Consider the following 57,671-nt stretch of genomic DNA (forward strand, 5'->3'; position numbering starts at 1 on the left):
CAGCTCGACGTACCGTTCGGGACACTAATAGCCCCGGTCAACGAAGCACTGGGCGATGGCGGCGTCGAGGTACAGCTTATCGAGCAAAGCAGTGGCCCGCCCCCAACCGATGCCTACTGGATGCGCTGCGCCCCCTTTACCGAGCGCCGCGCCGATGCTCATACGCCAGGCGCCCGGGAGACGCTGATGCTGATTAGCGGCCAGCTCGAAGCCGGTGAAGACGGCGCGCTGACTCGGCTATTACCCGGCGACACCCTGAGCATCGACGCCGGCCGGGCGCACCTCTACCGCACCCAGCGCGATAGTGCTTCGATGTTCATTACCATTACGTATCACTAAAGGCCTTGCTTTATGCGTCAGTCAACCGATCACCCCGCGCGCCCCCACTCTTTGTGGCGCGCCGCAAGGCAAGGGGTACTCGACGGCCTGCCCTTGCTGGGCGGCTACGTGCCGGTGTCGCTATCCTTCGGCCTGGTGGCTTCTCAGGCCGGATTCACGACCTGGGAGGCCGCGGCGATTTCGGTGCTGATCTACGCCGGCGCGTCCCAGTTTCTGTTCGTGGGCATGGTCGCGGCCGGGGCGCCGCTGTGGCTGGTCGTGCTACTGACACTTTTGATCAACGTGCGCCACGTAGTGTACGGCCCCAACCTGGCGGCGCTTTTACCGCGCAGCCGCCACTGGCCCTGGCTAATGCACGGGCTGACCGATCAGGTCTTCGGGCTGGCGCTGACAAAGCTGCCCGGGGTCGCAAAGCCCGACCGCTTTGGCTGGTTTTTAGGGGCTGCGCTGATGGCCTGGGCGATTTGGGTGCTGGGCACGGTGGTGGGCGCGGTAGGCGGTGAAGCGGTGACCGGCTACTGGCCGCTACTCGGCGACATCATGCCCTTCGCGCTGCCCGCCTTGTTCTTGACCATGACCGCGCCGCGCTTTATCGATCTACGCTGGTCGCTGGCGCTTGGCACTACCATCACGGCGGCCATGGTCCTCGCTTTAACCGGCGCGAGCAACGTGGCCATTCCGCTTGCGGCGGCCTGCGGGGCACTTTGCTATTACGCGGTGCGCTTTTCTCATAGGGGGCGCCCATGAGCGTGGAACTGTGGGTCGCCGTTGTGCTTTCGGCACTGGGGACGCTTTTGATTCGCGTGATACCGTTTCTATGGATGCAGCGCCGCCTGGATCAAAGCGAAGGGCCCGCGGCGATGCCGGAGTGGCTGGCCATTCTGGGTCCGCTGATGATCGCCGCGGTCCTTGGGGTGTCGATCATACCGGTCAACCCCAACGCCGCTTCCTGGCTGGGCACCGCCCTTGGGCTGCTCACGACCCTGCTGGTGTGGCGGCGGCTACGCTCGCTAGGCTGGCCGGTGGCGGCAGGCGTGGCGGTATTCGGCGCGGTGGTGGTGGCGTTCAGCGCATTTTGAATCGCCTGGCAGAGCTCACGAGCGCCTTTTCACGCCTTCGACCTCTTGAAGAAAGTTGCCCGCCGCTTGCTGCATGTCGGCGTGATAAAGCAGGCACTGGTGGCGTCCGCTTTGCTTGACGGCATACATCGCCATATCGGCAAGATGGAGAAGCTCGCTTTCGCTCTGCGCATGGTCCGGGTAAAGACTCACCCCGATGCTGACGCTGATAGCGTGCTCGTGACCTTCGAGCTGGCAGGGGTTGGCGAGCGCTGCCAGGATCTTATCGGCCACGCCCAGCGCACTGGAGGCGTCGATGATTTCGGTCAACAGCACGACGAATTCATCGCCGCCCTGACGGCAGATGGTATCCGTGGTGCGTAAGCAGGCTTTGAGCCGCTCGGCCACGACCTGCAAATAGCGGTCTCCCAGCGCGTGACCAAAGGTGTCGTTGATCGCTTTGAAGTGATCGATATCCAGATACAAAAGCGCCAATGGCTGCTGACGGCGCCGGGCCTGGCTCATGGCACACGACAGGCGCTCGGCAAACAGAAAGCGGTTGGGCAGTCCGGTGAGCGGGTCGTGCTGCGCCTGGTAGGCAAATCGGGCAGAACGCGTGAGCGATTGGCAGGCATCGTGAAAAATCACCACCGCGCCGACGACCTCGCCATGACGATTATGAACCGGCGCGGCGGAATCCTCTATTTCCAGCTGGCTGCCATCACGACGCGTCAAAACGGCGTCAAGGGAGAGTTCTATTGGCCGGTTTTCGGCCATGGCGCGCCCTGCAGGGTTGAGCGCGCTGGCGTGGGTCTGGTTATCGACCAGGGGAAGCACCCGTTCGAGCGGATTGCCAAACGCCTCCGCTCGTGTCCACCCGGTGAGCTCTTCGGCCATTTTATTGAGGTAGGTCACACGGCTCTGAGTATCCGTGGTCAACACCGCATCGCAAATCGAATTGAGCGTAATGTAGGCCCACTCTTTCTCGGCGTGTAGCGCGGTATCTGCCTCCCCCCGCTGCTCGCTCACGGCTATTTTGCTTTTGACCGTGTCAACTTTATCGTCATTGCACTCACCGTCCAGCATGACCCCTTTCTCCATGAGTAAGATTGTCCGGCTGCATCTTCTTGACCACCGCTGTACGCCCGCCAGGCGTTGCTTTTACTGCCCTCGGCTTTTTCGAAACGTCATGCCTTTAGCGCCGTTCGAAACACCCGATGCGCGAGTAGGACGTCATCCCTATAGTGTTTAATCTGCCGGTCAACTCGAAAACATGCCGATTGCTTGAATAAGCCTTTTATACTTCTACGTGCCTCGTTGCCCAGTGTATACAAATTATAAAAAAATGACACAAACTGTAAACAAACGCTTATAAGCACCTTTTGCTGCCTTGGGTGGCGGTGCAGGCCCAGAAGGGGGCTGAGGCATTCCCTCGGCGGCCAGGCATAAAAAACCCCGCTCCGTGGAGCGGGGTTGCTGGTTCAGGCTTTTAAAAGGGCCCGGTGGCTCAATGGCGGCGCCGGCGCCAGAGCCAAAAGCCCAGCAGCGCGATGATCGCAACGCCCGCCGCTACCATGCCCACACGGGCCAGCAGGAGCAGGTCCGAGCCCGCCCCGCCGGCGCGCAGCTCGGACACCCGCGCCGTTTCCATGGTGACGTCGCTTTCGCCGAACTCACTCATCAGGTAGTTGGTGACCTCGGCCACCTGCCCATCGTCGAGCTCGTCGGCGAAACCGAGCATGCCCTGGCGGTGCTCGGGCCAGACACCCTCGAGAATCACCATGGCGACGTTATCCGCGTTGGGTTTGTCGAGCACCGGATGACCGGCCAGTGGAGGCAAACCGTTCAAGCCGCTGCCATTGGGGGCGTGGCAGGCCGCGCACTGGTCACGGTAGATGCGCTCGCCGGGGCCGATATCCGCAAGCGCGGCCGGGGTATCGTCATCCATGAGCTGGCCGATGTTAGAAAAGTCGGCGTTGTCGCTGCCCTCTTCATCCTCTACCCCAGCCTGCGTACTGGCTTCTTCGCTCTCGCCTTCCGGCAGCAGGTAGACCGCGATCGCGTCGATGTCTTCCTCCGGCATGCGCGAGAAGCTCAGATCGATCGCTTCGAGCATCGGGCCCGCGGCAGTGGCGCCGTTATCGGCGTGCCCCGTGCGCAGGTAGTCGACCAGCTGGCTGCGACTCCAACCGCCAATGCCGCTTTCCGGGTCATCGGTGATATCCGGCGCGTACCAGGTACCCAACGAGCCGCCGCTGAGCGCCTGGCCGGACTTCTCGGCCATCAGCAAATTACGCGGCGTATGGCAGGTGCCGCAGTGAGTGGCGCCTTCAACGAGATAGGCGCCGCGGTTCCACTGCTCGGAGCGCTCCGGGTCCGGTTCGAAGGGGCCGCTGTCCAGAAACAGCACGTTCCAGGCCGCCATGGAGAAGCGCAGGTTGAATGGGAACGGCAGTTCGGTTTCCGGCGCAACTTCATCGGAGGGCGCTACGTCATGCATGAAGTAGGCGTAGAGCGCCTCGATGTCGTCATCGGTGAGCTTGGCGTAGGCGGTGTAGGGCATCGCCGGGTAGAGATGCCCGCCATCGGCGCGCACGCCTTCACGCATCGCACGGGAAAACTCGTCGAGGGAATAGCCACCGATGCCCGCATCCGACGGCGTGATATTGGTGGTGAAGATAGTACCCAGCGGGCTCTCGATGGGGTGGCCGCCGCTAAACGCCGGCCGGCCCGGCTCCGAGTGGCAAGCGGCGCAGTCACCGGCGATGGCCACCGCTTCGCCGCGCTGGATCAGCTCGCGGCTCGGCTCATCCGTCTGGGCCATGGCGACACTCGCAAAGCCGCTTGCGGCCAACAAAAGCCCTGCCTTGAGGCGATTATCCATGCTGGGTCTCCTCCAGAATGCGGTCCGCCGTGCGTAGCGCCAGCGCCGCCGCGGTCAAGGTGACGTTGCAGGTACCCACGGTGGGCATCACGCCGGTGCCGACCATGAAGAGGTTTTCATGATCGTGAGCGCGGCCCCACTGGTCGGTTACGCTGGTGGCCGGGTCATTGCCCATGGAGAGCGTGCCGGTGATGTGCTGGCGGTTGGAGAACGCGCCGCTGCGGCTGTGCTTGATGTTGGTGCCCCCCAGCATTTCGGCGATGCGGTCGTAGTGCTCGCGGGTCACTTCGGTGCCGCGCTGCTCGTACTCGCCGATGCTCCAGTGCATGCGCGGCGTGGGCAGGCCCAGGGCGTCGCGCTTGTCACTCAGGGTGACGCGGTTGTTCGGGTCCGGCAGCTGTTCCATGGCGTTTTTGATCCCCAACCGGCGGGCGGCGCGGTAGCGCACCTGCTCCTGCAGCTCACGGCCGTGGTAGCCCTCGGCAAGCAGCTCCTTGGTGACCGTATCGACCTTGGAGCCGTTGGAGATATCGATCCGGAACGGCGCGTATTCAGTACGGAAATCGCCGTCGCGGAAGTCACCGATAGAGCACGGGCTGACCGGGCCGCGGCCGGGCCAGATCGGCTCGTCGACATCGAAGTTGATACCAATCGCCGGGTGATCGCAAAGGTTACGCCCGACGTTGTCACGCACGTTGGCGATGCCGTGCTCAAAGGTGTCGCTGGTCGACATCAACAGCAGCTTGGGCGTCTCGATGGCGTTGGCGGCCAGCACTACGGTCTGGGCGGTGACCTTGTGGCTCACCTTTTCCCAATCGTAATAGTGCACCGCGCTGATCCGGCCTTCGCTGTCGTGCTCGAGGTTGTAGACCACCGCCTCGGTAATGATCTCGACCCCTTCCCGCTCGGCTTCCTGGGCGGCGATGCCGCCGTGATACTGGGCGTCGATCGGGCAGATCGGCATGCAGTTGTTGTTGCCGCAGCATGCCGGGCGGCCGTCGAAGTTGCGGCTGTTGCGCGCGGTGGAGTCGTCGATGACGCGATAATCCGGCGCCAGCCGCTCGGTGACCCGCTGCTGCAAGTAAGAGGCCGGCACGCGCTCCATGGGGTAGGGCTTGGCCCGCGGCGAGCCGTTATCCGGCTCACCGCCGGTGCCGGTGATCACTTCCACCTGATAGTAGTAGTCCTCGAGATCGTCGTAGCTGATCGGCCAATCCACGCCGACCCCGTAAAGGCTTTGGGTACGAAAATCGTTGGGCACGAAGCGCCACATCTGCGCCGCCCAGTGCCAGGAGGTACCGCCCAGCATGCGAATGTACTGGGCGTTGTAGGGGTGCGGCCCGGCCTGGTCCAGGTATTCGTTGGCCGTGGGCGAAAAGCGCGGGTGCGGGGCCATCTCCGAATAGGGGTACGGCGCCATGTAATCGGACTTGAAGGCGGACTCGCGGTAGTTCTGCACCAGCTCGCCGCGGCCCTTGCGGGGGCCGGATTCCAGCAGCAGCACGGAGCGCCCGGCCCGGGCCAGGCGCGTGGCGAGCAAGGAACCACAAATGCCCGCACCGACCACGACGACGTCGGCAACTTTATCGTTACTCATGGGGATCACTTATTCTCTTCAAAAAGCTACGGTCTTTGGAAAGCTTTGGTTTTTAGAAAGCCCTGGTTTTTGGCAAGCGTTCTCTTTGGAAAGCTCTGCCTTTGAAAAAACCTTCTTTAAGGGGCTCGATGCCAGCTGCCGCAGGGGCCGTAGGAGAAACTCGAAGGCACCAGTTTGTCGGCGACAATCTGGTTGGAGAGCGAGTTGAGGTAGGTGACGTAGACCGTCTGCTCGCCGGTACCGACCACGCCGGTGTACCAGCCGCTGAGCATGTAACGGGCCGTGGCCTCTTCCACCGCGTACTCTTCGCCAAAATCGAGGCGCGAGGCCTGGAGCAGCGCCGGCTGCTCATCGAGCAGGGTTTTTAGGCGCGTCAGGTGCTCGGTAAAATCCTCCAGGGCGAGTTTGGAGGCATGCACCAAGGCGCTTGCGAGGTTTTCGTCGAGCTCGTCGCGCGCAATCAGCCGGCGCGAGACGTCGAGAAACTCGCTCACTTCATTGGCGGAGGCGTCTTGGGGCCCGGCCAGGGCTTCGGGCACTGCTAGCCAGCGCCCGGCCACGCCCGTAAGCGCAAAGCCGCCGGCCATCTGGATGACGCGGCGGCGAGTAATAGTTGCCATGTTCGTTCGTTCCCTTGCGTACCCGCCGCCGATCAGCATCGGCGGCAGTGGACCGCTTTGCGGCTAAATCAGCGTGCCGATTACGTCTTAACACGCTATTAATCGGCGCATATTATACCTTAGTCGCGCCACACCGACACTATTAGTTATAAGCGGAATTGACCCCATCAATGGCCCTATAACGAGGTCTAGCATCCGTTTTAGGGCTCGATACGAAGTGATCCCAGGCCCTCGAGCAGTGAGGACGCCCAACACTTTGAAAAGCGGCTTAATGTCTGACGTATTTGCCTATACAATTAGCCCGCAAACGACCTCCCCATGAAAGCTTTTAGGCCGCGTTGCCTTTGTTTCAAATACGGTTGTCCGACCTCGCATCATCAAGGGAATACGCGTGCAAAAACGTCACTCTTCATCCGGTGTTTCTCGCCGCCAACTGCTGATCGGCGGCGCCAGCCTGCTGGGCTATTTCACCTTCACGGGCCCCACCAGGGCCTGGGCGCAGGCCTTCGAAGGCACGCCCCTTCACCAGCGTTTCATGCAGCTTTCAAGGCTTTTGATCAATCATGAGCTCCACGAAGGCACCGGGCTTCGCATCGCCGCCTTCGCCGCCCAGAAGTACGCCCGCCTGGACGAGCGTATCGACCAGATCGTCGCCATTGCCGAGCAACACGATGCCGTCGAGGTCGAGCAGTTTTTCGAAGCGATTCCCGAAGGCGAGCCCCGCGACTTCGCCTACTGGGTGATTGCCGCCTGGTACAGCGGCGCCTCGAGCAGCGCCGCCGATGCCGAACAGTTCACCTTCGAGCACGCGCTGACGTATCAGACCACAATCGACATCGTGCCGATTCCCACCTACGCCTACTCGGCGCCGAATGCCTGGAGCCGCCCACCGGCCCCGCTCTTGCCCGTTCCGAGTTTCTAAGCCAACGCCTTTACTAAAAAAGACCCCAGACTCGCCATGACTCAAACAGCTTCCGCCGACGTGGTCATCGTCGGTACCGGTGTCGTCGGCGTCGTCGTCGCCGAACAGCTCCTCGACGCCGGCCACTCCGTGCTAATGCTCGACGCCGGCCCGCGGGTGACCCGCGCCGAAATCGTCGAGAACTACCGTAATCTGCCGCTGGGTATCAAGGGCAGCGCCTCGTCGAGCTACCCGCCCAAGCCCTGGGCGCCGCACCCGATGCCGAACGACGACTACCTGCAGCTCGACGGCCCGGATTCCTACGCCCAGACCTATATCCGCTACGCCGGCGGCTCGACCTGGCACTGGGCCGGCACCTGCTGGCGGCTGACCCCGGACGACATGCGCCTGAACTCGCTTTACGGCGTCGGCCGGGACTGGCCGTTCGATTACGCCACCCTCGACCCTTACTACAACATGGCCGAGCAGAAGCTGGGCATCTGTGGGCCTTCTGATCCGGCGCTGCAGTGGCCGCCCCAGCCGCGCTCGGCACCTTATCCGATGCCCCATCTGCCCTTCTCCCCGGGCGAGGAGAAATTCAGCCAGGTGGTGAAGGATGCCCTGGGCTACACCAACCTGCCGGTGGCTCAGGCGCGCAACAGCGGCTCGCCCTATGACGATCGCCCGGCGTGCTGCGGCAACAACAACTGCGTGCCGGTGTGCCCGATTGGCGCCAAGTACGACGCCGCCACCGCGCTGGGTCGGTTGGAAGCGAAAGGTGCGGTAATCCTTTCCAACGCCGTGGCCAACCACATCGAAACCGGCGAAGGCAATCGCATCGAGGCGGTGCACTACCTGGACCCGGAGCGCCAGAGCCACCGGGTGACCGGCAACCACTTCGTGATCGCCTGCAACGCCATCGAAACACCCAAGCTCTTGCTGATGTCCGCGGATTCGCGCAACCCAAGCGGCATCGCCAACAGCTCCGACCAGGTGGGGCGCAACATGATGGACCACCCGCAGATGGGCCTGACGCTGACCCTGGACGAACCTTACTGGCTGGGCCAGGGGCCGGTGGTCAACAGCGGCATCATGGAGACCTCCCAGGGCGATTTCCGCGCCGAACACGCCGGTGCCTACTTTCGGATGAACAACTTCGCGCGCAACCGCTACGAGACCTTCAACGCGCTGAAAACCGGCAAGGTCGGCCGGGCGCTGGACGAAGAGATCCGTCGTCGCGCGGCGTGCACGGTCAACGTCGTGGCCGCCCACGAGATCCTGCCGGACCCCAATAACCGGCTGACGCTCTCCGCTAAAAAGGATTGGCTTGGCCTGCCCAAGCCCCACGTCTACTACGACGTGGGCGACTACACGCGGCGCTCCGCCGAGGTCTACTCGATGCCGATCGCCCGGCGCATCGCCGAGGCCATGGGCGCGGTCGACGTCCAGGAACCCACCACCTTCGCCCAGAGCAAACACCTGATGGGCAGCACCATCATGGGCACCGACCCGGCGGACTCGGTGGTGGATACGGACTGCCGCTCCTTCGATCACGCCAACCTCTTTCTGCCCGGCGGCGGCGCGATGCCGAGCACCGCCACCGGCAACAGCACGATCACCATGGTCGCGCTGGCCTTCAAGGCCGCCGAGGCGCTGATCGGCCAGGCGAGGGGTGCATGATGTCCAAACGTTTGTTCGCCCGCACGCTGACCGCGGCTTGCCTCATTGCCCCGCTGCCGCTACTGGCCGATGCGCCTGGCGCAGACCTCGAAGACGAGACCCTGGCCCGGGGCGCCTACCTGGCCACCGCCGCAGACTGTACCGCCTGCCACACCGCCCCCGGCGGCGAGCCGATGGCGGGTGGGCTGGAGATCACTTCGCCCATTGGCGCCATCGTCTCCACCAACATCACGCCTGCGCCAAACCACGGCATTGGCGGTTATAGTGAAGCGCAGTTTGCCCGGGCACTGCGCCAGGGCATTCGCGCCGATGGCGCCAACCTCTACCCGGCGATGCCCTACACCGCCTACGCGCACATGAGCGATGAGGACATTCACGCGCTCTACGTCTACTTCATGGAGGGCGTCGAGCCGGTGGACGCGCCCACGGCGCCGACCAAGCTGCCGTTCCCCATGAACCTGCGCGTCGCGATGAAAGGCTGGAATCTGCTGTTTCACGACGCCGAGCCGCTCGCCGACGACCCGGAGCACTCCGACGAGTGGAACCGTGGGCGCTACCTGGTCGAAGGGCCGGCGCACTGCGGCAGCTGCCATACGCCGCGCGGCTTTCTGATGCAGGAACAGCGCGACCAAGCCATGGCCGGCGCCCAGGTCGGGCCCTGGTACGCGCCCAACATCACCCCGGACGAGGAGAGCGGCATCGGTAGTTGGCGCCACGACGAGCTGGTCACCTACCTGCGCACCGGCAAACTCGCCCAGGCCCAGGCCGCCGGCAACATGGCGGAAGCCGTCTCCCACAGCTTCCAGCATTTGCGCGACGACGACCTGAACGCCATGGCCACCTATATCGAATCGCTTCCCGCCACCGCCTCGACCGGCGACGACGGCGGCAACCACTTTAGCCACGGCGAGGCGTCCGACGACTTGGCAAGCTTTCGCGGCGATGGCTATGCCGAAGGGCTCGAAGGCGACAGCCGCGGCGCCCAGCTCTATTCGGCCAACTGCGCCTCCTGTCACCAATTGGATGGCCGCGGCACCGAAGACGGCTACTACCCGCGACTTTATCGAAACGGCGCGCTGGGGGACGACAACGCCAGTAACCTGATCGCCACGATTCTCTACGGCGTCGACCGCGAAGTAGGCGATGAGCACGTGTTCATGCCGCCCTTCGGCGAGCAGCCCAACGCGTTCAACTCCCTGGACAACGACGAGATCGCCGCGCTTTCCAACTACCTGCTGCGCCACTTCGGCAAAACCGATGCCCAGGGCCGCCCCGCCCTCGAGGTTTCCGCCGACGACGTTCAAGTGATCCGCGAAGGCGGACCGCGCTCGCCGCTGGTGCTGCTGGCAAGGATCGGTTTGGGGCTGGGGGTGCTGGCCGTCGTGCTACTCGCCTACTGGCTCATTCGCCGCCGGCGCAGCCGACACGCCCGCTAGAACGCGCTTAACCAAACGACAGCGCCTCCCCAAACGACTCGGCCCGGCAAACATGCCGGGCCGAGTCGTTTCAAAGCGCTTCACAAACCGTACGGGGCTGCATCGTTACCAGCGGTAGCTGACGCTTCCGATCACGCTGCGCGAGTCGCCGTAGTAGCAGTAGAAATCGCAGCCGCTGACGTACTCTTTATCGGTGAGGTTTTTGACGTTCACCTGGGCGGACCAGTTCTCGTCGATCTCATAACGGGCCATGGCGTCATAAAGCGTGGTCGAGGAGACATTGCCTTCGACGCTGCTGCCGGGGCTGGCTTCGCTTTCGCCCAGATAGCGCACGCCAGCGCCAACCGACAGGCCCGGCAGCGCCCGGCTCATGTCATAACCCAGCCACGCGGAAGCCGAGTGGCGCGGAATCAGCGGCACGCGCTCGTCCTGCTGGTCGTCGCTTTCGTCATAGCGTGCGTCGGTGTAGGTGTAGGCGGCGGTCAGCTGCAGTTCATCGGTCAGGTAGCCCACGCCCTCTACTTCAAAACCGTTGGAGCGGCGCTCGCCCGCTTGTTCCTGCACCGGGGCATCGGTGGAAATCAGCGTATTGCTTTCCTTGATATCGAAGGCGGCAATGGTGACGTAGCCGTCGACATCGAAGGGCGCGATTTTAACCCCCGCCTCTAGCTGGCGGCCTTCCAGCGGCTCGTAGCTTGAGCCGCTCGGGCCGATGCCCGCCACCGGCGTAAAGGATTCGCTGTAGCTTACGTAGGGCGAAACGCCGTTATCGCCCAGGTACATGGCGCCGGCGGTCAGCGAGAGCTGCTCGTCGTCATAGCCTTCGCTGGAACGGCCGGTGGCATCCGAGAAATCGTCGCTGCTATCGACATTGTCGTAACGGGCTCCGGCCAAAAATACCCAGCTGTCCGCCACGCGCAGCTGGTCCTGCACGTAAAAGCCGAGCTGGCGGCGGTCGACATCGTGCTCGGTGGGGTCGCCGGTATCCGGCGCGCTAAACGAGGCGTAGTCCGGGTTGTAGAGATCCACGGTGTCGATATTGGAGAACAGCGACGAGCCGTCCCCGGCGGTGCGGAAGCTGTCGCGGTTGGTGTAGTTCAAATCTAGCTTTTGATAGTCCGCGCCGAACAGCAGCGTGTTTTCGGTGTTTTCGGTATAGGTGCGCGCGATCAGGCGGTTGTCGATCGTGAAGCCGTCGTACTCGCCGTCGCGGTCGATCACGCCCCGCGAGATACCCCGCGGCGGCGTCACGTAGGAGTTGGGGTAGACGTTTCTAAGCTCGAGATCGAGATTGGTGTAGCGCGCGTTTTGCTGAAACTCCCAGGTATCGTTGATCTGGTGTTCAAGCTCGTAACCCAGCGCTACCTGGCGCTGATCCAGGTGGTCGTAATCGGGCTGGCCGTAGTTGGTATGGCGGTCGATCTTGCCAAAGGGCGAGTCGTTCACCGTGCCAAAAGCGGGGAAAAAGCCCGAGGTGGGGGTGCCTTCATCTTTCTGGACGCTTGCCAAAAACGTGACCGTGGTGTCGTCGCTGAAATCCACGGCCAGGCTCGGCGCGAAGTAGTAGCGCTCTTTCTCGCTGCCGTTGAGCTCGCCGTCCTGGTCACGATAAAGCGCCACGGTGCGATAACGCATATCGTCACGCTCGCCCACCGGGCCGGACACGTCGATGCCCACCTGGCGGTGACCGTCGTTGCCCGCCTCTACGGTGATGTTGCCTTGGGGCTCATCCGTCGGGCGCTTGCTGATCGCGTTGATCACACCGCCGGGAGGCGCCTCGCCGTAAAGAATCGACGCCGGGCCCTTCAAGAGATCGACCCGCTCCAGGCCAAAGGTTTCGTTCATCCACCAGAAGTAGCCGCCGGTACGAAACAGGCGCAGGCCGTCCTGGTAAGTGGCGTTTTCCGCACTAAAGCCGCGCAGGAAGAACCAGTCCGCGTTGTTGTCGTTGCCGTAGGGCTGCGAGGTGACACCAGAGCGGTATTGGAAGGTTTCGTCGTACTTGTTGACGCCACGATCTTCGAGCTCCTGCTCACTGACCGTGGAGATCGCCCGCGGGGTTTCGATATCCGGCGTTGCGACCTTGAGCGCGGTGGCGGTGACCACCGTCGTGCCCATATCCACCGTTTCCTCTTGGGCCAGTGCGGCCAGGGGCGCCATGCTCAGCGCACTTCCCAACGAGATGAGCATTGAACGGCGAACGGCAAACGATAACGGTGCGGCTGCAAACGGAGGTCGAAGCATGAGGGCAGTCTCATTAAAGAGCAAAATGGGCGGTCAGAAAAGCTGAATGATACGGATTATTATTCACAATCACAATATCGAGGCCGACTCAAGCCGCTTTGCCGGAACAAGGCGTTGCACGATCAAACGCCCGCCAGTCCCGGCTTTATCGAGAGCACCAACGGGCCTACTACCCTGCCCTCACCTTCGGCTACCGGCATGAAAGATATCCGCCAGCCGCCGGCGCTCGTGCTCCTCATAAAAGCTCGGGTCATCGAAGAGATCCGGCTGCACGGCGTCGAACATCATGCCCAGCACCTCGGCACTGCTCTGCACCATCGGCTCGAAGTGGGCGGTGTGAGTTTTCAATGCCCGCACCCGGCGCCGACGATAGATTGCATACACGCCCAGCAACGTGAAGACGCAGGCAATATAGAGCGGCAAGCCGTGATCGCCCACCGCGTGCATCAGCGAGCCCGCCGCCAAGGGGGCTACCGCGCAGCCGGCGCCGTGCATCACCAGCATATCCGCCGAGCCCGCGACGATCTCATCCGGGTGGAGCTGGTCGATCAACTGCGCCACCGCCAGCGGGTAGAGCGAAAACGCCAGCCCGCCCCACAAGAAGTAGAGCACCAGGAGCACGTTATGGCTAGGTGCAAAGGGTATGGCCGCCGCCACCAGCGCCGCGCTCAGTACCACCCAAATCAGCACCACGGGCCGGTCGTGCTGATCGGAAAAACGCCCGATGGGAATCTGCAAGAGCGCCCCACCGATAATGGCCGTACTCATCACCAGCCCCACCCCGGCGATATCGAACCCCAAGTGGGTGGCGTAGATCGGCGTCATCGACCAAAACGCCCCCATGGCAAGCCCGGAGAGCGCCGCGGACGCCACCGCCAGCGGCGCAAACCCCAAAAGCGCCCGCAGGCTGCTTTTCGGCCGCTCGGAGATCTTCGGCTGCACGCGCCGCGTCAGCGTAATGGGCAGCACCGCCCAACTGATCAAAATCGCGATCATCACGAACAGCAGAAAGCCCTCCGGCGATGACAGCCGCAAAAACTGCTGCGCCGTCGCCAGCGCCCCCAGGTTGACCACCATATAAACGGCAAAGATACGCCCCCGCTCGTGGCTCGCCGCTTGGCTGTTGAGCCAGCTTTCGATCACCGTAATCAGGGTAATGAACGAAAGCCCATAAATAATACGCAGCGGTAGCCACACCCAAGGGTTGATGAAGACGAGGTGCAAAAGCGCCATGGTGGCGCATATTGAGGCGCAAAAACCAAAGGTGCGGATATGGCCCATCCGCTTGATCAACCGCCGGCTCATCCAGGTCCCGCAAATAAAGCCCACGAAATACCCGGACATCACCATGCCCAATAGCGTGGTCGAAAACCCCTCGCTTGTGCCGCGGAGTGTAAGCAGCGTGTTGAGTAGGCCGTTGCCCAGCAGCAGAAGCGCCACGCTTTGGAGGATCGACTTGACCGGTCTGAGCATTGTCAACGCACGCATGAGGCACCCCTCGCCAGGTGGGTCGCCCAGCAGTGATCACGAAAAGAAGTGAAACCATGGTGAATTGTTATGCATAAAGGGGGCCATGGGGAGGCGGAAGCTGATGGAACGGCGATCAAGCTGGGCTGACAGCTCTATTGCGCTGACGTTGCTCAGCCGCCTCCCGCTTGGCAGACGTGCCGAGCGCCTGTTTCCAACAGACAGCGTTTTAAATAGATCCCGTTCAGATTCGAGCAGGCTCGCAAGCGCCTAGCAATAGACGCCACGTGACGTTGGGGGGCAAGATGGCAAGTGAATCGCCCAGGTTTCGTAGACACCTCCAGCCCTTCTCACCTGCAAAGTCGATAGTTTACTCCCCTGGTTGCACATTACATGCGCCCCTTCCTACCAGTAGTTTCAGGATCAATTGCGCAAATTGCCGTCCCATCTCCTCATTTTCCAACACCGGCATACTCAGCGTCTCCTGATCGCCAAGCGCATCGATTACAGCGTCGGTCACCTTCTTGGGAAACAGGCCGTGCATCACCTGGTCTTCACTGTGGTTTTTTACTTGGTTCATCACCGCCTCATCACGCTCGATACGATCAGCAATACCATTCGCGAAGTGCAGCTTATCGTCATCACTCACCTCCGAACCGTAAAGGTCGTTGAGCCGGTCGATGATCTCGGCCAGGCGCTGCTTTTCGGGGTCATGGGGTTTACCGGAGCCCACTTCGCTGACCGGCGTCAGGCCGTAGTCGCCCTTGGCTTCATCGATGCGCAGGCGCTTCTCTTCGTGCTTGGTTTGGCGGTAGTGGGTGAGCTCCAGCTCGCTGACGTCGATCCCTTCCTCTTCCCATAGCCGGTCGATGCGTAGCAGCGGGTGCAGGTGACGAGCAAACACGCAGAGCTGCTCGAGCTCGGTATCGTCGAACTGAATGATCTGGCTGAGAAATTCGTAGGTGCGTACGAAACTGGCGAGATTTTTACGGAACAAGTCGAGCTCGTCGCGAGTCGTGCCCGCGTCTTTCAGCTCCTGCTCGGCGCGTTTCAGGCCTTTATCATCGCCGTTGGCTTCGGCTACCTGGCGGGCGTGCTGCCAGGTTTGGAGCTGATCGAGTATGGCTTTATAGCGCTGGCTAAAGCGCTGCTGGGCCGGATGGCAGTGATAGCTCAAGCTCGCGGCTGAAGCTTTTGGATCGAAAAATGCGCTGGCAAAAGCGGTGACCTCCGGCCAGTGATAAATGCCGCTGGCATCCAGACTACCTTGCAGGTCGTAGACCACCTGCGGGTCGGAGACGCCCGCGAGTTCCGCCTTGCGGTAATAGGTGGCGAAGGCGTCGAGAATCACCTGCTCCTCGTTATAGAAATCCAGAATGTACGTCTGCTTACCGGGAAACAGCCGGTTGAGGCGGGAGAGGGTCTGCACGCACTCGACCCCCTTCAGCTTTTTATCCACGTACATGGCGCAAAGCTTGGGTTGATCGAAGCCCGTCTGGAACTTGTTGGCGGCGATCATTACGTTGTACTCCTCGGTATCAAACGCCTTTTCCAGTTTGCGCCCTTTCAGCTCAGGGTTGAGCAGCAGACTTGTCTCGCTGACCTCTTCCGGAATGTAAGCATCGGCCGGTACGCTGCCGGAGAACGCCACCATGGGGTGAACGCTTTGATAGTTATGGCGCTGAATGTACTCGCGCATCGCGAGCTGATAGCGCACGGCCTCCTCGCGGCTGGCCGTGACGACCATCGCCTTGGCTTGGCCATCCAGCAGGTGCTGAACATTTTGACGATAATGCTCGACGATCACTTCGACCCGCTGAGCGATATTGTACGGGTGCAGACGTACCCACCTGGCAATGGTGCGCGAGGCCTTCTTGGAATCCACTTCCTGCTCTTCGCCATCCGGGTGGGCGAGCTTCCAGGCGGTGCTGTAGGTCACATAGTTGGTGAGCACATCGAGAATAAAGCCCTCTTCGATGGCCTGGCGCATGGAGTAGAGGTGAAACGGCTCGGGCTTGTTGTCGTCGCTGGCGGGCAGGCTCGGTTCCGGCGGGCGCCCGAACAGCTCGAGCGTTTTGGCCTTGGGCGTTGCCGTAAAGGCGTAGTAGCTGATTAGATCGCTGGGGCCCCTGGCAGCCACCGCCGCCCCCAGCATCGCCTCGGCGCTGACTTCCGCCCCGTCACCTTCACCTTCTTCATCTGCTACGCCCAGCAGCGCCTTGAGCTTGGTAGCAGAGCGGCCGGTTTGTGATGAGTGGGCCTCATCGGCAATCACTGCATAGCGTCCCTTGGCCAGCGTCGGGCGTTTTTCGAGGGCATCAAAAAGCGCCGGGAAGGTCTGGATGGTGACGATAATGATGCGGGTATTACTTTCCAGCGCCTCGGCCAGCTGCTCGGACTTGCTCTGGCTGCCGCCTTCGCGCGTGATAGGGCATACCACCCCGTGGGCGTGCTCGAATTGATAGATGGTGTCTTGAAGCTGGCTGTCGAGCACCGTGCGGTCGGTGACCACAATGACCGAGTTAAAAAGCTTGCCGCCATCGCTGCCGTAGAGATTGGCCAGCTGGTGCGCCACCCAGGCAATGGAGTTCGATTTACCGGACCCGGCGCTGTGTTGCACCAAGTAGCGATTACCCGGGCCCTCGGCGAGCGTCGCATCGACGAGCCGGTTGACCACCTCCCACTGGTGGTAACGGGGGAAAATAAGCGCCTCTTTGGTACTCCGGCGGCCGTGAAAGTCCTCCGTGGTTGTCTCCTGGAGGTGAAGGAAACGACCGAGAATCTTAAGCCACGCGTCCGGGGCGAATACCTGCTCCCAGAGGTAGGCGGTGGCGTAGCGTTGTTCATCCTGGGCAGGCGGGTTACCGGCACCGCCGTCTTCGGTGCCCCGGTTGAATGGCAAAAAGTACGTTTGCGACCCGGCCAGTTGGGTGGTCATGGCCACCTCGGTCTGGCTGACCGCAAAATGCACCAGCGCGCCACGCTTGAACGTCAGCAGCGGCTCGGGCTTACGGGTAACCGGGTCCTTGATCGGGCGGTCCTGGCGGTACTGGCGTTTGGCGTTTTCGACCGTCTGCTTGAACTGGCTCTTGAGCTCCAGCGTGGCAGTGGGGATACCGTTGACGAACAGCACCAGATCCAGGCGTGGGTTGTAGCTCTGAGCGGCGCCCTTGCCCTGGGCATGCGGTGAGTAGGCGACTTCAGGCACCACTCGCAGGCGGTTGGCGCGGTACTGGGCCAGCGACTGCGGGTTCATGCCGTGGTCAGGCTGAAAGCTGCACAGGTCGAACTTGACGCCCGGCACCTTGAAGCCGTGGCGCAACACCTCGAGCGTACCGCGCTTTTTCAGCTCGTTGACGACTTTCTGAAGAAAAACCTGCTCCGGCGAATGGGGGTTGGCCTTGCAGAATTTATCCCACTGGTCGGGCTGAGCATCGCGTACGTAGCCCAGCAAGTCTTCGGGGTAGAGGGCCGAGGCGCGGTCATAGCCTTTAGCGGTGCCCGCAAGCCAACCACCCTCTACCATCGAGGCAACAATATCCTGCTGAAAGCGGGCTTCCCTGCTATCTCCCATTGTATCCCCTGCGCTTGGCTCTATTTTTAAATAGCCTAACGACTCGGGCCTGGGAGGAGAAGCCGATTAGCCACACAATAACGTTTAATTAAGCACTTTGAACCACTTGTGGTGCTTTCTTCATGTCGAGAACACTTATAGCGAGACTGGCTCCATGGTGGCAGCGCTCACTTGCTGATCCTGCCATTCGCCGTAAGTGGTTTTGGTACCTTCAATTTTCCAGACATTGCGCCCGTTGGCAGCTCTCCCAAACACCATAGCGACGGCTGCACTCGGGCTAGAAAAAGCATAGTCCTTAGCGAAACGGCGAAGCCCGCTCCCCACCTCCATCAGCACCCCTTCTTCACACAATTGTTGATGTAACTTTTCATAACTATGCCCTGCACTCGTCCAGTCCCGGCGTGCCAGCGAACCTTCAAGCACGAAGAACTCACCATCAAGCTCTTGGCCCTGCGCCTTGATTCCGTGCTTGGGTATTTCCAGATAAAACGAGGGAGACGCGTCAGTAGACGCTGGCTCAGCGTCAGGCTCTGGCGACGTTTTTCGAGAAGATGGCTTGGCCGAATCACGCAGCAGGTCGAACCCCAGCACCGGCAGCACAGTACGAATCTGCTCGGCAAAGAATGCCATATCGGCGCGGTCGGACTCGGGCAAGTTGATATACTCGTGGGCGGTACCGTTCACCAGCTTGCAGCGCCCTACCTCGGCGGCGCTTTTAATCAGCAGGCTTTCCAGGTATTTGACGTGGGCCTTGGTAAGGTTCTGGTCCTTACTGGTAATCAGGCAAACCCGCTCCCAGAAATCCTTGCCGCCGCCCGGCCCCGTGACCTCTGGGTGATTATGCTGTTTGAGCCGCTTGGCGACATCGTCGCTCTCGCCGATATACACCAGCGGCCGCAGGCTACTGTCCGGGTCCGGCCCGACCAGAAAGTAGATGCCGGTACGTTTACACTCCGGGCGCTGCACCAACTCGCTCAGTTTGGTGCGCGGGCCGGTCAGCACGTGGCCGGTCCAGTTCATGATCTCGGCGGTTAGCAGGCCGTTAGGCGTGCCATCCACCAGAAAAAGTCGAATACTGCGGCCCTGCGTCATTGTCGTTCCTTGTTATTCGGATTCAGCGGTAGGTGGCGCGCGATTCGGCGACCATGGAGAGCTCGGATTGTTCACCCGCCTGACCTGGCTGCCAGCTGCGGACGTCTATCTTGCCGGTGACGGCGGCGGAGATTAGGGCAGAACGACGTTCTTTTAGTAGCTTAATACCTTCAACTGCTTCATTAATTAGTTCTTGAACTACTTTATCAAGTTTGAAAATCATTTCTTGTATTTTTAAACGCTCAGCAGGTAAAGGAGGTGACGCCACCATAATTGAACCAAGAGCTTCACTGGTGAGCTTAGGTTGAGCAGACCCCGTTACATGAATAGCAAGATCTAAATTTTCAATCACCTCAGCCCAGTAAACTAAATTATTATCGATAGGACTTAGTATATGAGCATGGTTATTTACCCAGTATTTACCTTTAGCTACAAAGGAAATTGGAGATGACCTTGCTAAAAGGTTGGCCCCATCCTCAGACACAAGGATATGATCTTGATCAAAGATATAATCGTCTATCCAGTCAATAACACCGGAAGCACCATAGTAAGGAAACAGGCCTTGTCGACTTCCTCGATCTTCAGATTTGAGCGGTATCCTTTTCCCATCCAAGAATTTGTAAAATATTTTAATAGGAGCAACAATCCAATGCGCCGGCACTTCTCCAAGCCACTCCACCCCAGACTCCTTCATCGGCACATCGGGATCCAGCCCCTTGGTGACGGCATGAGAGATCAACGCCCGACGCTTTTCCCTAAGCAGCTCGATCAGGCGCTTTTGCTCACCGATTAGTGCGTCGATGCGGGCGGTTTCGTGGTCAAGAAAGGCTGCAATGGAGGCTTGTTCATCAACTTCAGGAACAGCTAATCGAATATTGGCCAAATCCTCTTGTGCCATACTTGGCAAAGCAGTATTTGTTGAGTATTGATCAAACCTAAAGCAAGAGGCGTAATGGAAAAGAAAACGGCCATCCACATTATGAGTGAGTTCTGTGTAGAACATCGTATCTACGGTCCAGAACGGGCCATCAATATACAATGGCTTATCTATCGTACCCTTTCTTCCCAACAGAACCGATTTGCCTTTATAAAGGTAGCTGTCCGCTCTGGAAAACTCCCCGCCTGAGCCAATAACCGGATAGCCGCCTGAGTCTACCTCGACCGCCTTGTAATCCCGACCATTTCTAATGCGGACAAGATGCTTTAACTTTGGTACTTCCCAATGCGCCGGCACATCACCCAGCCACTCGACGCCAGAGTCCTTATATTCGGGATATTGCGGAAAACTCATCCCTTTACTCCCTCTCTTGCATTCATCACCGCCTCTTGCCAGAAGGGTTCTTGTTCCCAACCCTCAGGAAAGCCCATATGGGGGCGCGATACGTCCGGGTAGCGGTTCAGTAGCGCTATAAGGCGCTCGGCCCATTGGCTTGCGGGAGCCACGGCTTGCATCAATGACTCGATCACGACCAATTGGAAGTAGAGCCGTCGGTGCGGGTCGAGGCGCTGCTCAGGGTTTTCGTGTGATCCTGTGGCAATTTTACTGGGGATCGTTGGCCAGATAGCCGGTACTTTTCTTGGTTTTTCTGGGCGGCTCCCGAAGACACGATTCCATACGCGACCATGGTGGGCGCAGACGTTACGCAAGTCTGAAAGACTGCGGAACCACGAGCGCAGTACGCGCGCTTTCCAGCCAAAATGGCGCTCGATGCGTTGGGTATCCTGGGGTAATCGCAAATTCGCAAACAGCGTCGAGACCTCTTTGAAGGTCAAAAGCTCTGCCGCCATCCAAATAGGGGGCTGGGTAGGGGCTGACTGATACTTCATACGGTAATGGGTCAGGAAGGACTCGACGTCTCGCCCTTGAGATACGCTCTCCAGCTTATTGAGTAACCACCCGTGGTTGTAGCGCGTATCGAAAATTGACGCATCCAGATAGCCGTGAGGGCCATGGTGCTCGGCCAGGGTGTTTGCCAACTGGGCCCTCAATGCGACTTCCAATCGCTCGATAGCATCCAGCAGAAGCAGACGCAGCTCGCGATCAAATACGTACAGCCTCAACACATCGTCAAAAGCGCTACCCTCAAGAAAACGGTGTTCCTCTAGGCCGGGCCGATAAAAAGGTCGAGTATACGCAGAAAATCGAAAATAACTGATATTGCGCAGATAGTGCCGCGCCCGCTCGGCGTCCGGTATCTCCAAACCACGGCCATGTAGCGTGGCGATCTGATCGTCAATGCTGTGTGCAGGCTTTTGGAAGTCGCTCATACATGACCTCTCGGCACAAAACTTCCAGACACAAAAAACCCGCCAAAGTGTGCTTCATTGAGAGGCATGGCGGGTATATTACACAATATGCTATGCCATCCCCCTGTTACTGTCAATGAATGTGTAAGACAAAGCCTGACGATGCCCTTCATGCCGACATCCCCTCGATCATCTGCTTGATCCGGTCGGTGCAGGCCTTGAGATCAGCGTCGATCTCCTCTAGTGGGCGCGGCGGCTTGAACTCGTAAAAGTGGCGATTGAAGGGAACCTCGAAACCGACAATCCCGATGCGCTCGTCCAGCTCATCGCGTTTGTCTTCATCGATCCAGGCATCCGGCACGTGGGGCCGTACTTCCCGCTCGAAGTAGTCGAAGACGGACTCATCCAGCGGTACGTTCTCGTTATCGCGCAGAGTGCTATCGGCCTCCACATTGCCTTTGCTGTCGTGGCAACTATCGGCGTCCGGGTCGCGCTCGGAAAGCGCGTTGAGGAGTGCTTTTTGCACCGGCGCGCCGATTTTCAATCCGGCCGTTTTTAGCGCCTCCTTGAGCGCTTTGTTGAAGGTATCGCGGTTGGTATAGCGCTCGTCCGGGTCAAGCGTCGCGCAGGCTTCCTTGATCGCCTCGCGTTCGGCCTCGTCAAGCTTCTGAAAGGACTTTTCGTCATCCAGCTTCGCCAGCCGCTCGGGGCTTGCCTGGAAGTTCAGGCGCAGCGGGCGCTCTACGGTAATGCGCCGGTAGCCGAAGGCTTCCACCGGGAAGATTTTGCTCTCTTCATCTGCCTGGTTCTGACCGTAAAGCCGCACGATCGCTTCGATATCGTCATCGGCCACGTACTGGCGTTTGCTGCCCAGCGACTTGCGCATCTTGCTGGCGCGGCCGGTGGCGTTGATGAGCTGCACCTTGCCACGGCGCTCGGCGGGTTTGGCATTCGAGAGAATCCACACGTAGGTGGCGATGCCGGTGTTGTAGAACATATCCGTGGGCAGGCCGATAATCGCCTCGACCAGATCGTGCTGCAGCAGATAGCGACGGATTTCGGACTCTCCGCTGCCCGCACCGCCGGTAAACAGCGGCGAGCCGTTGAGTATGATGCCGATGCGCGAACCGCCCTGCTGCGTCGGCCGCATCTTGCTCACCAGGTGCATCAGAAACAGCAGTGAGCCGTCAGACACCCGCGGCAGACCCGGGCCAAACCGACCGTTATAGCCCTTTTGCTTGTGTTCTTCGATGACCTGCTTTTGGACTTTTTTCCATTCCACGCCGAAGGGCGGATTGGAGAGCATAAAATCAAAGTGTTCACCGGCCAACTGGTCGTTGGCGAGCGTATTACCCAGCTTGATTTGGCGAACTTCCTGGCCCTTGACCAGCATGTCGGCCTTGCAGATCGCGTAGGACTCCGGGTTCAGCTCCTGGCCATGCAGCGAAACGCTCATACCGCCGCTCACCTGCTGCATGTACTCGTCGCTTTCCGATAGAAAGCCGCCCGTACCCGCCGTTGGGTCATACACGGTCACGATGCCGCCACTCTTGAGCTTGGCGTCCTGGTGTGTCAGCACCAGCGAGGTGGTCAGGTGGACGATATCGCGCGGGGTGAAGTGCTCCCCCGCTGTCTCGTTGGAGCTTTCCGCGAACTTGCGAATCAGCTCCTCGAAGACCAGGCCCATACCGAAGTTGGAAAGCCGTGCCGGGCTCAAATCCGTTTTAGCGAACGCTTTGACGACTTCATAAAGCAGGTCATTGGCATTGAGCTGATGCACAAAGCTCTCGAACTCGAAGTGTTCGAAAATCTCGCGTGCGTCCTGGCTGAACGACTGCACGTAGCTCATCAGGTCATTGGCGGTCTGCGTCGAGGAGATCGTGCCCAGCGTCAGCTTTGATGCGTTATAAAAGGGCTGTCCCGATGCGCGCAGTAGAAGCTGCTCGCGTACGCCGTCCGGCTTGTCGCGATGCTGATGAGCCGCGTCCACCACGGTCTGTTTGGTGGGCTCGAGCACACACTCCAGGCGCCGCAGCAGCGTAAAAGGAAGAATGATCCGGCCATACTGAGACTGTTTGAAGTCGCCGCGTAACAGATCGGCCACCGACCAGATAAAGGCGGCAAGATGAGAGTGGCTTTCTGTGTTCACGGTGCGTCCCCAGATCCATCGTTCATTATCAATGGGCGGGTATGATACACACACGCTAGCGGGCTAGCAGCCGAAAAGCATCGCTTGGCAAAGGTATCAAAAAGGAAGCGCGCGATTAAATCAGGACCAAGGGACTCATAATCCCTTGTTATGGCTCAAGTACACAGAGTACCGGGGTTAAATAGAGGCAAAGACTTGGATAAGAAAAGCATGGGCTAGCTATCAGCAGTGAGGCTATTGATCGTCTACCTGCTGCGTCGGCGCGTCCTCACCCACTAAAACAGGCTTACCATCCTGCCAGATAACGGCGTAATGCCCGAGCCGTCGCTTACGTTCAAGAGTTTCAGAGACGGCGGTACGGAGGCTATCGAGCATGGTTTGGGTATCTGGTGTCGGTTGTATCATGACCATGACTCTTTCTTTTGAGAAGCAGTATTTTAACGTTCGAGGTTACGTTTAATCCGCAAAAGCTGCTTTTAAAAAAACCGTTAACAGCTTCCTAAATAGCGTAACGAAATATGCTAGCAAGAAAATTATATAAGGAGGAGAAGCGAATAAACCCAAAAGCAAGGGTTCATAACGTCATACGGGAGAAGAAAGAATACGAGGAATTGGTGGGCCCAGTCCGACTTGAACGGACGACCAAGGGATTATGAGTCCCCTGCTCTAACCAACTGAGCTATGGGCCCGAAAGGCGTGCATATCATAGCGAATGTGGCCGGGCGAGGCTACCCCTGGGGCGCTATCTTGATCTTATTGCGGCACTTTTGCACTGTGGGCGAGTCTGCTGATGAGTCCTTACTGTGGAGACATGCCATGAAAGCTTTGTTTGCTCTTTTACCGCTGGTGCTGGCGATGCCGGTGTCGGCGGATTGGCAGTTGGATTCGAGCCAGTCCCAGGTGCAGGCGAGCATCACCCAGCTCGACGGCGGCTCGCCGCAAACCCATCATCATCAGGTGCGTGACTTGCAGGGCGAGATTTCGCCGGACGGCACACTTCGCCTGCCGTTGAAACTCAGCCAGACCGATCTGCTCTCGCGCTTTGGCGAGCTGCCGGTATGGGCGCGGCTACTCACCGATTCCACGCTGGTGACGCTGACCGCGCAGATGCCGCCGGAGCGCCTCGATCGTCTGGATATCGGCGAGTCGATGGTCGAAACGCTAACCTTTCGCGTACAGACCGAGGGCATCAATCAGCAAGAAGACGTGCCGCTGCGCTTCACCCGCGAAGGCTTGAACCAGGTGCGCGTAATCCACGCCGAGCCCATGGCCTTGAATGGCAGCACGCTCATGGCCAACAACACGGTGCGCACGGTGATGTCGCTGCTGGGCTACCAGCAAATTGCCGACCATGTGCCGGTCACCCTCGATGCAGTGCTGATCAACCGCTAGCGCTTAAGTAGCCGCCGCCCGGCGCACGCTGGCAATCAAGGGGCTGCCGGTGTCCGGGTCTTTTAAAAGCGTGCAGTCTACTTGGTAAAGCGTACGTACCAGCGCCGGGGTCACGACCTCGGCGGGCGTACCTTCGGCGACGATACGCCCTTCACACATGGCAATGAGATGATCGGCGTAGCGGCAGGCGCTGGCCAAATCGTGCAGCACCATCACCACGGTGCGCCCTTCACGGGCAAGCTTTTGCACCAGTTCGAATACTTCGATCTGGTGGCCCAGGTCCAGCGCGGAAGTGGGTTCATCCAGCAGGAGCAGCGGCGTTTGCTGGGCGATGGTCATGGCGATCCAGGCGCGTTGGCGCTGCCCGCCGGAAAGCGCCTCGAGCGGCCTGTCCGCCAGCGCTTCCAACCCAGCGGCCTTGAGCGCGTACTCGACGACCTGCTGGTCCTCCGGCGACCACTGGCGCAGCCACCCCTGGTGGGGCTGGCGGCCAAAGCGGATCAGCTCGGTGACAGTGAGCCCTTCCGGTGCCACGGCCTCCTGGGGCAGCAGCGCAAGCTTCTTGGCAAGCGCCTTGGCGGGTAATGCCTGGATATCGGCGCCGTCGAGCAGTACCGCGCCGCTTTCCGGCTTGTGCAGCCGGGCAAGCCCCGAAAGCAGCGTGGATTTACCGCAGCCATTGGGCCCCACAATGGCCGTCACCTGGCCGCTAGGCAGGTCAAGGCCTAGCTCGTTGATCACCCGGCGTGCGCCGTAGTTCATGTTCAGCGCCTGGGTGGCAAGCGTAGGCGTGTCGTGCGAGGTGCTCATGGGTGGCTCCGTTGCGGGCGCATCAAGATCCATAAAAGCCAGGGGCCGCCCACCACGGCGGTCACGATGCCCACGGGAATTTCGATGGGTGATAAAAGCGTTCGCCCGGCCAAATCCGCCAGCACCATGACCAGCGCCCCGGCAAGCGTGGCGGCCAGCACCGGTACGTGGCGCGAACTTGAAAGCGAACGGGCGATTTCCGGACCGATCAGCGCGACCATGCCTACCGGGCCTGCCACCGCGACGGCAAGCCCGGTGAGCACCACGGAAAGCGCCAACACTTGTATGCGACAAGCCTTGACCTTCACCCCCAGCCCGCTGGCCACGGCGTCTCTAAAGCGCAGCAGCGTGAGCGAGCGTGCCAGCACCATGGCCAGCACGATACCCACCACCAACCCCAGGGCCAGAAGCAGTACCGCATCGGGTGAACGGGCGTTGAGGGTGCCGACGGTCCAGGGGTAGGCGGCGTTGGCGTCGTCGATGGGGACTCGGGCCAGAATGAACTGGGTCAGCGCGCCAAACACCGCGCCTACGCCAATGCCCGCCACGATGAACCGATACCCCTGGGTGCCGCTACCTGCAGAAAGGCCAAAGGTAATCGCCGCGGCGGTGGTGGCCCCGGCCAGCGCCATGGCGGGCGGGGCGATAGACGTACCAATACCGATGACCGAGGCGACCGCGAACGCTGTCGCGCCGTTGTCGATACCGATGATACCAGGCGTTGCCAGCCGGTTACCCGCCAGCGTCTGCATCAGGATACCCGCCAGTGCAAAGGCCCCGCCGGTCAGGCAGGCGCCGGCCAGGCGCGGCAGGCGAAGCTCCTGCACCATGAAGGTAGTCATGATATCGCCCTGGCCCGCCAACGCTGGAATCACTTCGCTAATGGAAAGCGGCACGCTGCCAAAGGCCAGATACACGACCCCGGCTACCAACAGCGCGAGAATGAGTGCGCAGTTGACCCATACCGCGCGGCGCTCGAACAGTACGCTGTACGCCTGCCCATTGGCGTGCCAGGCCAGGCGCCAATAGCCGGGCAGCGCCGGGTCGCTCGCTTTGAATGCGCGCACGTCGTCCACCGCCTCGTGTTGGGAAGAGAGCTCCGGCATGTACTCGGGGCTCGCTGTCGTTTTGGTTGCCATCGTCACTGTTAACAATAATTACCGTGTAAATAGTTACCGTGGTAAAAGGCCACGCCGCAAAAGGCGCGGGCTCAAAGCATGGGTAAACGGCGGGCTCGTACTACCGCGATCAGCACCGGCGCGCCGCAAAGCGCGGTCAACACACCCAGTGGCAGCTCCGAGGGGGCGACCACGACCCGCGAAATGATATCGGCGCTCAGCACGATCAGAGGTCCGATGGGCAGACAGAACCAGAGCGTGCGGCGAATATCCGGCCCGGCCAGCGCCCGGGCGACGAACGGCACCACCAGGCCCACGAACGCAATCGGCCCGGCGATCGCCGTAGCCGCGCCGACCAAAAGCGCCACACAGCCGATCACGATCCAGCGGATCAACGAAGGATGATGGCCAAGCCCGGAAGCGGCGCGCTCGCCCAGCGCCAGCGCCGCCAGCGGGCGGGCGGTGAACACCACCATCACCCCGGCCACGGCCAGGCTTGGCAGCACGGCGGCCAAATCCTCGAGGCGCCGCCCGGCCAGGCTCCCCACGACCCAGAAGCGGATCTCGTCCGCGGCGCGCTGGTCATAAAGCAAAATCAGCGAGGTCAGCGAGCCCAAAAGCCCGGAAAACGCCGCACCGGCCAGCACCAGGCGAACCGGGTCGTTGCCTACGCCGCGAAAGCGCGCCACGCTCAGCACACAGACACACCCGGCCAGCGCCCCCAGCTGAGCCACGGAAATACGCAGCGTCGCCGCGCTCGCGCCGAGCACCAGCGCTAGCGCAACGGCGAACGCCGACCCAGCACTCACGCCCAAAAGCCCCGGCTCGGCCAAGGGGTTACGCGATACCGCTTGTAAAAGCGCCCCGGCCACGCCAAGGGCTACGCCCACTACGATGCCGATCAGCATGCGCGGCGCGCGAAGCTCCTGCACCACAAAGCGCGCCTCGCTGTCGGCGCTGCCCTGCAAAAGCGCCAGCACTCGCACCGGCCCTACGCTGCCAGCGCCGATCAACAGGCTCAACACACTCACCGCCACGAGGGCGGTGAGCAGATACATCATCAGAACACGGGGCGTTTGGCGCGTGACCGCCCCACTAAGTGGGTGGGCGATTCCGGTCACGGCAGCAAGGCGTTTTCGATACTATCCAGAATGGCCATGGCCGCCAACGGGCCGCTGGCACTGCTCCAGAGCTGGCCGTCAACCGGTATCACTCGGTCTTGCTGTACGACGTTCAGGCGGTTGAAGGCATTGCTCTGTTGGGCGGCGTCCAGCGCCTCTTGGCCGTCTTCGTTGAGCGTGGCCAAAAACAGCCAGTCGCCGTCGACCATGGAAATATTCTCCAGGCTCAGCGCATCGCTGTGGGCACTGCCCTCTTCGACCAGCCCGGCATCACTCACATCGATACCCACGCGGTTGAGAAGCCCGGTGGCAATCAGGTTTTGCGACATGACCATGGGGCCGCTGGGCATCCAGCGCACCACGAAGGCGTTCTCGTCCGGGTGGTTTTCCTGAATTCTTTGTGAAAGTTCTTCGACGCGCGCTTCCACCGCCTGAATGGCCTCTTCCACCGCCTCCTGGCGGTTGAGCGCTTCGCCAAACAGGCGCGCTTCGGCTTCCCAGTTGTCCGGCTTGAAGGTCTGGGTGGGCGGCACGATGGTGGGCGCAATGCGCGAAAGCAGCTGGTACTGCTCTTCGGGGAGCTGGGCGGCGGCCAGGATCAAATCCGGTTTTTGAGAAAGCACGGCTTCGATATTGATTTCACGTACCACGCCGACCATCTCCGGGCGCTCATCGTCGAAGTACTCGGTCACGTAGTTGGCCACGTCGGTGCCGCCACGGGTACTGACTGCGCCCAGCGGCATGATGCCGGCGGCAATGGCGGTGTCCAGCGCGCCTTCGTAAACCGTCACCACACGCTCGGGGGTGCCTTCGACCTCCACCTCGCCAAAGCCGGTTTCGAGCGTCCGTGCCTGGGCGTGCCCCGCGAAAAGTGCGCTGACCAAAGCGCCCGCCATTGCCAAACGGCCTACCGTGTTACCCCGCGCTATACCCGCCATCGAAACTCTCCTGTTTGTTAATGCCATTGATAGTAACGATTCTCAAAAGCAATTGCATTACCAATTTATCGAAGACCCCTGCCCCCTTTCAAAAAGTGTGTTGGCGCCGTTAGCGGCCTGGCGGCTATGCAGCGCGCTTTTCATTTGTCGTTCGATATTAAGCAACACGGCGTTCCTTAATTTCCGCTCGATATTGGGAACTATTATTTTTAGACTCACCATTGCATTTGATAACAAGTCTCATTAACAAGACAGCCACTTTTATCGCAAGGGTTCTTCAATGCCTCGTTTTACTCGCACCTCCATTGCCAGCGCCGTCGCCCTGGGCGCTTTTGCTACTGCCACGCACGCCCAACAGGTGACCAACAACCTCGACGATATGGTCGTGACCGCCGCCGGGTACGAGCAAACGCTGAACAATGCGCCGGCCAGTATCTCGGTGGTCACCCGCCAGGAACTCGAGCAGAACCCGTTCACCAACGTGGCCGAGGCCATTGCCGATATCCCCGGGGTGGATACCCGTGCCGGCACCGGCAAAACCGGCGGGCGGGAGATTTCGATTCGCGGCATGCCCAGCGACTACACCTTGATCCTGATCGATGGGCGCCGCCAGAATACCTCCGGCGATGTCACGCCCAACGGTTTTAGCTCCACCTCCACCAGTTTCATGCCGCCGCTTTCCGCTATCGAGCGTATCGAAGTGATTCGCGGGCCGATGTCGACGCTTTACGGCTCCGACGCCATGGGCGGTGTCATCAACATCATCACCCGCCGGGTGGGGACCGAATGGGCGGGGTCGGTCAGTGTCGAGACCTCCTTCCAGGAGGACCGCGACGAAGGCAACAGCTCCACCCTCAATCTCTACGCCTCGGGCCCGCTGGTGGAAGACACCCTCGGCGTGCAGCTACGCGGGCGCCTGTTCGACCGCTCAAGCTCCGAGCGTTTGGTGGAAGAGAGCGTCGGCCGTGACCCCCGCCCGGCCGAGGCACGCATCTACTCGATCGGCGGCCGGGTGAGCTTCACCCCGGACGATACCCACGAAATCTGGCTGGACGCCGAGCGCGCCCGCCAGACCTACGACAACGACGACTGCCGCCTGGGAAGCCTGGACGGCCTGCGCCGCAGCGACTGCGAAACACCAGAACCGGACGCCTACTTCGGCTACGAGGACGAGCTGCGCTTCAATCGCGACCAGATCGCTTTGGGCCACTCCGCGCGTTTGAGCGCGGGCACCTGGGACACCAGCATTACCCGCAACGAAACCGAGTCCCTGGGCCGCACGTTGCCCGCGGGTAACGCCCCGGCTTACGGCTACGTGGCCCAGGGCGGCGAGCCGCGCCAGCTGGAAAACCGCGATATCGTGGTGGATACCAAATTCGTGGCGCCGCTGGATGATCACATGGTCACCGTGGGCGGGCAGTACATCGACGCCGAACTCATCGACGCCACCGCCGGCGACGAAACGTTCAACCAGTCGAGCTGGGCCGTCTTTCTCGAGGACGAGTGGTTTCTACGCGACGATCTGGCGCTGACCCTGGGCGGGCGCTTTGAGCACCACAACGCCTTTGGCGGTCACTTCAGCCCGCGTGGTTACCTGGTGTGGAATACCACCGACGAGTGGACACTCAAGGGCGGTATCAGCCAGGGCTATAAGACCCCGACGCTGAACCAGTTGCACGACGGCGTTAACGGTTTTGGCAACCAGGGGCTCTCGGCAAGCCTGGGCTCGCCCAACCTGTCGCCGGAAAAGAGCACCAACTACGAAATCGGCGCGATCTACGACAACCTGGATAACTTTTCCGCCGGGGCGACGGTCTTCTTTACCCAGTTCCGTGACCGTATCGCCAATGGCGACGACCTTCCGAACTGCCAGTTTGTCGATAGCAGCGGCAACCGCCCGTTTGCGGATGCCGCCAACTGTATCAGCGTGGGCGACTTCACCACCCAGGATAGCTTCAACCAGGAAATCAACGTCGACCGCGCCGAAACCCGCGGTATCGAGCTGACCAGCCGCTACCAGTTCGCACCTAAATGGAGCATCAGCGGCGGCTACACCTACACCGATACCGAAGTGACCTCCGGCGACAACGAAGGCCAGGCGTTGACCAATGCGCCCAAACACAAGCTGACTGCGGAGCTCTCTTGGGCGATCAACGCGCGCTGGACCACGACGCTCGAAGGCGAATACTACGCCTCTCGCGACCGCTTTAGCGGCAGCGTCTCGGGTAACTCCGCCGCGCTGGTCGAGCAGGTGGGTAACGACCTGGATGGCTATGAGCTGTTCAATCTGCGCTCGTCTTACCGCTTTTCGGACAACGTTCGCCTGACCGGCCGGGTCGATAACCTGCTCGACAAGGACTTCTCCGACTACGACACCTACACCTTCGACGGCGATACCTACGTCGCCTACCGCTACACGCAAACCGGGCGCTCGAATACCGGTGTGGCGGTCGATGGCCGCAGCTACTGGCTCTCCGCCACCTACGACTTCTAAAGCGGGTCGCTTTCGACCGATGCTCTCTGATCTCGCTTACTGATTTTTAGCCCCGGCAAACACCGGGGCTTTTTTAGCACGCTACGAACACCCCGCGCCCGGCTCACCCACCGCAAAAAGGCTACCCGTGGTTAGCCTTTCCAACAGAGCGGCTTTGGGTGAACACAAATGCCTCTTATTTTCATTTACATGCCAAGCTGGCACAATAGCAGCAATATCTCTGCTCGCGGGCCTTTCCCATGCTTGATTTCGATGAACTTGCCGCATTTTCGGATGTAATGGCCACCGGTAGTTTGACGCGCAGCGCTCAGAAAATGGATCTGGCCAAATCCACCCTGAGTCGACGTATCAGCCAACTGGAAGCGCGCTTGAACCAGCCGCTTTTAAGGCGCCAGGCGAACCAGTTGATTCCGACCGAGGCGGGGCTGTTATTTCACGGCTACTGCAACGAGCTTTTAGCACTGGCCGAGCAAAGCCAGGAAGCGCTTTCGGAGCTGCGCGAAGAGATTAGTGGCAAGATCACGCTGGAGGCGCACGGTGTACTGGCAAGGGACTGGGTCGCCGGCTTGGCCGAGACGTTTCTGGCCCGCTACCCAGGGATCGAACTGACCCTGCGCTGCCGCGAAACACCCCCCGCCAAACTCGATAGCAACAGCGTGCATATTTGGCTGGGTAGTATCGACGACTGCGGCCTGAATCAGGAGCGGCTGGGCCAGCTTACCCGCGGGCTTTACGCAAGCCCCCGCTACCTGGCGCAAGCGCCCACACTTACCCACCCAAGCGAGCTTTATCATCATGCCTGGATCGACCTGCTCGATACCGCATCGAAGGGACTAGCGCTTTATCACGCAAACGCGCCGGAATACGTTTTCTCCCCGCCCCGCTCGCGGCTGCGCGTGGATTTGACCGTGATGCATATCAACGCGATCGCCAGCGGCCAGGGCATCGGGCTTTTACCCCACTGGATAGTCGCCCAGCGCGAAGCGCATCACCCGGGCGAGCTGGTGCACTGCCTGGCCGGGTGGGAGCCCAAACCTCTGCCGGTGTCGCTGCTTTACGCCTACGGCCATCATTCGCGCCGGGTCAGCGCGCTGTTGAGCTTTCTGCGCGAGCGCGTGCCCACGCCGTGGCAAGTGCCGCCCCTTTCGGCCTAGCTGGAAAGCCGGGCTTTTTGCCGGGCCGCGCCGGGAAACCTTGCCAGCTAACGACCTAATTGCCGACAATAGGCGCTTACGCTCGCCAAGGACGCTTCATGCTCGTTGAACTCTTCGCCGTCATGGCCCCGGTGCTCGCCGGGGCCGGGCTCGGCTTTATGTGGGTCCGTTTGGGCTACCCCTACCCGATCGATTTCGTCACCCGACTGGTGTTCAATATCGGCACCCCGGCGCTGGTGCTGGCCTCGCTTGCCGGTGCCTCGATCGACGCGCATACGTTCGGTAAAACCATGCTGGCAACGGCCCTGGTACTGAGTCTCATGGGGCTGATGGCCTTTGGAGCCGCGCGGCTTTTGCGCAAGGACTGGCGGGTCATCCTGGCGCCCATGATGTATCCCAATACCGGCAATATGGGCCTGCCGGTGGTGCTCTACGCTTTTGGCAGCGCCGGGTTTATTTACGGCATCACCATCATGGTGACCGTCTCGCTTTTTCAGTTCACGATCGGCGCGATGCTCTCGAGCCGCGGCAATCCGCTCAAAACCCTGGTCAAAACCCCCACGGTCTACGCGATTTTGATCGCCACGGCGCTGCTTTTGACCGACACGGCGCTGCCGGCCTGGATTGCCAATACCGTGGACCTGATGTCCGGGTTTACCGTCCCGCTGATGTTGATCACCCTGGGGGTGTCGCTTGCCAGCATTCAGGTCAAGAACCTGCGCTCTGGCATTGGCTTTAGCCTGGTCCGCATTCCGCTGGCCGCCGGGCTTGCCTGGCTCGTCTCGACGCTTTTGAATCTGCCGCCGCTGGGTCAGAGTATTTTGATTTTGCAGATGTGCATGCCGGTGGCCGTGTTCAATTACCTGTTCGCCCAGCGCGCCAAGCGCGAGCCGGTCTACGTGGCAAGCCTGGTGTTCTGCTCGACCCTGCTGGCGCTTTTCTATCTGCCGGCGCTACTGGCGCTGATGATGTAGCGTTTAACGGAACCTACCCCGCTGGGCGTAGTCACTGCTAGATTAATTATAATTCCCAAGCCGGAGATCACGCTCATGACGACAACGCCTGCCCTGACGCCCAAGCACCTCGACCGCCGTGCTTCACCGTTTTTTTCACCGTTACTGGGCGGGCTGTTGCTGCTGGGTGGTTTGAATAGCGCTCAGGCCGAAATCATCACCGACGCCGTGACCACCGATGCCGCCACGTTTTCCATCGAACGCGTGGCCGACGGCTTTACACGCCCCTGGGCGGTCGCTTTTCTACCCGACGGGCGGTATTTGGTCAGCGAGCGTAGCGGTCATCTCAACCTGGTGGATAGCGAGGGCCATGCGCAGGTGCTCAGCGGCATGCCCGATGTGAGCCGTCAGGGCCAGGGCGGGCTTTTGGACGTCGTGCTCCATCCGGATTTTGGCGACGGGGAACACGACTGGATCTATTTCACCTGGAGCAAGCCCGACGCCAACGGCACGCGTACCGCACTTTCGCGGGTGCATTGGGAAGGCGAAGAGCTGGGTGATGTCGAGCACCTTTTCGAGCAGGACCGCGCCTCGGGCCCCGGCCGCCACTACGGCTCACGCCTGGCGTGGCTCGATGACGGCACGCTGTTGATGAGCGTGGGGGACCGGGGCTCCGATCCCAGCCGCGCCCAGGCAAGCGATGATCACGCGGGCTCTACCCTTCGCCTGACCGACACCGGCACCGCCGCCCAGGACAACCCCTTTATCGATGATGCCGGCACCCTCGATGAGATCTATACGCTTGGCAACCGCAACATTCAGGGCATGGTGGTGCGCGAAAACGGCCAGGCGTGGGTCTCCGAGCATGGCCCGCGCACCGGCGACGAGATTAACCTGATCAAGGCCGGCCACAACTACGGCTGGCCCGAGGTAACCCTGGGCAACGACTACGCCACCAATGAGCCGCTGGGGGCGGATTCCGCCCCCGGCATGACGGACCCGGCGGTGGACATGGAGGGGCGCTTTGCGCCCTCCGGGCTTGCGGAAGTCTCAAGCGAAGGCTTTGCCCGCTGGCAGGGCAACCTGCTGGCCGGGGGGCTTGCCAGCGAGAAGCTCGAGCGTTTCGTGATCGACGGCGAGCGCGTGGTCGAAAGCGAAGTCGTACTGGAAGGTCAGATCGGGCGCATTCGCGACGTGCGCCAGGGCCCGGATGGCGGCATCTACCTTTTGACCGATAGCGACCAGGCCGGGCTTTATCGTCTGATGCCGGTCGATTAACCTTTGACACCTTTGCTGGCACGATGGATACCCGATGCGCTTACGTAACTTAATGATTTTAACGGTCATCGTGCCGCTGTTTATTGCACTGGTCGTGTTTAGTTTCGTGGCCATCAAAGCCCTCGAAGATAACGTCCGTTCCAAGCTTCAAACCGAGGTCGAAATCATCACCCGGGCGCTGAGCACTTCATTAAGCTACGCAGTAGCCCGCGACAGCGCCGCCCCCCTCGAGGAGGCGCTGCAGTCCGCGTTCTCGTTTCACCGTATTTACGGCGCTTACGTATTTGACGTGCAGGGCCGGGAAATTTATGGCCTGGGGCTGGGTAAAAACCTGTTTACCCCGGACGAAATTCAAAGCGTGATCGAGCGTGACGACCTTTACAGCAACTACCGACAGCACGACGGCTGGACCTACTACTCGGCGCTGATTCCGCTGCGCACCCAGGACGGCAGCGTGTATGGCGTCCTGCAGGTCAACCGGCTCAACACCGGCATCGAAAACTATACGGGCTTTATCAGCATCGTCGCGGTGCTGGTGTTCATCATTGGTGCCGGCGGCATCGTGCTGAGCATCTGGTGGGGCTTTCGCCGCTATATCGAACGGCCTTTGAACCAGCTCTTGCGTGTTATGCTTTTGGTCGAGGACGGGGATCGTAGCCAGCGGGCAAGCGTCGAGGGGCCGGTCGAGTACCGCCGCCTTGCCTCGGGGCTCAACGGTATGCTCGACGCCATGGCCGAAAAGGACCAGGACATCGACGCGCGGCGGCGGCGGGAAATCGAGCTCGAAAAGCGTCTGCGTAAATCCAAAAAGCTTGCCGAGCTCGGCGTACTCGCCGCCGGCGTTGCCCACGAAATCGGCGCGCCGCTTACCGTCATCAATGGCCAGGCGCAGCGTCTGGCCCGGCGGGATGTGATCGGCGACGACGAGCGGGCAAGGCTTGGGCGCATTCGTGGCGAGGTCGAGCGCATCGTGGAGATCGTGCGCCAGTTGATGGAGCTTGGCCGCCAGCACAATGTGGAGAAAGACCGACAGTCGCTTGACCAGCTGATCATGAGTGCCAGCGAGCTGGTGGAAGAGGAGCTGGAGCCGCGCGGCATTCGCCTCGATATCAAGCTCCCCGACCCGTCGCTTTGCGTGCTGGTCGATGGCCAACAGATCGTGCAGGTACTGACCAACCTGCTGCGCAACGCCGCGCAAGCGCCGGATGTCAGCCTCGTTCAGGTACGCGCGCAGCAGCAGGAAGACGAAATTACGCTCTGGGTCGAGGACGACGGCCCGGGCATTCCGGCGTCGAATCACCAGCAGGTGTTCGACCCGTTCTTTACGACCAAGCCCGTAGGCCAGGGCAGTGGCCTGGGGCTTTCCATGGTACACCGCATTATCAACGATCACGGCGGGACGATTGGCGTGTTCGATAGCGCCCTCGGGGGGGCCGGGTTTGAAATCACCCTCCCCTTGAGTGAAACCGCATCCGCTTGAGGAAGACGTTTGTGACCGAACAGGACCACCTTTTACCGTTACTGGTTGTCGAAGACGACCCCGCGATCCGTGAGCTGTTGGAAGAGGAGTTGCACGACGCGGGGTATCAGACGCTGGGCGTACCCAGCGCCGAAGAGGCCATGGCGCTTTTAAGCCACACGCCCGTGGCCATGATGATCACCGATGTACGCCTGCCCGGCATGACCGGTATCCAGCTACTACAGCAACTGCGCCAAAGCGGCTCGGAGCTGGGTATCATCGTCATTACCGCCTTTGGCACCATCGACCAGGCGGTCGAGGCGCTCAAACTCGGCGCCGATGATTTTCTCACCAAACCACTGGATCTGGACGCCATACGCGAAGCGGTGTTTCGGGTGCTAGAGCGCCAGCGCCTGGCGCTCAATCACGACAGCGAGCTCAACCACTTCCACGGCATCGTGGGTAAAAGTCACGCCATGCAGGCGCTTTTTCACGACGCCTCTCGGCTTGCCAAGAGCAACGCCCCGATTCTCATTCTGGGCGAAAGCGGCACCGGCAAGGAACTGCTCGCCCGCGCGATTCACCAGGAGAGCCCGCGGGCCGAGGCGCCGTTCGTGCCGGTCAACTGCGCAAGCATTCCCGCCGACCTGATGGAGAGCGAGTTCTTTGGTCACGTAAAAGGCGCTTTCACCGGCGCCAACGAGGCGCGCAAAGGCCTTTTCCAAAGCGCCCAGGGCGGCAGTCTGTTTCTGGATGAGATCGGCGAAATGCCCATCAACCTGCAGGCCAAACTGTTGCGCGCGTTGCAGGAAAAAACCGTACGCCCGGTGGGCGGCGAGCGCGAAGAGCCGGTGGATGTGCGTATTATCGCCGCCACTCACCGTCATCTGGAAAAAGAGATCGAGGCCCAGAACTTTCGTAGCGACCTGTTCTACCGCCTGGAAACGTTTTCGCTACGCATACCGCCGCTGCGCGAACGCGGAAGCGACATCGAGCACCTGATTTTCGCCCTGATCGACAAGCACGCCGAAGCCCAGGGCAAGCAGATTGAGCAGATCGAACCCGATGCGCTGAACACGCTTTTAAGCTACCCCTTCCCCGGCAATGTGCGCGAACTCGAGAACGCGGTAATGCGCGCGGTCACGCTGAGCGAAGAGGGTTTATTGAAGCACGGCGACCTGCCCGAACGGCTTCGCGACCATGCGGGCTCGCACTCCGAGGCCGAGCTCTCGCCCACGCTAAGCGGCGAGGTACTTCCCGGCATCCAGGCGCCAGCACCGGCGCAGCACCGTTGGCCAAGTCTTGAAGAGGTCGAAAAGCGCTATATCCGCAAAGTGTTGGAAGCGACCGGCGGCAACAAGCGCCGTACGGCGGAAGTACTCGGGATTGCGCGGCGTACGCTATACCGGCGCCTGGAAGACGACAGCTAAACGCCGAGCTGCACGCAGCCATTCGCTGCGAAACCGGCAATCTCGACGGCAAAGGGCCAGGCAGTGTAACTGCCTGGCCCTTTTGCTTTGCCTATCAGGGCTTAACGCCCGAGATTTTAAACGTCGTCGCTGGGTGTTTCACCTGCGTCATCGTTGGACATGGGCCCGGTCCCCATGGGCTGCTCTTCTTCCGGTTCTGCCTCCGGGTTGGGCGCGTCATTGTCACCACAGCCCGCCAGCCCAAGTGCACCCAGCGCTAGCAAAGCGCTCAACAAAAGTGCCGTAAAGCGATTATTACGTTTTGTCGCCATGTCCTTCTCCTTGACCTTAAGGCAATCCTTGAATCGGTAGTCCCGAACGGGGCTTATTAAACGTAGCGCTAGCGCCCGTTTTTTACCAGCTCGATTAGCGCGCTAAACGCCTAGCCGGGCAGCGGTTTTCGGTCAATCGGCTTTTAGACGCATTCACCAGGGTAGTAACCAAAAAAACCCCCGCGGGGGGCGGGGGTAATGGTGATGAACCGCATATGACAGCCGCAGGGAACAGACAGCCGTGCCGGATCACCACCGTAGGGAGCGGTAAAAACTTACTGGTTCAGTTGTTCGTCGTCGTTGGTTTCGTCACCCGGCATGGGGTCGGTACCTTCACCAAAGCCCGGGTTCTCTTCGGGGTCTTGATCGTTCATGGGCTCGGTCTCATCACCGGGCATCGGCTCTTGCGACGTGGCGGCATTGTTATCAAGGCCCGGGTCCGTCGTCGTCGGGTCATTGGCCGCCGGGTCGTTCATGGCCGGGTCGTTACCCATAGCCGGATCGTCGTTCATGGCGGGGTCGTCGTTCATGGTACCCGGCTCATTCGTGACGCCATCGTTTTGCTGCATGGTCTCGGGCTGCTGAGTCGGCGGCACTTCTTCTTCATCGTTGCCGCAGCCAGCAAGCGCTAGCGAGCTTACCGTAGCCAACATGCCGAGTGCGATGAGCGACTTGCGCTTGAACGGTTTCGCTTGCTTATCCATAAGACCTGTCTCCGTTAATTCATCGATTGCTTCAACTACTTTATCGAATCCAGCCAACGAGTCGCGAAGGCTGGGTAGAGCATTTGAAACTACGAAAATAGTGTTTGGTAAAACTGTTACACATTGCGTGCCAAAGTCACCATATAAAAAATTACCAACTTAAAAAACAATAACTTAAAAAAATAATCCACGTATTCCAGGTTTCATCTATCCTGATTGAGGTGGGATCAAAATGACACATGTAGCGTTAGTTAACCGTGTAGTTTGAGCGTTGTGACACACCGGCATCGTTTATGTATAATAAAATTTAATAAATCAAAGAGTAATGGTTAATTTGCTTTTATGATCTCTTGGGGGCAGCAGGATCAATGGTTGCTGTGGTGCTCGCGCCACAAGGATGCCCAACGACAAGTCACTTCAATAAAAGGCACGGTCAATGGATGAAACACGTCCTGTTAAAATTCGGGTTCGGAATTTAAGCAAGGTATTCGGGAAACAACCAAAGAAAGCACTCGAGCTTCGCGATCAGGGCCTTAAGCGCCCCGAGATTCTCGAGAAAACCGGTCAAACGCTGGGCCTTTCCAATATTTCTTTTGATGTCCATGAAGGCGAGCTCCTGGTCATCATGGGGCTTTCAGGTTCGGGTAAGTCAACGCTTATCCGCTGTTTGAACCGGCTTATCGAAACCACCGAAGGTGAAATCGTCATCGACGACGAAGACATCCCTTCGCTAGGCGAGAAAGCGCTGCTGGAGTGCCGCCGGCGCCACTTTTCGATGGTCTTTCAGAACTTCGCGCTCTTTCCTCATCGAACGGTTCAGCAAAACGCCGAATTCGGTCTCGAGATTCGCGGTATCGACAAGGCCAAGCGTCGGGAGCTTGCCCATAGCTCCCTCCAGCAGGTGGGGCTGGGAGGTTGGGAGGACGCCTACCCCAACCAGCTCTCCGGTGGCATGCAGCAGCGCGTGGGCCTTGCCCGAGCGCTTGCCAACGATGCCAGTGTGCTGCTCATGGACGAAGCCTTCTCCGCACTGGACCCCTTGATTCGCAAGGACATGCAGCAAGAGCTTCTTCAACTGCAGACCCGCATGCAAAAAACCACCGTCTTCATCACCCACGACCTGGACGAGGCGCTAAGCATTGGCGATCGCATCGTGCTATTGAAAGATGGTGAAGTCGTTCAGATCGGCACCCCCGAAGAAATTCTGACCAAACCGGCGGATGACTACGTGCGCCGCTTTATAGAAGGCGTGGATCGCTCGCGTATATTGACCGCCGAAAGCGCCATGCGCCCGGTGCGCACCAGCGCCCGGGACACCGACGGCCCACGCACTGCGCTGCGCCGTATGCGCGATTACAGCCTCGACTCTATCTACATGACCGATCGCGACCGCCGCTTGCACGGGCTTTTAACGGCGGACGCCGCGAGCAAAGCAATAGAGGCCGGCGCCGACTCGCTCGCCGGGTATCTTACCCAGGATTTCCGTCAGGTCCCCCCCGAGGAGCCCCTGCAGCACCTGTTCGCCATGTTTAGCGAAAAGAGCTTCCCGATTGCCGTGGTCGATGAACAAAAGCGGCTGCTCGGGGTGGTCGTTAAAGGCGCGGTACTCGATGAACTGGCACGAGCAGGAGAGCAGTAATGGATATTCCACGCATTCCCTTGGGTAACTGGATCGAGACTGCGCTGAGATGGCTGACCAGCGAGTACTCGGTCGTTACGCGGGCTATTTCCCGCTTTACTCAAACCGGTATCAATAGCCTGAATGACAGCCTGATGTGGCTACCCGAGTGGGCATTGATGGCGCTTATCGCCCTGCTCTGCTGGCGGCTGGCAAGCACACGGCTGGCCATTGGCGCGATAGCGGGTCTGGCACTTATCTGGAATCTGGGCCTTTGGAACCCGATGATCGAGACGCTGACGCTGGTGGTGATCGCTACCCTGGTGGCGGTGGTGATTGCGCTACCGATCGGCATTCTGGCAGCGCTCTCGGACCGGCTTTATCGCGTCATCATGCCGATTCTGGATTTCATGCAGACCATGCCCGCGTTCGTCTATCTGATTCCGGCGATCCCGTTTTTCGGCATTGGGGCGGTATCGGCCATTTTTGCCACCGTCATATTCTCCATGCCGCCGGCCATTCGTTTCACGACCCTGGGGATTCGCCAGGTCCCGACGGATCTGATCGAAGCCGCCGATGCCTACGGCGCGACCCGCGCTCAGAAGCTTTTCAAAGTGCAACTGCCGCTTTCGCTGCCCACGGTCATGGCCGGTATAAACCAGACCATCATGCTGGCGCTCTCGATGGTGGTCATTGCGGCGATGATCGGCGCCGACGGCCTGGGTAGCGAAGTATGGCGCGCCATCCAGCGCCTTCGCCCAGGCGACGGCTTCGAAGCCGGTATTGCCGTCGTCATTCTGGCCATGCTGCTTGACCGTTTGACTCAATCGCTTCGCAAAACGCGTCAGCAGTAGAACATTCGGCTTATTGCCGGGCTTGAAAGTTGAAGCCCGGCGTATAAGCCACCAGGCTTGAGAGGCCAAAACGGGACGCGTTCCAGTACGTTTTGGCTCTCATCAAGTAGAGGCGTTGACCTCTTATAAAAGCGTCATTCATCAATAAGGGAAACAACATGAAAACACGCATCAATCGTTCGATTCGTCTCGCCACCCTTGGTGTGGTTGCCGGTAGCACCCTGATGACGGGCAGTCTTGCCCAGGCCCAGGAGCAGGGTACGATCAATCTCGCCTACGTCGAGTGGTCCTCGGAAGTAGCCTCCACCAACGTGATCGCCGCGGTGCTCGAACAGGCAGGCTTCGAGGTGAACATGACCTCTCTGTCCGCGGCGGCCATGTTCCAGGCGCTGTCTACTGGCGATGCCGATGCCATCGTGGCGGCCTGGCTGCCGACCACCCACGCCGAATACATGGAGCGCATCGACGGCGACGTAGAAGACCTCGGCCCCAACCTGGACGGCACCAAGCTCGGCCTGGTCGTCCCCGAGTACACCGATGTGGACTCCATCGACGCGCTAAACGATAACGCAGCCCTTTTCGACAACGAGATCATCGGTATTGACCCAGGTGCTGGCCTGATGGGCCTGGCCGAGGAAGTCGTCGATACCTATGACCTTGAGCTCAACCTGCGTAGCGGCAGTGACGCCACCATGGTCGCCGCGCTCAGCAATGCGATCAATAACGAAGAAGATATCGTCGTCACCAGTTGGACCCCGCACTGGATGTTCGCGCGCTGGGATCTCAAATATCTGGACGACCCGGAAGGCGTCTTCGGCGGTGCCGAACAGATCCACACCGTGGTGCGCAACGGTTTCGAAGACGAAATGCCCGAAGCTTACGCCATTCTCGACGCTTTCGAGTGGACGCCGGAGCAGATGGGCGAGGTCATGCTGATGAACCAGGAAGACGGCAGCGACCCTTACGAAACCGCCAAACAATGGGTCGAAGAGAACCAGGATGTGGTCGAGCAGTGGCTTGATTCGTAAACCCAAGCCGTGATCGGTCGGCCGGTGTATTGCGATGCACCGGCCGCGTTTATAAAAGGTTGGTAAAGCAACGACTTCGGTTCAACATGGAGAAAAATCCAGTGGAAAATGAAAAACCCAATGAATCTCAGGATGAGCCGGTCGGCGAGGGGATTCCTTCACCGGATGGGCCAGCGAATCTTATCGATACGGATTATGTCATCGGTCAGGACAATATCACCACCAACAAGATGGGGTTCAGCCTCGACCTTCACGGCAAGGTATTTAGTATCTCGGCGGTGATTATCCTGCTGTTCGTGGTTATAACCCTCGCCCTTCAGGACACGATCGAGCCGTTTTATAACGCTATATTTAGCTTTTTGACCGGTAACCTGGCGTGGTTCTTCATCCTTGCCGCCAACCTCTTCGTGATTCTCTGCCTTGGGCTGATTGTCTCCCCTCTAGGCAAAATTCGCCTTGGCGGAGCCGACGCCAAGCCGGACTTTACCTATATGGGCTGGTTCTCCATGCTCTTTGCTGCGGGTATGGGTATCGGGCTAATGTTCTTTGGCGTCAGCGAGCCGTTGACCCACTTCGGTACCGCTATGGAAGGGGGCTCCGGCGCTCCTTTGATGGGTGCCCAGGGCGATGAGGGCACCTCGACGGCGCTCGCCATGGCGGCCACTATTTACCACTGGGGCCTACACCCTTGGGCAATTTATGCGATCGTTGCGCTCTCGCTGGCGCTTTTTTCGTTCAACAAGGGGCTTCCGCTCTCGATGCGCTCGGTGTTCTACCCAATTCTGGGTGAGCGTGTTTGGGGCTGGCCGGGCCACGTCATCGATATCCTGGCGGTATTCGCGACGCTCTTCGGTCTTGCCACCTCGTTGGGGCTGGGCGCCACCCAGGCAGCCGCTGGCCTCTCCTATCTATTCAACGCCCCGGAAAGCGACATTACGATGATCCTGTTGATCGTTGGCATCACGATGATCGCCATCTGCTCGATCATTGCCGGCGTCGACAAAGGTGTACAACTGCTCTCCAAGATCAACATCGCCCTGGCGGCGGCGCTGCTCTTCTTCGTGATCGGTGTCGGCCCGACAATGATCATCGCCACGGGCTTCTTCGAAAACATGTTCCACTACGTGGTCAACCTGCCTGCGCTCGCCAACCCCTTCGGACGCGATGACACCGGCTTTACGCAAGGCTGGACAGCGTTCTACTGGGCCTGGTGGATCTCCTGGTCGCCCTACGTCGGTATGTTCATCGCCCGGGTATCCCGCGGACGTACAGTACGCGAGTTCCTGATCTCGGTATTGATCGTGCCCACCGTGGTATCGGTCCTCTGGATGACCGCTTTCGGTGGCACCGCCATCGACCAGTTCATCAGCCAGGGCATCGAAGCCGTACGGGAAGGCGACGGCGACCTCCAGCTCTTCTTGATGCTCGAGCAGCTGCCGTTTTCGCAGATCACCTCCTTCATCGGTATCGTGCTGGTCATCGTCTTCTTCGTGACCTCCTCGGACTCGGGCTCACTGGTCATCGACTCGATCACCGCTGGCGGTAAAGTGGATGCTCCCAAACCGCAGCGTGTATTCTGGGCCATCATCGAAGGGGCCATCGCCATTGCGCTGCTTCTCGGCGGCGGCTTGACCGCACTGCAGACCATGGCGGTCTCGACCGGCTTCCCGTTCACCATCATCCTGTTGGTCGCAAGCTATGCGATCATCAAGGGCCTGATGAGCGAACCCAAGGCGGTGTAAACCAAACGCGTCAAGCGCAGCAACACGAAACGGGCGGCCCTGGGGCCGCCCGTTTTGTATGTGTAGCGTATAGGGCGAGATGACCGGCTTAGTAGCCCCCGTATCAGCCATTGGACGGTTGGCGCTTTTCCGCATCCATTATTTTACAAACAACAATCATCACGACTCATGGATACAATTCTTGTTAAGATATGGCGCAGCAAGAATGACACAGCGCCCAAAGGCGTATTTCTAACCAGAACGGAGAGGTACCCGTGGATAAGCAAGAACCAAATGATGCCCCGGAGGAACCCGGGTCGGAGGGGATTCCTGCGCCCGAAGGAGCAGCGAACCTGATCGATACCGACTACGTCGTCGGCCAGGACAACTTTACGACCAATAAAATGGGTCTTAACCTTGACCTGCACGGCAAGGTATTCAGCATTTCAGCGATCGTCATATTGCTATTCGTGGTATTGACCTTGTCGCTGCAAGATACGATTTCGCCGATATACGATGCCATTTTTGACTTTTTAACAGGCAAACTGTCCTGGTTCTTTATCACTGCTGCCAATATCTTCGTTATTTTATGTATTGGCTTGATTTTCTCCCCGCTGGGTAAAATACGTCTGGGTGGCACCAACGCGAAACCCGACTACACCTATATGGGTTGGTTTTCGATGCTGTTTGCCGCGGGCATGGGCATTGGCTTGATGTTCTTCGCTGTCAATGAGCCCATCACCCACTTCGGAACCTCGTTTGAGGGTTCTAGTGGGGCGCCGCTGGGGGGCGCCGTGGGTGACGCTGCGGGTGCTACGTCACTGGCCATGGCCGCCACTATCTATCACTGGGGCCTGCACCCCTGGGCGATTTACGCCATCGTGGCACTGTCGCTGGCCCTGTTTTCGTACAACAAGGGATTACCGCTTTCGATGCGCTCGGTGTTCTACCCCATTTTGGGCGAGCGCGTTTGGGGATGGCCCGGCCATTTGATCGATATTCTTGCCGTGTTTGCTTCGCTTTTCGGTTTGGCAACGTCGCTCGGGCTAGGGGCTAGCCAGGCGGCCGCGGGCCTGACCTATCTGTTTGGCGCGCCGGAAGGCGACATTACGATGATCTTGTTGATTATCGGCATCACGATGCTGGCCATCGCGTCCCTCGCGGCCGGTGTCGACAAAGGCATGCAGCTGCTTTCCAAGATCAACATCATCATGGCGGCGTTGCTGCTGTTCTTCGTGATTGCCGTTGGCCCTACCCTGTTCATCATGTCGGGCTTTTTTGAAAACCTGTGGAGCTACGCCACTAACTTCACCGCACTTTCAACGCCCTTTGGCCGCGAAGATGCCAACTTTAGCCAGGGCTGGACCACCTTCTATTGGGCATGGTGGATCTCCTGGTCCCCGTACGTCGGCATGTTCATCGCTCGTGTATCGCGGGGCCGTACGGTACGGGAATTCCTGATTTCCGTGTTGATCATACCGTCGCTGGTATCTGTCCTCTGGATGACCACCTTTGGAGGCACAGCGATCGACCAGGTTGTAAGCCAAGGTATTGGCGCCGTGCGCGATGCGGGGGTCGATCTTCAGCTGTTCGTCATGCTGGAACAACTCCCACTGGCACAAATCACGTCCTTCGTCGCCATTTTGTTGGTCATCATCTTCTTTGTGACCTCGTCCGATTCGGGCTCCCTGGTGGTGGACTCCATCACAGCGGGCGGCAAAGTGGATGCCCCCACCTCCCAGCGCGTTTTCTGGGCCATCATTGAAGGCGCCATTGCCATTGCGCTACTGCTGGGCGGTGGATTGACGGCTCTCCAAACCATGGCGGTGTCGACCGGCTTCCCGTTTGCCATTATTCTTCTGGTGGCGTGCTATGCCATCATCAAGGGCTTGATGAGCGAACCCAAAGCGGTTTAGCCAAACGCTTTATCGCGGCAAAATGAAAACGGGCAGCCTTAGGGCTGCCCGTTTTTTTGCGCTCAACAAATGGCGGCGGCTAGCACCAGAAGTTCTTGAGCGGCGTATCCGGCGAGTAACGGTGCGCTACCTGAGCCTGAAAGAGCTCAGCGGTGGCCAGAGCGTCGACCAGCGCATGGTGGCCCTGATAGGTGGGCAAACCGTAACGCTGACGGCTGGCATCGAGGCGAATCGAGACCGGCGGCCTACCCAGCCAGCGGCGAAACCGCGACCACAGCGTTTGACGATGAAGGCGCGCCTCCAGCGACATGGTATCGATCATGGGAAACAGTACGCCCTCTTTGCGGCGCGACTTCACCGCCGCATCCAGAAACGGCCGCTCGATATTGCGAAAGTGCACCACGACCAGCCGACCGGCCAGCTCGTCCAAAAGCTCGCCCAAAATCTCGTCCAGATCCGGGGCGTGGCTGATTTCCGAGTGTGTGATGTGGTGATAGGCCACCGACTCCCCGTTAAGCGGCCTCGAGGGTTTGACCAGCCAATAACGCCGCGACGAGAGCGTGATACGGTCGAGCGTGAAGTGGATCAAGCCGATGCTGACGATGGCGTGGCGGCGCTCATCCAATCCGGTCGTTTCCATATCCAGCGCGACCATGGGTACGTCTGAGATGGGCGTATCGGGGCCTGGCAACGCGGTATCGAAAAAGGCCTTGAGGGCCGGGTCCTGAGCCTGGCTAACGCGCTTGGCCATATACCCGGCCCAGTCGGCGTGATTGATGCGCTGGCGCGGCCTTATTCCTTTCATAATGTAGCCTCTAGCGCTGGGTCGGCATGGGGTAGCGGAACTTCAGGAATTTCTGCGCGTTGCTCAACATCTGAAACGCGTCCTTGAGCGTGTGACGCTCGCTATCGTCGACGTTTTCCGGCTCGATGTTGTTATCCGGTTCACGCTCTTCCTGAAGGTCGATCATTTGGTGACGAAGCCGCGATATGCACAAAAATTCGAATGCATAGCTGAGCTTGTCGCTCACCCCGGAGGCAAGTAGCTGCGTATTGTCGATGTCGTTCAAGCGCTGGAAGCTATTTTGGGCCTTGGAGCCACACGCCAGGGCGTGAACGCGTATCAGATCCACCATGGGCGCGGTGCCGCGGCGCTTTAGATTGATCGAGTTGTTGTGCTTGCCATCTTTTTCCATCACGAACGTGCGGAAAAACCCGAGCGGTGGCGTGCGATTGAGGGCATTGCGTGCCATCGCGGCCAAAAACCGCGGGGCCTCTGGCGCTCTTTGGGCAATCAGGTCTTGCAAGGTTTCCACGTAGTGGTCCTCGCCGTAAATGCTGTCCAGATCGAAAAAGATCGAGCTATGTAGCAGTTTCTCCGGCGTGGGGTTGGCGATCCACTCCTCGAAATAATTTTTCCAAACGTGCAAGGGCTGGCGCCACTGCTCGTTGGTGGCCATGATATCGCCCTTGCAGTAGGTATAGCCGCAGGCGTCGAGGCCGTCGCTGACGAAGGTGGCCAGCGCCTTGAAGTAGTCGTCGTGCTGGGCGGGGTCAAAGCGGTCCGAAAGTACCAGCGCGTTATCCTGGTCGGTCACGATGCCTTGCTCGTTACGCGCCATGGAGCCGTTGACCATGAAGCAGTACGGCACCGGCGGCGGCCCCAGCTCTTCTTCGGCCAATTCCAAAAGCCGCCGGGAGAAGCTGCGCCCGATCGTCGAGAGCGCACTTCCCACCATCACCGAGTTGGCGCCCTCCTGCAGCATACGCACGAACGAGGCGCGAACATCCGACGCCAAGCGGGCCAGGCCCTGAACGCTCGACTGGTTGAAGATGTTGCTCACCAGGTAAAGCCCGCTGTGGGTTTCGTAGCGGATGATGTCGGAGAGATGCACCACGCCCACCGGGCGCTGGCGGTAGAGTACCGGCAAATGGTGCACATTGCTTCGCAGCATGATGAGCATGGCTTCATAGATGGAGGCGTCGGACTGGACCGTAATGAGCTTATCCGACACGACCTCGCCTATCGGCGTCTGCGGCGAAAGGCCCTTCGCGACGACCCGGTTACGAAAGTCACTGTCGGTCAAAATACCGCACATCTGCCAGGTCTTGCCTTCGCTATCCTTGAAACTGTAGCGCGGGTTCTCACTGCCTTCGTCGATGACCAGTACGGCCGAGGCCTGGGCTTGGCTGACCTGAACCGCCGCCTGCTGCACGCTGATGGTGGACTCCACCATGACCGGATAGCGCGACACCAGTTTGCGAATCCGCGTGACCATCATGTCGTTGGACTTTTGCTGCTGCTGGGCGGCGCTTTCGAGTCTGGGGCGCTCGAGTTCGACGAAGTCGGCGAAGTCCTCGTCCTCTTCACACAGGCGCTGAAAGATATGCTTGGGAATGAAGTACATGAGCGTATCTTCGATCGCCGTGGCGGGAAAGCGCACGCGATGATTTCTCAACAGGCTGAAATGGCCAAAAATATCGCCTTCGCCCAGCCGGTTATAGAGCTCGCCCCGGCGGCGGTACACTTCGACCGCCCCGCTTCGGATATAGCAAAGCTCATCGAGCACTTCGTTGAGCGTTAGCACTTCGCTACCGGTTTTGTAATAGCGAACTTCTACGCATTCGGCAATCGCGTCCAGCAGCTCATCCGACAGTCCATCGAAGGGAGGGAACTGTCCCATGTGCTGGCGTATTTCCCACAATTCCACATCCATAGCGACTCCTTGAGTGCAACGCTCACTTCAGTGGAGCAAGTTTGGCGGTATTCAAGCACTCGGTAAAGCAGCGCGCACAAAAAAGCCCGATGCAAAGCATCGGGCTTTCGAGTAATGCAGCGGCAGGCGAGCGTTTAAGCGCTACTGATTGCTATACGCCCGCCACACCAGGCATATTGCCAGTTACGACTCGCTAGCCATTTCTTGCACGCGCTGCATCATTTCCGGATCCTGCTGAATGGATTGGCCGATCGCGTTGAAGGTATCGACATCCAAACCGCTGTCCTCGACGATTTCGAGCATACGGTCGTTGGCTTCAGCGCGTACTTCCTGCTGTGCGGACTCGTCTTCTGCTTCCTGCAGACGCTGTGTGTACTCTTGAGAGATCACGGCGATTTCTTGAGAAGCATCGGCGAACTGCTGTAGCTGCTGATCAGAGAAGTCCTGAGCCGGCGCTTGCTGGGTGGCCATCGGGTCTTGCGCCGGGTCTTGCGCTTGCTGGGCGTTGGCGGTACCTGCCATCAGGCCGGTTGCAAGCAGTGCAGCTGAAAACAAAGCAGTCAAACGTTGCATGATAAGAAACCTCTTTGCGCATTATGTATGTGGTGATTCAGACGCGACATGCTTCCACAGGTTCAACTTTTAGTGAAATTATACGCAACAGATTGTTAATAAATGTAACAAAGCGGCTTATAGGCCGTGTCGTTTCAACGTCGGCGCTGCTTTCAAGCGCCAATGGCCCGCTTTTGTGGCGAGCGCCTGACATATTCAATCTGACGTTTTAAAAGATGAGAGGGCAAAGCGTTGCGGCGACGGGCGTGCCGGTGAAGCCTACCGAGAAAGCTTAAAGCCGCTCCAGGTAGCCCACGCCGCCCAGGTTGCGCATTTGCTGGCGGATCCACTGGCTGCGCCGCTCGACCTGGCCGTCCGGGCGCGAAGCGCTGCGGTTACGTGGGTCGGGCAGGATCGCGGCCAGCAAGCTGGCCTGACGTTCGGTCATGGCACTCCCCGAGGCGCCGAAGTAGTGATCCGCCGCGGCCTCCAGGCCAAATACGCCGGTATCCCACTCGGCCACGTTCAGGTACACCTCGAGAATGCGCGTTTTACTCCAAAAAGTTTCGATCAATAGCGTAAACCAGGCCTCGAGCCCTTTACGCAGCCAGCTGCGCCCGCTCCACAGAAAGACATTCTTGGCGGTTTGCAGGCTCAAGGTGCTGGCCCCACGTAGCCGGGATCCGTCCTGGCGCGCCTGCCAGGCGCGTTTGAGCTCGACCAGATCGAAGCCGCGGTGCTGGGGAAAACGCTGATCTTCCGCCGCGATCACGGCGAGCTTGGCGTTGCTCGAAAGATCCTCGAAGCTTCGCCATTGACGGGTAATGGTGATCGGCTCGCGGTTGATAATGCTCTGCACCTTGCGCTCGGCCATGATCATCGACCCCGGCGGCGGCACCACGCTAAAGAGCAGCACCAGCGCTACGGATAGCAGCACGAAGGCGAGTGCGCCACGCCATACAACGCGCCATAGAAGACGCAAATAGCGGCGCAGCGCACGATTGAGCATTACGACATCCTTAGGGTTTCATGAGGTGCTGCGCATGATAACGCAGATGCTCCTCGATGAACGAGGCGATAAAGAAGTAGCTGTGATCGTACCCTGGCTGGCGACGCAGCGTTAGTGGATGGTCGTGCTCTTCGCACACGGCCTCTAAACGCTCGGGCTTGAGCTGCTCTTCCAAAAACTGGTCGGCGTCGCCCTGGTCGATGAACAGACGCTGACGCGAGGCGCCGTTGGCGACCAGCTCGCAGGCATCGTACTGGCGCCAGCGGGACTCGTCCTCGCCCAGGTAGGCGCTAAAGGCTTTCTGGCCCCAGGGGCAGTTCATCGGATTCACGACCGGGGAGAACGCGGATACCGAGCTAAACCGCCCAGGATGGCGCAGCGCCAGAATGAGCGCGCCGTGTCCGCCCATGGAGTGTCCGCTGATCGACTCCCGCCCATTCACCGGGAAGTGCTGGCGCACCACGGAAGGGAGCTCTTCGACCACGTAGTCGTACATGCGGTAGTGGCTCTTCCAGGGTGGCTGGGTGGCGTTGACGTAGAAGCCGGCCCCGGAGCCCAGATCGAAACTTTCGTGCTCGCCGGGCAGGTCGGTTTCCCGCGGGCTGGTATCGGGGCATACGATGGCGATGCCAAGCTCGGCGGCCACGCGGTGAGCGCCGGCTTTTTGCATGAAATTTTCGTCGTTGCAGGTAAGCCCGGAAAGCCACCAGACCAGCGGTACGCGCTCGTTTTCAGCCTGGGGTGGCAGGTAAACGGCAAAGACCATGTTGCAGTCCAGCGCCCGCGAGTAGTGGCGGTAGCGCTTGTGCCAGCCGCCGAAGCTGCGGTTGGCGGAGACGAGCTCCAGAGTTTCGCTCATGCTCATGAGTAAGCTCCTAAAGATGAAAACGCGGCGGGATAGCCCACCGCGTTTGGTCACGCTTGTGACGATAGCGTTAGCACGCGGCCACCTGACGACACGTTAGAAGTGCAGAACGGTGCGAATGCTTTCGCCCTTGTGAAGCAGGTCGAACGCTTCGTTGATCTTCTCGAACGGCATGTCGTGGGTGATGAAATCGTCGATATTGATCTCACCGTTCATGTAGCTTTCCACGTAGCCCGGAAGCTCACTGCGCCCCTTGACGCCACCGAACGCAGAGCCTTTCCAGACCCGGCCGGTCACCAGCTGGAAAGGCCGCGTGGAGATCTCTTCGCCGGCGCCGGCCACGCCGATGATGATCGACTCGCCCCAGCCCTTGTGGCAGCACTCGAGCGCCGAGCGCATGACGTTGACGTTGCCGATACACTCGAAGGAGTAGTCCACGCCGCCGTCGGTCATGTCCACGATGACCTGCTGGATCGGGTCCGAGTACTTCTTCGGGTTGACGAAGTCGGTGGCGCCGAACTGCTTGGCCAGCTCGAACTTGTCTTCGTTGACGTCGATGGCGATGATACGGCCCGCCTTGGCCATTACCGCGCCCTGAATCGCCGCCAGGCCGATCGCGCCCAAACCGAAGATCGCGACGGTGTCGCCGGGCTGAACCTTGGCGGTATTGAGCACCGCGCCGATACCGGTGGTCACACCGCACCCCAACAGGCAGATCTTGTCCATGGGCGCCTCTTTGGAGACCACGGCCAGCGACACTTCCGGTACGACGGTGTACTCACTGAAGGTAGACGTGCCCATATAGTGATGCAGCATCTGGCCGTCCAGTGAGAAACGCGAGGTTCCGTCGGGCATGACGCCCTTCCCTTGAGTCGCGCGTACGCTGCTGCAAAGGTTGGTCTTGCCGGAAAGACAGAACTTACACTTGCCGCACTCGGCGGTATAAAGCGGAATGACGTGATCGCCGGGTTTCAGGCTGGTCACGCCCTCGCCTACTTCCTGGACGATACCGGCGCCTTCGTGGCCCAGTACCGCAGGGAAGTTACCTTCCGGGTCCTTGCCCGACAGCGTATAGGCATCGGTATGACAAACGCTGGTGGCTTCCATCTTGACCAGCACTTCACCGGCCTTGGGGCCTTCTACATCGATCTCGACTAGCTCGAGCGGCTTACCCGCTTCAAGCGCTACAGCAGCGCGTGATTTCATACCATATCTCCTGGGACAAAGAGCAAAGACCTTACTCGATGTGGGTCAGTGTAGTCAGCTAGGCGCCAAGGATAAATAGGGATATACTCACAACATTATTGCTGGACAGCAACAATGGGCTTCGAGGAGCATCATGCAGCGTTGGGACCGTATCGAAGCGTTTGTCGAAGTCGTACGGCTAGGGACGTTTTCTGCCGCCGCTCGTCATCTAAAAGTGTCTACTTCGCATACCAGCCGTCTCGTCAGCCAGCTGGAAAATCAGCTCGGCGTGCAGCTTCTTTATCGCACCACGCGTCAAATCCGCCTCACCGAGGCCGGCTCACTCTACGTCGAGCACTGCCGTCATCTGTTCGATGGTCTGCGCGATGCCGAGCAGGCCATTAGCGAGCTTCAGGCCAAGCCCAAGGGCCTTTTAAAACTGACCTGCGCGACCACCTTCGGCGAGCGCTTCGTGGCGCCGCTAGTCAACGACTTTCAGTGCCAGCACCCGGAGCTCGAAGTGCACATGCACTTCACCAATCGCGAAGTGGAGCTGATCGACGAAGGTTTCGATATCGCGATCCGCATGGGCGTATTGAAGGATTCCTCACTGATCGCCAAGCGTCTTTGCGAGCGCCGCGAATATATCGTCGGCGCGTCCAGCTACTTTCGCCAGGCCCCCGTTCCCCACACGCTGAGCGAACTCAGCCAGCACCCCTGCCTTTTGGGCTCGCGCCCCTACTGGCTTTTCGAGGTCAACGGCCAGCGTCGCGAGGTTCGCCTGGAGGGGCGCTGGAGCGGAAACTCCGGACCTGCGCTACTGGACGCCGCCCTGAAAGGGCTCGGCCTTGCCCAGCTCCCCGACTACTATGTGGCGCCTTACCTTGAAAGTGGCGAGCTAATCGCGGTACTGGAGCCGTTTCAACACCACGATACCGCCGTTTGGGCGGTCTACCCCCGCCACCGCCATCTTTCACCCAAGATTCGCCAGTTGGTCGACTATCTCGCGGTGCATATCGAAAAAAAGCTACCCCCACGCGCGGCGCCAGGTTAAAAAGTGACAACCGGGTGACAAAAGCGCCCATGGAGCGCCTTGACGGCATTATCAGCGTGCGAGCACGACGAAGTGACGATATAATGAACATTCATCAATGAATGTTTATAGCCGACGCTATGTCTTGTAAGGAAGCTCAATGTCACTCCCCCCACCCAACTGGCCCATCAATTTTAAAACGACTCTCATGCGTGCAACGCTTTATGTTTTGTTCATCGGTGCAATCGCCCAGGGCGCCTACCTGGAAGCGCTCTATATGCCCGTGCTTCGCTTTAGCGAAAACGGCTTTACCGAGCTGACCCAAACTGCGGTGCTGGCGACCTGCTGCCTCATGCTGATTTATGTGCGCCAGGTGTTAAAAGTATGGCCCACGGTCACGCTACTGCTGTTCGCCTTTATTGCCTCCTCGCTGGTCCGCGAGCAGGACTATTTTCTGGACGAGTACATCGCCCGCAATACCTGGAAAATTTTGGTCGCGCTGATCGTGATTCCTTCGATTGCCTGGGTGGTCATCAAGCGCCAACAGTTTTTGGACGAGTTCCGCTACTACAGCAACACCTTCGCTTTCGGCCTTTTCGCCGGCGGAGTACTGACGACCTACGTCTTTTCGCGCCTGTACGGGCGGAGCATTTTCTGGGAAGCAGTGCTTGGCGAAAGCTACGAGCGCACCTTCAAGGACGCCGCGGAAGAGGTCGTCGAGCTTCTTGGCTATAGCCTGATCCTGTTCGCCACCCTCGAGCTTCTGCTGATGGCCCGGCGCGTCTACCTTGCCCGCCAGGCGACCAAATCCCTGCCCTGATACGTCCTGCCGCCCGCTTTTTAATGCCGCCCTCGAGGCGGCGTTTCATTTTTTATATACCGCTATGCGTAAAGCCATTTGCGAAGGTTTTGGCATGACCGTAGTGTTTTCGTTTAACACTTTTTAAACCTTCCCAATAATCAACCGGATACATTCCTCTCATGGAAAACCCCAACAGCGCCGAAAAGGCATCCAAGCGCAGCGCGTTCACGCGCTTTCTGGATAGCGTCGAGTGGCTGGGCAACCTGCTGCCCCACCCGGTGACGCTATTCGCCATTTTGTGTGTTCTCGTGGTCGTGGCCAGCGGCATTGCCGGCGCTTTAGACGTATCGGTGGCCGACCCGCGCCCCGCCAACGAAGGCGAATGGATTACGGTCAATTCGCTCTTGAACGCCGACGGGCTTCGCCGCCTGATCACCGAAGTGGTCACCAACTTCACGGGGTTCGCACCGCTTGGCACCGTGCTGGTCGCCATGCTCGGCGTAGGCGTGGCGGAGCACTCGGGGCTTTTATCCGCCGCCATGCGCGCGCTGGTGCTCAATCGCTCACCGCGTTTGGTCACCTACGCCGTCGTGTTTGCCGGCATACTGTCCAACATGGCCGCCGAACTCGGCTACGTGGTGCTGATTCCGCTGGCCGCGATGATCTTTCACTCCCTGGGTCGCCACCCCTTGGCGGGCCTGGCCGCGGCGTTTTGCGGGGTGTCCGGCGGCTATAGCGCGAACCTTCTGATCGGCACCGTCGACCCGCTGCTCTCCGGCATTACCCAGGAAGCGGCGCGGCTTCTCGACCCGGCCTATATCGTGGGCGCCGAGGCCAACTGGTTTTTCATGTTCGTGAGCACCTTCTTCGTGACCATCATCGGGGGCCTGGTGACCGAGTACATCGTCGAGCCCAAGCTTGGCAAGTTCGACCAGGCCTATGCCGAAAGCGATATCGACGACCAGCAAATGGCAGGGCTGGAAGCGAGTGAAAAGCGCGCGCTCAAGGGGACCGGCCTGGCCCTACTCGCCATTGTCGCCGTGCTCCTTGCGCTGGTGGTACCGGAAAGCGGTGTGCTGCGTAATCAGGAAACCGGCGCGATTGGTGGCTCGCCCTTTTTGAGCGGTATCGTGGTGATCGTGGCGGTATCGTTCACCCTGCTCGGTTTTGTCTACGGGCGTATGGCGGGCACCATGCACACCGACCGCGACGTAGTGAACGCCATGGCCAAGAGCATGAGCAGCCTCGGGCTCTATATCGTACTGGTGTTTTTCGCCGCGCAGTTCGTCGCCCTCTTCAACTGGAGCAACTTCGGTACGGTGACGGCGGTCGCCGGCGCGAGCCTTCTGGACTCGTTAGGCCTGAGCGGTCCGGGACTTTTCGCGCTGTTCATTTTGATGTGCGCCTTCGTCAACCTGTCGCTGGGCAGCGCTTCGGCCCAGTGGGCGGTGACCGCGCCGATCTTCGTGCCCATGCTGATGCTGATGGGCTACGCTCCGGAAGTCATCCAGGCCGCCTACCGGATCGGCGATTCCACCACCAACCTGATCACGCCGATGATGAGCTACTTCGGTCTGATCCTGGCCGTCGCCTCGCGTTATCGTAAGGACATGGGAATCGGCACCCTGGTCGCGCTGATGCTGCCCTATACCCTGTTCATGCTGGTGGGTTGGAGTATCCTGTTCTTCATCTGGGTGTTCGTCTTTGGACTACCGGTCGGCCCGGGGGCCGCCACTTACTACACGCTATAAAAAGCCCGCTGCACGAAAAAGCCCGCCGTTCAAAGAACGGCGGGCTTTTGCTTTCCAAGACTTACCACTTACTACTCACCACTTACCACTTACCACTTACCATTCACGCTTCACTACTCATCAAGAAACGAGCGTAGCGGCTCCGAGCGGCTGGGGTGGCGCAGCTTGCGAAGCGCTTTGGCTTCGATCTGGCGGATACGCTCGCGGGTGACATCGAACTGCTTGCCCACTTCCTCGAGAGTGTGGTCGGTGTTCATGTCGATCCCGAAACGCATGCGCAGCACCTTGGCTTCCCGGGCGGTCAAGCCGCCGAGCACGTTGCGCGTGGCTTCGATCAAGCCTTCGCCGGTGGCCAGGTCGATCGGCAGCAGCATGGTACCGTCTTCGATGAAGTCGCCCAGGTGCGAGTCGTCGTCGTCACCGATGGGCGTCTCCATGGAGATCGGCTCCTTGGCGATCTTCAGGACCTTGCGTACCTTGTCTTCCGGCATCTCGAGGCGCTCGCCAAGCTCTTCCGGCGTGGGCTCGCGGCCCATTTCCTGAAGCATCTGACGCGATACGCGGTTGAGCTTGTTGATCGTCTCGATCATGTGCACCGGAATACGGATGGTGCGCGCCTGGTCGGCGATCGAACGCGTAATCGCCTGACGAATCCACCAGGTGGCGTAGGTCGAGAACTTGTAACCGCGGCGGTATTCGAACTTGTCGACCGCTTTCATCAAACCGATATTGCCTTCCTGAATGAGATCCAGGAACTGAAGGCCACGGTTGGTGTACTTCTTGGCGATCGAGATCACCAGACGAAGGTTCGCCTCGACCATCTCTTTTTTGGCCCGGCGCGCCTTGGCCTCACCGATCGAGAGCTTGCGGTTGACCTCTTTAAGATCCGACACGATCAGCTGGACCATGTCCTCTTCAAAGGCGATCTTGCGCTGGCAGCGGGCGATATCAGCGCGCAGCGGCTCCAAACGATCGGCGTACTTCGGCTGCTCTTCCTGGAATTTATCCAGCCAGCCCTTGTTCGATTCAAAACCGGGGAAGGACTTGATGAACAGCTTGCGCGGCACCTTGGCCTTTTTCACGCAAAGCTGCATGATGGCCTTTTCCTGGGCACGCACCTGCTCGACGCTGATACGCACCTGACCCACCAGGCGCTCGAAGTGCTTGGGCACGAGCTTGATCGGCGAGAACAGCTCGGCCAGACGCGCCTGCTCGGCCTTGAGCTCGGCACTGCCGCGGCCATGCTTTTTGAACGCGGTGTCCACAGCGGCGTTTTGCTCACGGATCTGCTCGAAGCGCGCACGCGCTTCTTCCGGGTCTGGGCCGCCTTCGCTGGCGGTGCTATCGTCGTCCTCGTCCTCACCGTCGCCGTCAATCTCGGCGTCATCGCCAGGTTCAGGGTCGACTTCGGGCTCGACCACTTCGGCTTCGGCAACGCCTGGAATACCTTCGTCCGGGTCGATGAAGCCGGAGAAGAGATCCGACAGTCGCCCTGGCGCTTCCTCGTCCTGGGTCGCGTCGTAGGCGTCGAGGATGGAGGTCACCGCGCCCGGCAAATAGGCAAGTGACGACATCACTTCCCGCGTGCCCTCTTCGATCCGTTTGGCGATTTCGATTTCGCCTTCGCGGGTCAGAAGCTCGACCGTACCCATCTCGCGCATGTACATGCGCACCGGGTCGGTCGTGCGACCTACGTCGCTTTCCACGGCGGCAAGGGCCGCAACGGCCTCTTCCGCAGCGGACTCGTCCGTGGAGTGATCCGACATCATCAAAGTGTCTTCATCCGGCGCTTCTTCAACGACATTGATACCCATGTCGTTGATCATGCCAATGATGTCTTCCACTTGATCCGGGTCGGCGATATCCTCGGGTAGATGGTCGTTGACCTCGGCATAGGTCAGGTAGCCCTGTTCCTTGCCGCGCGCGATCAACTCCTTCAGACGCGACTGCTGCTGCGCATTTCCAGCCATAGAAACCCTATCTCGACGAAGAAGAATGAAACACCTGGGGCGCTGAATCGATTAAACTCAACAAGCCGAACATTATAGCGTAATTTGCTGTATTTTTCCCAGCGAAACGTATTTGCGCGGCGAATCAGGTGTGTTAGTTTGTTCGGTTAGGCCATTTTATGGCCCGCAATGCTCCCTATATGGCGCCTGGCGGCGGAAAT

45 protein-coding genes and 1 tRNA gene (1 of these 46 running past the window's edge) are annotated in these 57,671 nt (G+C 59.8%); 21 read left to right on the forward strand and 25 right to left on the reverse strand.

Going from position 1 to position 57,671, the window contains the following annotated elements; translation table 11 throughout:
* The 3 genes in view from ACWFVE_RS12020 to ACWFVE_RS12030 are tightly spaced (at most 12 nt apart) and all read left to right on the forward strand, a layout consistent with a single transcriptional unit that may run on beyond the window.
* Window positions 1-339, forward strand: the 3' portion of a protein-coding gene (locus ACWFVE_RS12020; protein ID WP_447529506.1) for a helix-turn-helix domain-containing protein. Its footprint begins 174 nt before the window's first position; the window shows 339 of its 513 coding nt (coding positions 175-513); its start codon lies off the left edge, out of view; it ends in the stop codon at window positions 337-339.
* Between the two features lie 12 nt (window positions 340-351).
* The gene (locus tag ACWFVE_RS12025) at window positions 352-1,086 is read left to right on the forward strand and encodes an AzlC family ABC transporter permease (RefSeq protein WP_447529507.1); all 735 of its coding nucleotides are present in this window, start codon (window positions 352-354) and stop codon (window positions 1,084-1,086) included.
* On the forward strand, window positions 1,083-1,418 hold the full coding sequence (locus tag ACWFVE_RS12030; protein ID WP_447529508.1) for an AzlD domain-containing protein: 336 nt from the start codon (window positions 1,083-1,085) through the stop codon (window positions 1,416-1,418). Before ACWFVE_RS12025 ends, ACWFVE_RS12030 begins: the two co-directional genes overlap by 4 nt.
* 15 nt (window positions 1,419-1,433) lie before the next feature.
* Here ACWFVE_RS12030 and ACWFVE_RS12035 read toward each other — a convergent pair whose 3' ends face one another.
* The 4 genes from ACWFVE_RS12035 to ACWFVE_RS12050 form a co-directional block, all read right to left on the reverse strand.
* On the reverse strand, window positions 1,434-2,483 hold the full coding sequence (locus tag ACWFVE_RS12035) for a diguanylate cyclase domain-containing protein (RefSeq protein WP_447529509.1): 1,050 nt from the start codon (window positions 2,481-2,483) through the stop codon (window positions 1,434-1,436).
* 421 nt (window positions 2,484-2,904) lie between these two features.
* A complete protein-coding gene (locus tag ACWFVE_RS12040; RefSeq protein WP_447529510.1) occupies window positions 2,905-4,281 on the reverse strand; it encodes a c-type cytochrome in 1,377 nt (458 codons plus the stop codon).
* Window positions 4,274-5,878 (reverse strand): GMC family oxidoreductase, encoded by a 1,605-nt coding sequence (locus tag ACWFVE_RS12045; RefSeq protein WP_447529511.1) that lies wholly within the window; start codon window positions 5,876-5,878, stop codon window positions 4,274-4,276. Before ACWFVE_RS12045 ends, ACWFVE_RS12040 begins: the two co-directional genes overlap by 8 nt.
* Window positions 5,879-5,994: 116 nt before the next feature.
* On the reverse strand, window positions 5,995-6,498 hold the full coding sequence (locus ACWFVE_RS12050; RefSeq protein WP_447529512.1) for a sugar dehydrogenase complex small subunit: 504 nt from the start codon (window positions 6,496-6,498) through the stop codon (window positions 5,995-5,997).
* A 391-nt stretch (window positions 6,499-6,889) separates the two neighbouring features.
* Here ACWFVE_RS12050 and ACWFVE_RS12055 point away from each other — a divergent pair, with 391 nt between their 5' ends.
* Genes ACWFVE_RS12055 through ACWFVE_RS12065 form a run of 3 tightly spaced genes read left to right on the forward strand, consistent with a single transcriptional unit; the run spans window position 6,890 to window position 10,515 of the window.
* Window positions 6,890-7,420: a sugar dehydrogenase complex small subunit gene (locus tag ACWFVE_RS12055; RefSeq protein WP_447529513.1), complete on the forward strand. Its 531-nt coding sequence runs from the start codon at window positions 6,890-6,892 to the stop codon at window positions 7,418-7,420.
* 36 nt (window positions 7,421-7,456) lie between these two features.
* Entirely contained in the window at window positions 7,457-9,079 is a 1,623-nt protein-coding gene (locus tag ACWFVE_RS12060) for a GMC family oxidoreductase (protein ID WP_447529514.1), read from the forward strand.
* A complete protein-coding gene (locus ACWFVE_RS12065) occupies window positions 9,079-10,515 on the forward strand; it encodes a c-type cytochrome (RefSeq protein WP_447529515.1) in 1,437 nt (478 codons plus the stop codon). The genes ACWFVE_RS12060 and ACWFVE_RS12065 overlap by 1 nt, the downstream gene beginning before the upstream one ends.
* 105 nt (window positions 10,516-10,620) lie before the next feature.
* On the opposite strand, the gene ACWFVE_RS12070 is transcribed toward ACWFVE_RS12065, so the two are convergent.
* The 8 genes from ACWFVE_RS12070 to ACWFVE_RS12105 all read right to left on the reverse strand — a co-directional run bounded on the left by ACWFVE_RS12070 (window position 10,621) and on the right by ACWFVE_RS12105 (window position 23,977).
* Window positions 10,621-12,759, reverse strand: a complete 2,139-nt coding sequence (locus tag ACWFVE_RS12070) for a TonB-dependent siderophore receptor (RefSeq protein ID WP_447529516.1) — start codon at window positions 12,757-12,759, stop codon at window positions 10,621-10,623.
* 180 nt (window positions 12,760-12,939) lie between these two features.
* The gene (locus ACWFVE_RS12075) at window positions 12,940-14,247 is read right to left on the reverse strand and encodes an MFS transporter (RefSeq protein WP_447529517.1); all 1,308 of its coding nucleotides are present in this window, start codon (window positions 14,245-14,247) and stop codon (window positions 12,940-12,942) included.
* Window positions 14,248-14,596: 349 nt separating this feature from the next.
* Window positions 14,597-17,800 (reverse strand): type I restriction endonuclease subunit R, encoded by a 3,204-nt coding sequence (locus tag ACWFVE_RS12080; protein WP_447529518.1) that lies wholly within the window; start codon window positions 17,798-17,800, stop codon window positions 14,597-14,599.
* A 135-nt stretch (window positions 17,801-17,935) separates the two neighbouring features.
* On the reverse strand, window positions 17,936-18,892 hold the full coding sequence (locus ACWFVE_RS12085) for a GIY-YIG nuclease family protein (protein ID WP_447529519.1): 957 nt from the start codon (window positions 18,890-18,892) through the stop codon (window positions 17,936-17,938).
* A gap of 22 nt (window positions 18,893-18,914) precedes the next feature.
* A complete protein-coding gene (locus ACWFVE_RS12090) occupies window positions 18,915-20,183 on the reverse strand; it encodes a restriction endonuclease subunit S (RefSeq protein ID WP_447529520.1) in 1,269 nt (422 codons plus the stop codon).
* Window positions 20,180-21,160 carry an Abi family protein gene (locus ACWFVE_RS12095; RefSeq protein ID WP_447529521.1) on the reverse strand — a complete coding sequence of 327 codons (981 nt, stop codon included), beginning with the start codon at window positions 21,158-21,160 and terminating at the stop codon, window positions 20,180-20,182. The genes ACWFVE_RS12090 and ACWFVE_RS12095 overlap by 4 nt, the downstream gene beginning before the upstream one ends.
* 148 nt (window positions 21,161-21,308) lie before the next feature.
* Window positions 21,309-23,288 (reverse strand): type I restriction-modification system subunit M, encoded by a 1,980-nt coding sequence (locus ACWFVE_RS12100; protein ID WP_447529522.1) that lies wholly within the window; start codon window positions 23,286-23,288, stop codon window positions 21,309-21,311.
* Window positions 23,289-23,900: 612 nt separating this feature from the next.
* Window positions 23,901-23,977: transfer RNA gene (locus tag ACWFVE_RS12105), tRNA-Ile, on the reverse strand.
* Between the two features lie 127 nt (window positions 23,978-24,104).
* Here ACWFVE_RS12105 and ACWFVE_RS12110 point away from each other — a divergent pair.
* Window positions 24,105-24,680 carry a hypothetical protein gene (locus ACWFVE_RS12110; protein WP_447529523.1) on the forward strand — a complete coding sequence of 192 codons (576 nt, stop codon included), beginning with the start codon at window positions 24,105-24,107 and terminating at the stop codon, window positions 24,678-24,680.
* 3 nt (window positions 24,681-24,683) lie between these two features.
* On the opposite strand, the gene ACWFVE_RS12115 is transcribed toward ACWFVE_RS12110, so the two are convergent.
* The 4 genes from ACWFVE_RS12115 to ACWFVE_RS12130 form a co-directional block, all read right to left on the reverse strand.
* On the reverse strand, window positions 24,684-25,490 hold the full coding sequence (locus ACWFVE_RS12115; RefSeq protein WP_447529524.1) for an ABC transporter ATP-binding protein: 807 nt from the start codon (window positions 25,488-25,490) through the stop codon (window positions 24,684-24,686).
* Window positions 25,487-26,596: a FecCD family ABC transporter permease gene (locus ACWFVE_RS12120; protein ID WP_447530535.1), complete on the reverse strand. Its 1,110-nt coding sequence runs from the start codon at window positions 26,594-26,596 to the stop codon at window positions 25,487-25,489. Before ACWFVE_RS12120 ends, ACWFVE_RS12115 begins: the two co-directional genes overlap by 4 nt.
* 104 nt (window positions 26,597-26,700) lie before the next feature.
* On the reverse strand, window positions 26,701-27,669 hold the full coding sequence (locus ACWFVE_RS12125) for a FecCD family ABC transporter permease (protein ID WP_447530536.1): 969 nt from the start codon (window positions 27,667-27,669) through the stop codon (window positions 26,701-26,703).
* A gap of 56 nt (window positions 27,670-27,725) precedes the next feature.
* Entirely contained in the window at window positions 27,726-28,667 is a 942-nt protein-coding gene (locus ACWFVE_RS12130; protein ID WP_447529525.1) for an ABC transporter substrate-binding protein, read from the reverse strand.
* Between the two features lie 280 nt (window positions 28,668-28,947).
* Between ACWFVE_RS12130 and ACWFVE_RS12135 the strand changes: the two genes are divergently transcribed.
* The 6 genes from ACWFVE_RS12135 to ACWFVE_RS12160 all read left to right on the forward strand — a co-directional run bounded on the left by ACWFVE_RS12135 (window position 28,948) and on the right by ACWFVE_RS12160 (window position 37,435).
* A complete protein-coding gene (locus tag ACWFVE_RS12135; RefSeq protein WP_447529526.1) occupies window positions 28,948-31,161 on the forward strand; it encodes a TonB-dependent receptor domain-containing protein in 2,214 nt (737 codons plus the stop codon).
* A gap of 239 nt (window positions 31,162-31,400) precedes the next feature.
* Window positions 31,401-32,315, forward strand: coding sequence for a LysR family transcriptional regulator (locus ACWFVE_RS12140; protein WP_447529527.1), 915 nt, complete (start codon window positions 31,401-31,403; stop codon window positions 32,313-32,315).
* A 98-nt stretch (window positions 32,316-32,413) separates the two neighbouring features.
* Complete coding sequence (locus tag ACWFVE_RS12145) at window positions 32,414-33,289, forward strand: AEC family transporter (RefSeq protein ID WP_447529528.1); 876 nt, start codon at window positions 32,414-32,416, stop codon at window positions 33,287-33,289.
* Between the two features lie 75 nt (window positions 33,290-33,364).
* Window positions 33,365-34,546, forward strand: coding sequence for a PQQ-dependent sugar dehydrogenase (locus ACWFVE_RS12150; RefSeq protein ID WP_447529529.1), 1,182 nt, complete (start codon window positions 33,365-33,367; stop codon window positions 34,544-34,546).
* 34 nt (window positions 34,547-34,580) lie between these two features.
* Window positions 34,581-36,026 (forward strand): ATP-binding protein, encoded by a 1,446-nt coding sequence (locus tag ACWFVE_RS12155; protein ID WP_447529530.1) that lies wholly within the window; start codon window positions 34,581-34,583, stop codon window positions 36,024-36,026.
* Between the two features lie 11 nt (window positions 36,027-36,037).
* Entirely contained in the window at window positions 36,038-37,435 is a 1,398-nt protein-coding gene (locus ACWFVE_RS12160; protein WP_447529531.1) for a sigma-54-dependent transcriptional regulator, read from the forward strand.
* Window positions 37,436-37,551: 116 nt separating this feature from the next.
* Here ACWFVE_RS12160 and ACWFVE_RS12165 read toward each other — a convergent pair whose 3' ends face one another.
* Complete coding sequence (locus ACWFVE_RS12165) at window positions 37,552-37,746, reverse strand: hypothetical protein (RefSeq protein ID WP_447529532.1); 195 nt, start codon at window positions 37,744-37,746, stop codon at window positions 37,552-37,554.
* A gap of 275 nt (window positions 37,747-38,021) precedes the next feature.
* On the reverse strand, window positions 38,022-38,450 hold the full coding sequence (locus ACWFVE_RS12170) for a hypothetical protein (protein WP_447529533.1): 429 nt from the start codon (window positions 38,448-38,450) through the stop codon (window positions 38,022-38,024).
* 436 nt (window positions 38,451-38,886) lie between these two features.
* Here ACWFVE_RS12170 and ACWFVE_RS12175 point away from each other — a divergent pair, with 436 nt between their 5' ends.
* From ACWFVE_RS12175 to ACWFVE_RS12195, 5 genes are all read left to right on the forward strand, one after another.
* Window positions 38,887-40,089 (forward strand): quaternary amine ABC transporter ATP-binding protein, encoded by a 1,203-nt coding sequence (locus tag ACWFVE_RS12175; RefSeq protein WP_447529534.1) that lies wholly within the window; start codon window positions 38,887-38,889, stop codon window positions 40,087-40,089.
* The gene (locus tag ACWFVE_RS12180) at window positions 40,089-40,922 is read left to right on the forward strand and encodes an ABC transporter permease (RefSeq protein ID WP_447529535.1); all 834 of its coding nucleotides are present in this window, start codon (window positions 40,089-40,091) and stop codon (window positions 40,920-40,922) included. The genes ACWFVE_RS12175 and ACWFVE_RS12180 overlap by 1 nt, the downstream gene beginning before the upstream one ends.
* 158 nt (window positions 40,923-41,080) lie before the next feature.
* Window positions 41,081-41,950 (forward strand): glycine betaine ABC transporter substrate-binding protein, encoded by an 870-nt coding sequence (locus ACWFVE_RS12185; RefSeq protein ID WP_447529536.1) that lies wholly within the window; start codon window positions 41,081-41,083, stop codon window positions 41,948-41,950.
* Between the two features lie 86 nt (window positions 41,951-42,036).
* Complete coding sequence (locus ACWFVE_RS12190) at window positions 42,037-43,692, forward strand: BCCT family transporter (RefSeq protein WP_447529537.1); 1,656 nt, start codon at window positions 42,037-42,039, stop codon at window positions 43,690-43,692.
* 254 nt (window positions 43,693-43,946) lie between these two features.
* Window positions 43,947-45,587 (forward strand): BCCT family transporter, encoded by a 1,641-nt coding sequence (locus ACWFVE_RS12195; RefSeq protein WP_447529538.1) that lies wholly within the window; start codon window positions 43,947-43,949, stop codon window positions 45,585-45,587.
* 79 nt (window positions 45,588-45,666) lie between these two features.
* Here the strand turns inward: ACWFVE_RS12195 and ACWFVE_RS12200 are convergent, their stop codons facing one another.
* The 6 genes from ACWFVE_RS12200 to ACWFVE_RS12225 form a co-directional block, all read right to left on the reverse strand.
* Complete coding sequence (locus tag ACWFVE_RS12200; protein WP_447529539.1) at window positions 45,667-46,392, reverse strand: 3'-5' exonuclease; 726 nt, start codon at window positions 46,390-46,392, stop codon at window positions 45,667-45,669.
* A gap of 10 nt (window positions 46,393-46,402) precedes the next feature.
* Window positions 46,403-48,304, reverse strand: coding sequence for a DUF294 nucleotidyltransferase-like domain-containing protein (locus tag ACWFVE_RS12205; RefSeq protein ID WP_447529540.1), 1,902 nt, complete (start codon window positions 48,302-48,304; stop codon window positions 46,403-46,405).
* A 183-nt stretch (window positions 48,305-48,487) separates the two neighbouring features.
* Window positions 48,488-48,877 (reverse strand): DUF4168 domain-containing protein, encoded by a 390-nt coding sequence (locus tag ACWFVE_RS12210; protein WP_447529541.1) that lies wholly within the window; start codon window positions 48,875-48,877, stop codon window positions 48,488-48,490.
* A 271-nt stretch (window positions 48,878-49,148) separates the two neighbouring features.
* On the reverse strand, window positions 49,149-49,865 hold the full coding sequence (gene mtgA, locus ACWFVE_RS12215) for a monofunctional biosynthetic peptidoglycan transglycosylase (protein ID WP_447529542.1): 717 nt from the start codon (window positions 49,863-49,865) through the stop codon (window positions 49,149-49,151).
* Between the two features lie 10 nt (window positions 49,866-49,875).
* A complete protein-coding gene (gene fghA, locus ACWFVE_RS12220) occupies window positions 49,876-50,730 on the reverse strand; it encodes an S-formylglutathione hydrolase (protein ID WP_447529543.1) in 855 nt (284 codons plus the stop codon).
* Window positions 50,731-50,826: 96 nt separating this feature from the next.
* Window positions 50,827-51,936: an S-(hydroxymethyl)glutathione dehydrogenase/class III alcohol dehydrogenase gene (locus ACWFVE_RS12225; RefSeq protein ID WP_447529544.1), complete on the reverse strand. Its 1,110-nt coding sequence runs from the start codon at window positions 51,934-51,936 to the stop codon at window positions 50,827-50,829.
* 133 nt (window positions 51,937-52,069) lie between these two features.
* Here ACWFVE_RS12225 and ACWFVE_RS12230 point away from each other — a divergent pair, with 133 nt between their 5' ends.
* The 3 genes from ACWFVE_RS12230 to ACWFVE_RS12240 all read left to right on the forward strand — a co-directional run bounded on the left by ACWFVE_RS12230 (window position 52,070) and on the right by ACWFVE_RS12240 (window position 55,501).
* A complete protein-coding gene (locus ACWFVE_RS12230) occupies window positions 52,070-52,969 on the forward strand; it encodes a LysR family transcriptional regulator (protein ID WP_447529545.1) in 900 nt (299 codons plus the stop codon).
* A gap of 139 nt (window positions 52,970-53,108) precedes the next feature.
* Window positions 53,109-53,768, forward strand: a complete 660-nt coding sequence (locus ACWFVE_RS12235) for a hypothetical protein (protein ID WP_447529546.1) — start codon at window positions 53,109-53,111, stop codon at window positions 53,766-53,768.
* A gap of 161 nt (window positions 53,769-53,929) precedes the next feature.
* Window positions 53,930-55,501 carry an AbgT family transporter gene (locus tag ACWFVE_RS12240; RefSeq protein WP_447529547.1) on the forward strand — a complete coding sequence of 524 codons (1,572 nt, stop codon included), beginning with the start codon at window positions 53,930-53,932 and terminating at the stop codon, window positions 55,499-55,501.
* A gap of 113 nt (window positions 55,502-55,614) precedes the next feature.
* On the opposite strand, the gene rpoD is transcribed toward ACWFVE_RS12240, so the two are convergent.
* Window positions 55,615-57,471, reverse strand: a complete 1,857-nt coding sequence (rpoD, locus tag ACWFVE_RS12245) for an RNA polymerase sigma factor RpoD (RefSeq protein WP_447529548.1) — start codon at window positions 57,469-57,471, stop codon at window positions 55,615-55,617.
* Window positions 57,472-57,671 lie beyond the last annotated feature (200 nt).

It is taken from the genome of Vreelandella mediterranea (genome assembly GCF_970647075.1).

What these genes read in the sequence shown, in the direction of transcription:
- ACWFVE_RS12115 (WP_447529524.1), bottom strand. Translation starts at nt 25,490, where the DNA reads ATGAGCACCTCGCACGACACGCCTACGCTTGCCACCCAGGCGCTGAAC.
- ACWFVE_RS12070 (WP_447529516.1), bottom strand. Translation starts at nt 12,759, where the DNA reads ATGCTTCGACCTCCGTTTGCAGCCGCACCGTTATCGTTTGCCGTTCGC.
- ACWFVE_RS12050 (WP_447529512.1), bottom strand. Translation starts at nt 6,498, where the DNA reads ATGGCAACTATTACTCGCCGCCGCGTCATCCAGATGGCCGGCGGCTTT.
- ACWFVE_RS12165 (WP_447529532.1), bottom strand. Translation starts at nt 37,746, where the DNA reads ATGGCGACAAAACGTAATAATCGCTTTACGGCACTTTTGTTGAGCGCT.
- ACWFVE_RS12045 (WP_447529511.1), bottom strand. Translation starts at nt 5,878, where the DNA reads ATGAGTAACGATAAAGTTGCCGACGTCGTCGTGGTCGGTGCGGGCATT.
- ACWFVE_RS12190 (WP_447529537.1), top strand. Translation starts at nt 42,037, where the DNA reads ATGGAGAAAAATCCAGTGGAAAATGAAAAACCCAATGAATCTCAGGAT.
- ACWFVE_RS12230 (WP_447529545.1), top strand. Translation starts at nt 52,070, where the DNA reads ATGCAGCGTTGGGACCGTATCGAAGCGTTTGTCGAAGTCGTACGGCTA.
- ACWFVE_RS12090 (WP_447529520.1), bottom strand. Translation starts at nt 20,183, where the DNA reads ATGAGTTTTCCGCAATATCCCGAATATAAGGACTCTGGCGTCGAGTGG.
- ACWFVE_RS12200 (WP_447529539.1), bottom strand. Translation starts at nt 46,392, where the DNA reads ATGAAAGGAATAAGGCCGCGCCAGCGCATCAATCACGCCGACTGGGCC.
- ACWFVE_RS12155 (WP_447529530.1), top strand. Translation starts at nt 34,581, where the DNA reads ATGCGCTTACGTAACTTAATGATTTTAACGGTCATCGTGCCGCTGTTT.
- mtgA (WP_447529542.1), bottom strand. Translation starts at nt 49,865, where the DNA reads ATGCTCAATCGTGCGCTGCGCCGCTATTTGCGTCTTCTATGGCGCGTT.
- ACWFVE_RS12075 (WP_447529517.1), bottom strand. Translation starts at nt 14,247, where the DNA reads ATGCGTGCGTTGACAATGCTCAGACCGGTCAAGTCGATCCTCCAAAGC.
- ACWFVE_RS12210 (WP_447529541.1), bottom strand. Translation starts at nt 48,877, where the DNA reads ATGCAACGTTTGACTGCTTTGTTTTCAGCTGCACTGCTTGCAACCGGC.
- ACWFVE_RS12140 (WP_447529527.1), top strand. Translation starts at nt 31,401, where the DNA reads ATGCTTGATTTCGATGAACTTGCCGCATTTTCGGATGTAATGGCCACC.
- ACWFVE_RS12170 (WP_447529533.1), bottom strand. Translation starts at nt 38,450, where the DNA reads ATGGATAAGCAAGCGAAACCGTTCAAGCGCAAGTCGCTCATCGCACTC.
- ACWFVE_RS12060 (WP_447529514.1), top strand. Translation starts at nt 7,457, where the DNA reads ATGACTCAAACAGCTTCCGCCGACGTGGTCATCGTCGGTACCGGTGTC.
- ACWFVE_RS12125 (WP_447530536.1), bottom strand. Translation starts at nt 27,669, where the DNA reads ATGATGTATCTGCTCACCGCCCTCGTGGCGGTGAGTGTGTTGAGCCTG.
- ACWFVE_RS12145 (WP_447529528.1), top strand. Translation starts at nt 32,414, where the DNA reads ATGCTCGTTGAACTCTTCGCCGTCATGGCCCCGGTGCTCGCCGGGGCC.
- ACWFVE_RS12080 (WP_447529518.1), bottom strand. Translation starts at nt 17,800, where the DNA reads ATGGGAGATAGCAGGGAAGCCCGCTTTCAGCAGGATATTGTTGCCTCG.
- ACWFVE_RS12225 (WP_447529544.1), bottom strand. Translation starts at nt 51,936, where the DNA reads ATGAAATCACGCGCTGCTGTAGCGCTTGAAGCGGGTAAGCCGCTCGAG.
- ACWFVE_RS12035 (WP_447529509.1), bottom strand. Translation starts at nt 2,483, where the DNA reads ATGCTGGACGGTGAGTGCAATGACGATAAAGTTGACACGGTCAAAAGC.
- ACWFVE_RS12065 (WP_447529515.1), top strand. Translation starts at nt 9,079, where the DNA reads ATGTCCAAACGTTTGTTCGCCCGCACGCTGACCGCGGCTTGCCTCATT.
- rpoD (WP_447529548.1), bottom strand. Translation starts at nt 57,471, where the DNA reads ATGGCTGGAAATGCGCAGCAGCAGTCGCGTCTGAAGGAGTTGATCGCG.
- ACWFVE_RS12150 (WP_447529529.1), top strand. Translation starts at nt 33,365, where the DNA reads ATGACGACAACGCCTGCCCTGACGCCCAAGCACCTCGACCGCCGTGCT.
- ACWFVE_RS12180 (WP_447529535.1), top strand. Translation starts at nt 40,089, where the DNA reads ATGGATATTCCACGCATTCCCTTGGGTAACTGGATCGAGACTGCGCTG.
- ACWFVE_RS12120 (WP_447530535.1), bottom strand. Translation starts at nt 26,596, where the DNA reads ATGCCGGAGCTCTCTTCCCAACACGAGGCGGTGGACGACGTGCGCGCA.
- ACWFVE_RS12040 (WP_447529510.1), bottom strand. Translation starts at nt 4,281, where the DNA reads ATGGATAATCGCCTCAAGGCAGGGCTTTTGTTGGCCGCAAGCGGCTTT.
- ACWFVE_RS12025 (WP_447529507.1), top strand. Translation starts at nt 352, where the DNA reads ATGCGTCAGTCAACCGATCACCCCGCGCGCCCCCACTCTTTGTGGCGC.
- fghA (WP_447529543.1), bottom strand. Translation starts at nt 50,730, where the DNA reads ATGAGCATGAGCGAAACTCTGGAGCTCGTCTCCGCCAACCGCAGCTTC.
- ACWFVE_RS12095 (WP_447529521.1), bottom strand. Translation starts at nt 21,160, where the DNA reads ATGAGCGACTTCCAAAAGCCTGCACACAGCATTGACGATCAGATCGCC.
- ACWFVE_RS12135 (WP_447529526.1), top strand. Translation starts at nt 28,948, where the DNA reads ATGCCTCGTTTTACTCGCACCTCCATTGCCAGCGCCGTCGCCCTGGGC.
- ACWFVE_RS12185 (WP_447529536.1), top strand. Translation starts at nt 41,081, where the DNA reads ATGAAAACACGCATCAATCGTTCGATTCGTCTCGCCACCCTTGGTGTG.
- ACWFVE_RS12205 (WP_447529540.1), bottom strand. Translation starts at nt 48,304, where the DNA reads ATGGATGTGGAATTGTGGGAAATACGCCAGCACATGGGACAGTTCCCT.
- ACWFVE_RS12110 (WP_447529523.1), top strand. Translation starts at nt 24,105, where the DNA reads ATGAAAGCTTTGTTTGCTCTTTTACCGCTGGTGCTGGCGATGCCGGTG.
- ACWFVE_RS12130 (WP_447529525.1), bottom strand. Translation starts at nt 28,667, where the DNA reads ATGGCGGGTATAGCGCGGGGTAACACGGTAGGCCGTTTGGCAATGGCG.
- ACWFVE_RS12235 (WP_447529546.1), top strand. Translation starts at nt 53,109, where the DNA reads ATGTCACTCCCCCCACCCAACTGGCCCATCAATTTTAAAACGACTCTC.
- ACWFVE_RS12030 (WP_447529508.1), top strand. Translation starts at nt 1,083, where the DNA reads ATGAGCGTGGAACTGTGGGTCGCCGTTGTGCTTTCGGCACTGGGGACG.
- ACWFVE_RS12240 (WP_447529547.1), top strand. Translation starts at nt 53,930, where the DNA reads ATGGAAAACCCCAACAGCGCCGAAAAGGCATCCAAGCGCAGCGCGTTC.
- ACWFVE_RS12175 (WP_447529534.1), top strand. Translation starts at nt 38,887, where the DNA reads ATGGATGAAACACGTCCTGTTAAAATTCGGGTTCGGAATTTAAGCAAG.
- ACWFVE_RS12085 (WP_447529519.1), bottom strand. Translation starts at nt 18,892, where the DNA reads ATGACGCAGGGCCGCAGTATTCGACTTTTTCTGGTGGATGGCACGCCT.